The organism is Carnobacterium sp. FSL W8-0810, from assembly GCF_038007125.1.
Taxonomy (GTDB): Bacteria; Bacillota; Bacilli; order Lactobacillales; family Carnobacteriaceae; genus Carnobacterium_B; species Carnobacterium_B inhibens.
In genome coordinates this window covers 2,257,988-2,315,658 of sequence record NZ_JBBOWO010000001.1, presented here as the reverse complement: position 1 = coordinate 2,315,658, position 57,671 = coordinate 2,257,988, and the positions used below count along the sequence as shown (strand labels likewise).

Sequence of the window (57,671 nt, the reverse complement as noted above, 5' to 3'; positions counted from 1 at the left end):
AACGATAGCTTCACCAAGTTCTTCTTTGAATTGACCATAACCACTATCTTTATAACGATCCACTAGCTCTGGAATGCTGAAGTTTGTGAATGAAGCATAAATCGCTAATAAATTTGAAATACCAGGTTTATTTTCGGGATCATATTCAATGATTCCGCTTGAATCAGTAACCGCACTTTTGATCTTTTTACGAATAACAGAAGGCTCATCTAACATTGAGATAAAACCTTTTTTATTTGTATCAGATTTACTCATTTTTTTCAAAGGGTCTTGTAGGCTCATGATACGGCCGCCAGATTCTGGAATTTTCACTTCAGGCATAGTAAGTAACTGATTTCCATTGCCATATTTAGAATTAAAACGTGTAACAAAGTCTCTTGTCAATTCTAAATGTTGTTTTTGATCTGCGCCAACGGGTACTAAGTTTGATTGGTAAAGAATGATATCTGCAACCATTAATGGAGGATAAGTTAACAACCCAGCCGATACACCTGCACGATTATTTTTTGCAGATTTATCTTTAAATTGAGTCATCCGTTCCAATTCACCTAAATTTGTGTTGCATTGTACGATCCAGCCAGCTTCAGCATGGGCAGAAACTTCTGATTGAATAAAAATAATAGCTTTAGAAGGATCTAATCCTATTGCTAAGTATAAAGCAGCAAGACTTTTAATTTGCTGTCTAAGTTTTAGTGGTTCTTGTTGTACAGTAATGGCATGTTCATCCACGATACAAAAGTAACTTGTATAACTTTCTTGTAGGTCTATAAATTGTTTCATTGCACCAATGTAATTCCCTATAGTTGGTGTTCCACTAGGCTGAATACCTGAAAAAATTGTTTCCATAATTAAAACACTCCTTAACACTAAGTATATTAGTATTATTATACGTTATTTTTTGAGAGATGAAAGAATTAGTTAAACGAAAGTACTAAATAGTTATCTCTCAATGAGATAAAATGCAATTAAAGTAAGGATACAGACGAGTAATAAACCTAAACCTACTTTTAAGTAGAAAGAAAAACCATTACCAACTACTTTTGAAAGAGGTTTTACATGAAATTCATCATCAGAATGACGGCCTTTACGAATGTTAAAAGCAGCCTTTCTCATACTAAAATGAAAAAAATCGAAAAAACCGGAGGATATAGAAGCACCGAACAAGCCAATAATGAGAAAAAAGGATGCTCCATAAAAGGTAATATTCGTAGTATGATAAAATGAAATTTCTTTATACATAATTAATTCTAAAAGTACGCATAATACAATGACTATCATAAAGACACGTATAGGTGTAAATTTTTGTTTCACTTAAGTTCCTCCTAGGAAGTATAAAAATAAAGTAGTTCTATATCTATTATATAGGAATACTATGAAAAATGTATGACTAAATTAGAAATGCTTATATGTGAAACCGGTATAAAAGTAACTCGTTTTCTATCTATTTTCTAATCTTATTCTAATTTTAACTCTTATTATTATAGCTAACTTCAAAAAAGTTTTGCAATATTGCTTTTGACAAGCTATTCTATATAGTATATTCTTTTTTGTAGGAGAATTAAAAATTAAATTGTTGGAGGTGCTATAATCGATGAAAAGTTATGCGAAATTTTTAGGAAAACGTGTATTATACATGTTATTGACATTATTTTTAATTGCATCGATTACTTTCTTCTTAATGAAGCTTTTACCAGGTACTCCATATAGTAACCAGGATAAACTTTCAGAAGAACAAATCTATATTATGAATGAACAATATGGATTGAACGAACCGGTGCCGGTTCAGTATTTAGTATATATCGGAGGATTACTTCAAGGAGATTTAGGAGTTTCATTCCAATTTAGCAATACTCCAGTAACAAAACTGTTATCTACGCGTGTAGGGCCGTCCTTACAGCTAGGTATTCAAGCCGTTGCATTAGGGACAATATTAGGTATTGTCTTAGGTGTAATAGCGGCGATGTATCAAAACACTTGGATTGATACACTTGCGACTTTTTCGGCAATTTTAGGTAGATCTATTCCTAACTTTGTAATTGCTGTTCTGTTGCAGCTAATTTTTGGTGTATATCTACAATGGTTCCCAATCGCTTTATGGGATGGAGGATTCAGTTCATCTGTTCTTCCTACGTTAGCGTTAGCCATATCACCATTAGCAGATTCAGCTCGTTTTATTAGAACAGAAATGGTAGATGTATTAAGTAGTGATTACGTTGAATTGGCAAGAGCTAAAGGTTTAAGCAGATGGACAGTTGCCTTTAAACATGGTGTCCGTAATGCTTTAATTCCGTTAGTGACAATCTTAGGACCAATGGCTGTTGGTTTAATGACCGGTTCAATGGTTGTAGAAAATATCTATGCTATACCTGGTATTGGTGAACAATTTGTTAAGTCGATCATGACGAATGATTACCCAACTATCATGGGTGTAACCATTCTTTATTCTGCTATGCTTGTATTTATTATTTTAGTTGTAGATATTTTATACGGAGTAATTGATCCGCGTATTCGTGTTTCTAATGAAGGAGGGGACAAATAATGCATAATCAAGAAAATACTCCTATTGCAGATGAATTAAAGAATCTGTCTCCTGATATGTTTGCTCCAGCTGGTGAGTCAAGTGTTGAAGACAACGAAAAAATTGCAGCACCTTCATTAAGCTTTATCCAAGATTCATGGAGAAGATTGAAAAAAAATAAGGCAGCCGTTGTTAGTCTGATTGTTCTGATAATTATGATTATTCTTACAATTGCAGCACCTATTATTGCACCATATGATCCAAATGTTCAAACAGTTGAATATGCAAGTTTACCACCTAAAATCAAAGGTATCGATATTGATGGATTAAATGGTACTCAAAAAGTTGGAGAAACACGCGTAGATAAATATGCTGAAAAGGGTGTTCCTGAAGATCAATATTATATTTTAGGTACGGATAGTTTAGGACGTGATTTACTTTCACGTATTCTTTATGGTACACGTGTATCTTTACTTATTGCTTTTGTTGCAGCACTTTTTGACTTAACTATAGGTGTAACGTATGGTTTAGTTTCAGGATGGTGTGGCGGAAGAATTGATAACTTTATGCAACGTTTGTTAGAAATTTTATCTGGGGTTCCTAACTTAGTTGTAGTTATTTTAATGTTATTGGTTTTAGATCCAGGTATTACGTCTATTATTATTGCTTTAGCAATTACTGGATGGATTTCGATGGCCAGGGTAGTCAGAGCACAAACATTAAAATTAAAAAATCAAGAATATATTTTAGCTGCCCGTACACTGGGTGAATCACCAATTAAAATTGCATTTAAACATTTAATTCCAAACTTATCTGGTGTTATCATTATTCAAACAATGTTCTCAATTCCGTCTGCTATTTTCTTCGAAGCATTCTTGAGTTTCATTGGTATTGGTATTCCAGCACCAACAGCATCTTTAGGAACATTAATCAACGATGGATATAAAACATTCCGCTTCTTACCTCACTTGATGTGGTATCCAGCAGCTGTTATCTGTGTATTGATGATTTCATTTAACTTGTTAGCTGATGGTTTGCGTGATGCATTTGATCCAAAAATGAAAGATTAGTGAGGTGAAAAACGAATGAGCAATGTATTAGAAGTTAAAGATTTAGAAATCACATTCGACACCTATGCTGGTAAAGTAAAAGCTATCCGCGGTGTCAGTTTTGATTTAAAAAAAGGTGAAACATTAGCAATCGTAGGAGAATCTGGTTCTGGAAAATCTGTTACAACCCGTAGTATTATGCGTCTGTTATCGCAAAATGCTAATGTTGAAAAAGGTGAAATCCTATTTAATGGGAATGATCTCATTAAAAAGACTGAAAAAGAAATGCAAGGGATCCGTGGTAAAGAAATTGCTATGATTTTTCAAGATCCTATGACATCCCTTAATCCAACAATGACGATTGGTAAGCAAATTGCTGAACCTATTCGCTTACATCAAAAATTGAATAAAGAGGATGCGAATAAACGTGCTTTAGAATTATTGAATCTAGTAGGATTGCCTGATGCTGAAAGACGTATGAAACAATACCCGCATCAATTCTCTGGTGGACAACGTCAACGTATCGTTATTGCTATTGCACTTGCTTGTAACCCTGAAGTATTAATTGCTGATGAACCAACAACAGCTTTAGATGTAACGATTCAAGCTCAAATTCTAGATTTGATGAAAGAATTACAAAAGAAAATTGCTACATCTATTATTTTTATTACACATGACTTAGGCGTAGTAGCTAACGTAGCTGATCGTGTTGCAGTAATGTATGCTGGTAAAATTGTAGAGATTGGTACTGTGGATGAAATTTTTTATAACCCACGACACCCTTATACATGGGGCTTGATCAGTTCTATGCCTACATTAGAAATTACTGAAACGTTATATGCAATTCCTGGAACTCCTCCAGATTTATTGGATCCTCCTAAGGGAGATGCATTTGCTCCTCGTAATGAATTTGCGATGAAAATTGATACTGAATTAGAACCACCACATTTTAAAATTTCTGAGACGCATTCAGCGGCAACATGGTTGTTGCATCCTGATGCTCCAGCAGTAGAGCCACCGTTAGAAATTAAAGCACGTCATAAAATCTATGAAGAAAAATTTGCTCCACTTCATGCGCCTAAAAAGGCTGCTAAGACTGAAGTCAAAGGAGGAGTAAACTAACATGGAAAATAGAGAAAAGATTTTAGAAGTTAAAGGATTGAAACAATACTTTAATAAAGGAACAAAGAATGAAGTTCGTGCGGTAGATGACGTTACTTTTGATATCTATAAAGGTGAAACTTTTGGTTTAGTTGGTGAATCTGGTTCAGGTAAATCAACAACTGGACGTTCAATCATTCGTTTATATGATCCAACAGACGGAGAAATTGACTTTGAAGGTACTAAAGTTCATGATATATCTGGTAAAAAAGATATGTTGAAATTTAGAAGAGAAATGCAAATGATCTTCCAAGATCCTTATGCGTCTTTAAATCCAAAAATGAAAGTTCGTGATATCATTGCAGAAGGTATTGATATCCATGGACTAGCTAGTTCTACTGAAGATAGAAACAACCAAGTAGACGCGTTATTGAAAACAGTTGGGCTAAATCCAGACCATGCATCACGTTATCCGCATGAATTTTCAGGTGGACAACGTCAACGTATTGGGATTGCTAGAGCTCTTGCTGTTAAACCTAAATTTATTATTGCTGATGAACCAATTTCTGCATTGGATGTATCTATCCAAGCTCAAGTTGTTAACTTATTGATGGAATTGCAAAAAACACAAAACTTAACGTTCTTGTTTATTGCCCACGATTTATCAATGGTTAAATATATTAGTGATCGTATTGGAGTAATGAATACAGGTAAGTTACTTGAATTAGCTCCTGCTGATGAAGTGTACAATACACCGTTGCATCCTTATACTGAAAGTTTATTATCTGCTGTACCTTTACCTGACCCTGAATATGAACGTAATCGTGTACGTACTCCGTATATTCCTCGTGAATCAAATGGAGAACCTGAAGAATTGCGTGAAATTACTCCTGGCCACTACGTTTACTGTAGAGAATCAGATATAGCTGCTTTAAAAGAAAAGAAAGCAAGTTATAAAAAATAAACCAGTTAAAAAGCTTTAGATTAGAGAAAAACTCTAATCTAAAGCTTTTTTTGCTTATCTTCAATCGATATAAATAAAATGGGATAAAATCTGTCAAGGCAATGAGAAAAAAATAAGTGATCATTTAATAAAATAATGTTTGTTTTTAAACAAAATATTATTTGTAATAAATTCTTATTTACATTAATTATCATTATGCCTAACTAGTTTTAAATGCCTATATATAAAGGTTTTCAACTCTTATAAAATAATTAACAAAAAAATTACATTGTAAAAACAACGTAATTTTTTTAAAAGTGACAAAAAAATGACAAAAAGGGGTAGTAATTTTAAAATGAATGTTTTATAATGTTCTTGTAAGGCATTTCATAGTTTCATTAAAAATCCTCAATTTTTTTGAACGATCTATTATGATTAAAAAAGGAGAGAATAACCTATGGTAACTTTATATACTTCGCCTAGTTGTACGTCATGTCGTAAAGCCAGAGCATGGTTAGAAGAAAACAATATTACTTATACTGAAAGAAATATATTTTCAGAGCCATTAACAATTGGTGAAATCAAATCGATTTTAAGAATGACAGAAGACGGTACAGAAGAAATTATCTCAACTCGTTCTAAAGTATTTCAAGAATTGAATGTTGATTTAGATGATTTACCCTTAAATGAATTATTTGATTTAATTCAAGACAATCCTGGACTTTTACGTCGACCAATTATGGTAGACGAAAAAAGATTGCAAGTTGGATATAACGAAGATGAGATTCGCCGCTTCTTACCTCGTGAAGTAAGAGCGCTTGAATTAAAACAAGCTCAACTAATAGTTGGATATTAAGAATAATGTTAAAACTACTCATCATAATGGTGTTGTAGTTTTTTTTTGACACATTTAACTTTACATTTTATTTATTTCCTTTAGAATGGTTATATAGATTATTCATACATTAACATTGTGTTAATTATGAAGAAGAGAAATGGGGTGTAGGATTATGGAAATGGAACATATCAATGAAAACACCATCCGAGTTTTAATCGAAAGTGCTGATTTGGAAGAAAGAGGCGTAACATTTTTAGACCTTTTAGGAAACCATAAACAAATTGAAAATTTCTTTTATAGTATTCTAGAAGAAGTGGATGTAGACGAACAGTTCCATGAATCAGATGCCATTACATTCCAAGTATTACCAAATGGAAATGGATTAGAATTGTTTATTAGTAAAGGTGGTCCCTTAAATGACCAATTAGACTTTTCCTCAGCTTCTGAAGATCTTAATTCAGATGAATTCTCTCAGTATATTAAAAAACAAATGATACAAAACGCAGAAAAATCTGATAATAAAACTGATGAGTATGCAAGCCACACTGAAGATGAAACGAAAGAAATCGTTTTGAAATTTAATGAATTTGAAGATATGATTGAATTATCAAAAATGATGCATTTAGATAATGCTGTAACTAATTTGTTTCTTTACAAAGACATTTACTATTTGAATTTAATATTTTTCATTGATGAATTGACTGAAAGAAGTGCTGATGAAGAAATAGCACTTGCGTTAGAGTTTGCTGATAAAACGCCTGTTACTCAAGGGATTTTAGAAGAACATGGTAAATTGATTATGGAAAAAAATGCACTCGAATTAACACGTCATTACTTTAAATAAAAGTTTAATATGTAAGAGGCTGGGATAAAAATCCAAGCCTCTTTTTTTTTTGGCAAAAATAGGCTTTTCTTTTTTTCTTTGCGGATAGTTAAGATGTTAGAAGAAAGGAGCTTAAATAATGCTAGTAGCAGTGAATGCGCATAACCAACATGTATACGCTTTAGATGAACAAAAGAATACTCATCAAAAATTCTATTGTCCTCAATGTAATGAACCAGTTTTTCTGAAAAAAGGCTTGATTAAACAAGCTCATTTTACACATTTTAAAAATAGTAACTGTGCAATTTTTTCAGAAGGCGAGACAGAGGAACATGTTCTTGGTAAGAGTCTCCTTTACCAATGGTTCACACAGCAAGATATTCCTTGCCAACTCGAAGCTTACCTACCAAATTTAAAACAGCGACCAGATTTATTAATTTGGTTAGATGAACAAACACCTATAGCGATAGAATTTCAATGTAGTGCGCTTTCTGCTCAGAGAATGATAGAAAGAACATCAGGATATAATGAAAACGGGTACAAAGTTTATTGGATTTTAGGCCATAATTATCATTTGAAAGATAAGATAACCAAATTTCAAAGATTATTTGTTAACGAACATAAAGCATTAGGGTGTTATTTTTTAGAATTACATGTAAATCTAAAAAAATTAACCATTCATTATCAAATTTGCGAAGATGGACATTCATCTCGTATTGCTTGTCATTACTATCAATTTAAGTTAACTAAAAAAGAAACTAACATGAAAAAGATAATCCAACAATTAGATTTTCCCTCACTAAATTATATAGTGGAACCAAAAAAAAGGCTCGTTCAGGAACATTATTTTTTAAATAAAGGGAGAAATTATCAAGTGCCAGAGATAGTTTCTTTTCAGAAGCATATATATAAATGTGGAGATTCTTTGATTTCACTGCCATTAGAAGTCTACTTACCTGTAAGAGGCCAATTAGTTATTAAATCACTTCCTTATTTTTGGAAATATATCTTTTTGGAATGGATTATGAATAAAAGTATTGGAGATGTTATCACTAAAAAAGATTTTATGAATAAAGTAAAATATATGATAAAAAATGAGGAGATTGTTTTTCATGTAATGCCTCTTATTTCAAATAAATATAAAATAAAGTGTCTCGAAAACTATATGGCCCTCCTAAATGAAAGAGGCATACTAGTAATGGTATCGAACTCTGAATGGATCGTGCAAAGAAAGCCTACACGGTTTAAAAATGAAAAGGAAAAAATAGACCAACTTTCTATTTTTGATCAACTATTTGAAAGGTGACTCGTAAGGAAAATAAGTGAATGAAATTGTCTTTATTTTAAAATAGTTTATGGTAAGATTAAAGATAAGTAAATTTCAAGGGGGTTTTTTAATGAGCGAGTCAAAAAAATTACCAAAAAGAAACGAAGTACCGAGTGAATGGACATGGGATTTAGAAGTTGTTTTTAAGTCAGATGACAATTTTACTCTTTCTTATAAAGAATTAGAAACAAAAGTTAAGACTGTTGTGTCTTACAAAGGTACACTAAATGAAGGATCAAAAAGTTTCTTAAAAGCTATTCAAGCTATTTTGGACTTATCGAATCAATTAGAAACAATATACGTGTATGCTCAATTAAAGAACGATCAAGATACAACTAATTCAACGTATCAAGGCATGTATGAACAAGCTACTAAATTAGCAACACAAGCAAGTGAAGCTATTTCGTGGTTTGAACCGGAAGTATTAGAATTATCTGAAGAAACTTTGGCGCGCTATTTTAATGAAAACGATGACTTAGCTATCTACAAACATTTTATTGATCAATTAACAGCTGCTAGAAAGCATGTACTTAGCGCTAATGAAGAAGCTTTATTAGCAGGTGCTGGAGAAATCTTTAATGCTTCAAGCCGAACTTTTAACATATTGAATAATGCAGATATTACTTTTCCAACTATTAAAGATGAAAATGGAAATGATATCCAATTGTCACATGGAGTTTATGGACAGTTAATGGAAAGTACTGACCGCTCTGTTCGTGAAGCTGCTTTTAAAAATCTTTATAAAGTATATGATGGATTGCAAAATACTTTTTCAAGTACCCTTTCTTCTCATGTTAAATACCACAATTACAATGCAAAAGTACATCATTATGACTCTGCACGAGAGAAAGCATTAAGCAGTAACCATATTCCGGAATCTGTTTATGATACATTGCTTGATGTCGTACATGAGCATTTGCCTTTGCTGCATCGCTATGTTGCTTTAAGAAAAGAACTTTTAAATGTAGAAGAGCTTCATATGTATGATATGTACACACCTATTAGTGGTGAGGCTGGGATTAAATATACTTATGAAGAAGCTGAAGCAGAAACAATGAAAGCCTTAAAACCGCTTGGAGAAGAGTATTTATCTGTGTTGAAGAAAGCTTTCAACAATCAATGGATTGATGTTATGGAAAATGAAGGGAAAAGAAGTGGAGCATACTCTTCAGGTGCTTACGAAACAAATCCTTATATTCTTTTAAATTGGCATGACTCTCTTAATCATTTATATACTCTCGTTCATGAATTAGGTCACAGCGTTCACAGTTACTACACTCGGACAAATCAGCCTTATGTATATGGAGATTATTCCATTTTCTTAGCAGAGATAGCTTCTACTACAAATGAAAATATTTTAACAGATTATTTATTGGAAACTCAAAAAGATCCAAAAGTTAGAGCTTATGTACTAAATCATTATTTAGATGGATTCAAAGGTACGATCTTCAGACAAACGCAGTTTGCTGAATTTGAACATTTTATTCATGAAGAGGCAGCAAAGGGTACACCTTTAACTAGCGAATTTTTAAACAACTACTATGGTGAACTTAATGCGCGTTACTATGGTCCGGATGTTGAAAAAGATCCTGAAATAGCTTTAGAATGGACCAGAATACCACATTTTTACTATAATTATTATGTTTACCAATATTCAACAGGCTTTTCAGCTGCTACAGCTCTAGCAGATAAAATTGTTAAAGGTGAAGATAGAGCTTTAGATAACTATTTAACCTATTTAAAATCTGGAAATAGTGATTATCCTATCGAAGTAATGAAAAAAGCTGGAGTAGATATGACAGAGAAAACATATATAGAAGATGCTATGAAAGTATTTGAAACAAGGTTAAACGAGTTAGAAGAATTGATTGAAACATTAAAAGATTAAACTCAACGAACTAAAAATGAGATTGGTTAGAAATTTCTGCAACAAAAAAACGTTCATTTGCGAAAATTGCAATGAATGTTTTTTTGACTTTATAGAAGTTATCAAGAAGCTTTTTGGCTCAATACCTTTATTTCAATTTATCTGTTTACCTTTTGCCCAACTTAGAGGGACCACATCAAAAATGAAATCAGTCTTCCAGGAACATAAGAAAATAAAGTTGAGGATAACCTTTTTCCTTTATTCAACTATGTATATTAAAATAGATCAAACAAAAGAGTGTGAGACATTTTTTCGTCTCACACTCTTTTGTTTGATTGAATGAAATAACATATACCTATTCTAAAGGACTTGGAAAGAAGCTTTATTAATGGCACGAATACCTTCTTTGGCAATCATTTGGTTTCTAGCTTCAACAATCATTGGATTTGGGTTGTGTAGAGCTTGAAGTAATTCAACTGTAATTCCTTCATCAATTAATAAACCATGTTCTTTGTGTTGATCACTGAATAGTACACAAGAAGGAGTATTAAAAGCATTCATTTCACGGGCAACTTTTTGATCTGCTTCAAAAGAACTTTTTGTGAATTCTAAGTCTTTATCTTCAAGGAACATAGGAATATCTAATTTAGCTTTTTTAGCTGCTTCTAAAACAAGTTTTTCTGAGAAAAACTGTTTTTCTTCAATAAGTGCATGTTGCAATTCTAATAGAAAGTTGCGACCTTTTTTCTTTCCTTGCATAGTTGCAGCTGAATAATAAAGACAAATATCATAAGTCATTGAGCAAACATCATTACGAAAAGCTAAATCATTTTTTGGCAAGTTATTGGTAGAAAGATAGTTATTAATCGTACTTAAATTATGAACAGGAATAAAGTTAACACGAATTTTACTAGTAGATTTTTCAATGAATTGTAAAACTTCTTTTTCAGCGTTCAAACAGTTAGTGTCAATTGGGTTAATAAACAAATAAATTTCAAGCATTTCATTATAAGTAGATTCATTTTTAGTATGCATAGTTGAGAACATTTATCTTCACCTTAGTCTTAGTATTTTTTTATTCAATATATAGTGCATAAGCAATCTGTTTTGCTAACAAATATACTTTATCAAAAATGACTAAAAAAATATAATAAAGGATCTTGCTTTTGAATAAAAATTAGTACGATTTGTAACAAAGTCGCCACATTTCATTTGAAACCCTTTAATACCAATATTTATTGAGTGTTCTAATCTTTAATTTTTCGTTTATTCTTTTAAAATGGTTCAATTTTAAACTCTGTTTAAAAATTATATACTGGTGTTCAACTAATTTTTTCGCCGTACTTCATATTTAATTAAGCGTAAAAATTTTTTCAATTATTCGTTATATGATTTCAATCTTAGGCTATTTCTTCTTTCTTAATAAATATGTTAAAATATAGTCATATAGCACTTTTAAAGTGCGAAATCTTAAGCTTCTAAAAGAGGGTATAAAAGATGGATCAAAATTGGGAAGAATTTTTAACACCTTATAATCAAGCAGTTGAAGAATTAAAAGTAAAATTAAAAGGTATGCGCAAGGAATTTAGTAAAGGTAATTTACATATTCCAATTGAATTTGTTACTGGAAGAGTAAAACCAGTTAATAGTATTATTGAAAAAGCTACACTACGAAATATCCCTCTCGATAAATTAGAAATAGAAATGCAAGATATAGCCGGATTAAGGATTATGTGTCAATTTGTAGAGGATATTCACGAAGTAGTTAGACTTTTAAGAAATAGAAACGATATGAAAATTATTGAAGAGCGAGACTATATAACGAACAAAAAGGAAAGTGGTTACCGGTCTTATCATATTGTATTCGAATATCCGGTTCAACTTATTAATGGTGAAAAAAGGATTCTTGGTGAAATACAAGTACGTACTTTAGCTATGAACTTTTGGGCAACGATTGAACATTCATTGAATTATAAGTATCAAGGCGAATTTCCAGATGCCATTAATGTTCGTTTAAAACGAGCAGCAGAAGCTGCTTTTCAATTAGATGAAGAAATGTCACAAATTAGAGAAGAAATACAAGAGGCGCAGCATTTATTTTCTAATAGTAAGAGAGCGACGGTCGAGAAAACGCAAAAAGACTGATAGGATTAGATTCTTGAATGAGTTTTTTTAAAAGCGTATTGGTTGAGGCTGTTGCAGCAACATGTTTAAATAAAAAAGGAAGGGGAGGACAGATTTGAGAATAGCTGTAGTTAATAACAACGTAGAGCAATCTTTAAAATTGGCCGAACAGTTTCGAATACTGTGTTTGCAAAATAATCTTTTGCTAGATGATAAAAACCCAGATGTCGTTGTAACAATCGGTGGAGATGGAACCTTGTTATCTGCTTTTCATAGATATGCCCACATGCTGGATCAAGTACGATTTGTAGGAGTCCATACAGGCCATTTAGGTTTTTATACTGATTGGCGAGATTATGAATTAGAAGATTTAGTCATAAGTTTGCTTCATGATGAAGGTGAAAGTGTAAGTTATCCTTTACTTGATGTTAAAGTAACTTATCAAGGACAAAAAGAGTCTTCTCATTTTTTGTCTTTGAATGAATCTACGATGAAACGTATAGATGGAACGATGGTTTGTGATGTCTTCATAAAAGATGAGTTATTTGAACGGTTTAGGGGTGATGGAATGTGTATCTCAACACCTACAGGTTCAACAGGGTACAATAAGTCTGTAGGAGGTGCGGTCATTCATCCTAGATTAGAAGCTCTGCAATTAACCGAAATTGCGCCCATTAATAATCGCGTTTTTCGCATTTTAGGCTCACCGTTGATCGTAGCACGAGATGAGTGGATTAGAATTAAACCACTTACAACAGAAGGATTTGTTTTAACAATTGATCAATTGACGTCTTCTGAGAAAAATATTACAGAATTAAATTATTGCATTGCGAAAGAACGCATTCACTTTGCTCGATACAGACATACTCATTTCTGGAGTCGGGTTGAAGATGCTTTTATTGGAGCGAAAAAAAATTATGAAGTTTAGTTGGACATATGAATTGCCAACTAGTTTACAAGTGAAGTCATTTTTAAAAACAAAAGGCATATCACGTAGTTTACTAGCAAAAATAAAGTTTCATGGTGGGAAAATTGAAGTCAATGAAACGGAAGTAACTGTACGTTACCTTTTAAAAGATAAAGATACTGTACAAATTACGATTCCAGATGAAGCACCTCATGAAACAACCATTCCTGTCGATATTCCTATTGATATCGTATATGAAGACGAGCACTATTTAGTTGTAAATAAACCTTATGGAGTTGCGTCAGTGCCTTCCCAAGTTCATCCGGAAGGTACAATGGCTAATCGAGTTAAAGGGTATTACGTGCGTCAAGGATACGCTAATCAAGTTATTCATATTGTAACGAGACTTGATCGTGATACGACTGGCTTAATGCTATTTGCCAAACATGGATACGCACATGCGTTAATGGATATCCAATTAAGAGCAAAAGAAATTGAAAAGAAATATATCGCTCTTATTATGGGTCAACTAAAAAAAGCTGACCATGGATTTATTGATGCCCCAATTGCTCGTACGACTGATTCAATTATTACAAGAAGAGCTCATTCTTCTGGAAAAGAAGCTTTAACAGAGTATTGGGTTAAAGAATCATTTCCGGAAGCTACTTTAGTCGATATTCAGTTGCATACTGGAAGAACGCATCAAATTAGGGTCCATTTTGCTCATATAGGTCATCCATTAATGGGAGATGATCTATATGGCGGATCCAAAAACAATTGGGTAGTAAGGCAAGCGTTGCATTGTAGAGCATTAAAATTTTTTCATCCGTTTACTAATGAAAAAATAAGCCTCAAACTTGAAAACCCTAAAGACATGGCTCAATGGCTACATCAGCATAAACAGCAAGAGATCAATAGTTAATGAAATGAATTGGAAAGGGGTGTAGCCCTTGAAAGAGGAACAAATTGAATTTGAAGAACAAATAAAACAATTAAAAGAGTATCTAGATGCTGAGGACATCAATCAATTTAGAGACCACTTTTTAGAATTACATGTGTATGAACAAAGTCAGGTTTATTTATCTTTATCAGATGAGGAACGATTAAGAGGATATAATTTTCTTTCTCCTAAAGAAATGGCAGATATGTTTGAGATTCTTGAGGAAGAGGAAGAATCAGTTGAAAAGTATCTGGAAGAAATGAACCCTCAATATGCTGCAGATATGCTAAGCGAAATGTACCGAGATAATGCTGTAGATATGTTGAATCAATTAGACCCTGCTACCATTAAAAAATATTTGAGTTTAATGCCAGCAGAAGATGCGGATGGCATTAGAAGATTATTGAAATATGAAGACGATACTGCTGGTTCTATCATGACTACTGAGTATATTTCAATTTTTGCTAATCAAACTATAAAATCAGCGATGTCAATTTTAAAAAGAAAAGCACCAGAAGCTGAAACAATTTATTATGTATATGTTGTGGACTCAAATAGAAGATTAGTGGGAGTTATTTCATTAAGAGACTTAATTGTTCATGAAGATGATGAAATGATTTTCGATATTATGGGTGATCGGTTAGTATCAGTAAATGTTAATGATGATCAAAGAGATGTTGCTCGTACGATACAAGATTATGACTTTTTAGCTATTCCAGTTGTGGATAATGAAGAAAGATTAATTGGTATTATTACGGTAGATGATATTATTGATGTAATTAATGATGAAGCAGCCAGCGATTACTCTGGTTTAGCTGGAGTCGATGTTGAAGAGAAATCTGAGAATCCCTTTGTTGTGGCTTCAAAAAGACTTCCATGGTTGATCATTTTATTATTCCTAGGTATTGGAACATCTACTTTGATTAGTAATTTTGAAGAAATGATCAGCGAAGCAAGTATTTTAGCAGTTTTTATTTCGCTGATAACAGGAACTGCGGGGAACGCAGGAACTCAATCACTCGCCGTAGCTGTTAGGAAATTAGCGGATAACGATGAAAATAAAAGGAACTTTGGGAAACTCATTTTAAGCGAAATTTCATCAGGATTGATTACCGGTGTCGTAACAGGTGTTACTATTTTCTTAGCAGTAGGAATTTGGCAACAAAATTTTGTGTTGGGATTAGTCATAGGTATAGCGATGTTAGCAGCTATAACGATTGCTAATCTTGCTGGAAGCTTTATTCCTATCTTAATGGAAAAAATAGGATTTGACCCTGCAGTTGCAAGTGGTCCATTTATTACAACACTTACAGATTTAACTAGTGTCTTAATTTACTTTAATATAGCTGCATTATTTATGAATTACCTAACTTAAATTTATTAGTAACTAAAATGGCGCGTACAACTAAAATATATGTGCAAGAGTAAAGGATGACAGGCAGTGCCAAAAAGAAAAAAAAAGATGACTAAAAAACAAAAAGAACAACGAACAAAGTTGATTTCTACTGGAATCATACTTTTGTTTGTTTTTTCGATTGGCTTATTTCTGGGTGAAAATAAAAATAGTGAGCTTTCTTTAAAGGAAAGAATAACTATTTTTATGGAAGAAACAGCTGGTCTTTTTAATTCTGAGGATCCAGAACCAGCTGAGACAGAGAATCAAGAAACAACCATTCGTTTTTTAGATGCTAATCAAGGATCAGCAACACTTATTCAATCGAAAGACGGTACAAACATTTTAATTGATAGTGGACGCTATGAAGACAAAGATAAAAAAATTATTCAACAACTGGACCAATACGTTGGTACAGGCGGTAAAATTGATTTGCTGATTTTTACACATAACGATTCAGATCATATTGGTTATGGAGATCTTATTCTTAATTATTATAATGTAAAAGAAGTCTGGATGAATGGGAACGACGCTACAAGTAAAATTTATGAACGGGTACTAGATGCCATAGATGAAAGTAATGCCTTATATGCAGAACCGAAAGCTGGAGAAAAACATCAAGTAGGTCCTTTTAAAATTGATGTGTTGAACCCTACTGATCCATCAGATAATGATCAAAATGACGATTCTATTGTAACTAAAATTACAGTTAATCAAGTTAGCGGGCTTTTTAGTGGAGATGCTTCTCAAAGTATAGAAAAGGCTATTATAGATACAGGTATTGATCTAGCAGCTGATTTTATCTTAATGGGACATCACGGATCGGACACAAGTACTAGTGAAGAATGGATCCAAGCAAGCCAACCAGATCTTGCTCTATTTTCAGCAGGTGCAAATAACAGTTATGGACATCCCGGTAAAGACGCAATTGGTCGTTTAAAAAGATATAATATTCCAGTCTATGGAACTATTGAAAATGGAACGATTACTCTTGTCATCCATGAAGACGGAACGTATACTATTAAGACTGAAAAGGGAGAGAACATTAATGAAAATGGTGCTTGAAGAAATAGAGGGTGATTTAGCTCGTTTTATTCCGGATGAAGGTGCATCTTTTCATATAAAAAAAAGTTTACTGCCAGAAAATTATCAAATAGGTGAAGTATATGAAGTTACTATTTCTGAAGGACAAGTTAGTATGATTGAGCCTTTAAAAGAAGAAACACAGGAAAGACTTGCTAAAATGAGACAAAAGCGAAAGAAATTATTAAATAAAAGAAAAAAATAACTATTAAAATTAGGCTGTAAAAACGGAGAACTTAGTTCCAGTTTTTACAACCTTTAATTTTTGTCAGATTGGGCGTTTATAAATTAAGCGTCTTAACCATCTTATGATGAGGAATTCCAGCGTCCATAAAGCTATCGCCTACAATCTGATAACCTAATTTTTCATAAAATGATAAAGCATGATCTTGTGCATCAAGAATCAATTGATTTACCTGTTTTTCTTTTGCGTAACGTTCTATTTCTAACATTAATTGATTGCCCAAATTTTGTTTGCGGAAATCAAGCGAAACAGCTACACGTTGAACTTTAAAAGTAGTGTCATTTTTTTGATAAAGTCTTGCTGTAGATACTGCTTTATCTTCTAAATATCCAATAACATGAATCGTTTTATCTTCTAAATCATCAATTTCTAATTCTGGCGGAACATGTTGTTCTTCCACAAAAACTTTTTTTCTGATTGATATAGCATCATTGTAATAACCAGATGTTAAATCTACTGTCCAAATAAATTCCATCGTTTCCCTTCTTTCTTTTACATTAAAATCGTAACATAATTAATCAAATGAATCTAGATGAAAACAACGTGAGCTTTTATCCAGACGTTCTTTATTTATTAAGGTAGATGAACTATACTAAAGAATATAAATTAAACAAGAATGGTGGTCAATGCAATGAATGAAAAAACGATTCAACTTGTTGAAAAATTAACAACAATTCCTTCTCCAACGGGAAATACGTATGAAATAATTTCTTTTATCCAAAATTATTTAAATCAGTTCGGTTATGAAACTACAAAAACAAATAAAGGTGGATTGATGATCACTGTAAAAGGAGCAAATCATCAAAAGCATCGTTTTGTAACAGCACATGTTGATACGTTAGGAGCCATGGTAAGAGCGATTAAACCAAATGGAAGACTGAAATTAGATTTAATTGGTGGGTTTCGTTTCAATGCAATCGAAGGAGAATACTGTACAGTACATACAGCTAATGGAAAGATATCAGGTACGATTCTAATGCATCAAACTAGCGTTCATGTCTACAAAGATGCTGGAACAGCTGAAAGAAATCAAGAGAATATGGAAGTACGTCTTGATGAGAAAGTTCAGACAAAAGAAGAAACTCAATCATTAGGTGTTTCTGTAGGAGACTTCATTAGCTTTGATCCTAGAACTGAAATTACGACTAATGGATTTATTAAATCCCGTCATTTGGATGATAAAGTGAGTGTAGCTATCTTACTGCAATGTTTAAAGAAAATAAAAACTGAAAAAGTGGTGCTTCCTTATACCACTCATTTTTATATTTCAAATAATGAGGAAATTGGTTATGGCGGAAATTCAAATATTTCTGACAAAGTAGTGGAGTATTTGGCGGTTGATATGGGTGCCATGGGAGATGACCAACAAACTGATGAATATTCTGTATCCATTTGTGTAAAAGACGGAAGCGGTCCGTACCATTACGAGTTGAGGAAAAAACTGACTGCACTTTGCGAAGACAATCATATTCCTTACCAGTTAGACATTTATCCATTTTATGGAAGTGATGCTTCAGCTGCTATGAAAGCAGGAGCGGATGTTCGTCATGCTTTAGTTGGTGCAGGAATAGAAGCAAGCCATGCCTATGAAAGAACGCATGAAGAATCTATAACAGCGACTGAACAATTGATCGAACAGTATTTATTAAGTGAGATGCTAGATTAACCGGAGAGGATTAATGTTATGGATTATTTTAAAAAATCGAAATTAATGTTTTGGACAGTATGGTTATTAGTTTGTGCTACGTTGATTTTTATGAGTACGAAGATCGAGTTTATTTTTCAACCTTTAACCACATTTGTTTCAACGTTGTTTACCCCTATTATTGTAGCTGGTTTTTTATACTATTTGTTAAATCCTTTGATTGGACAATTAGAAAAAATAAAAATCAAAAGAAAATATGGGATCATCATTGTTTTTCTATTATTTTTAGGAGTAGTAGTATTTTTAGCTATATCTGTTTTACCTAATTTAATTGAACAATTAGGACAGTTGATTACAAGTATACCTTCGTTTTTAAAAGCTTTAGAAAATTATTCTAACGAAATGCTTCAAAAGCCAATGTTTGCTAATTTTGATTTGGAGCAAACTTTAGGAAAAATGGATCTTTCTATTGAAAATATTGCAAACACAGTACTGACTGCTTTAACAGCAAGTGTTGGTTCATTGGTTGGGGCTTTAGCGAATACGACGGTCGTTATTGTTACAGTTCCAATTATATTGTTTTATATGTTTAAAGATGGAAAACATTTTAGGCCTTCAGTTGCTAAGTTTTTTCCAAAGGAATACCGTGGGCAAATGATTGAATTACTTGGGCAAATGAATGAGACTATTGCTTCTTATATCAGTGGGCAAGCGTTAGTTTGTTTATTCGTGGCAGTATTTACCTACTTAGGGTACCTGATTACTGGAATGCCTTATGGTCTTTTGCTAGGGATTATTGCAGGAGTAACGAATATTATTCCCTATATTGGACCGTATATTGGGGCAGCACCTGCTATCATTATTGCGTTAACTATTTCACCAACACAAGCTTTATTAGTTGCATTAGTGGTGTTAGTGGTTCAACAAATTGATGGTAATTTTATCTCTCCTAACGTGATTGGGAAAACTTTATCAATTCATCCTTTAACGATTATTGTTTTATTGCTAGTTGCTGGGAACATTGCGGGTATAATTGGAATGATTCTTGGAGTTCCTACCTATGCAGTAGTTAAAACAGTGGTTGTCTATTTAAGAGATATGTTTATGATTCGTAAAAAACATGCCTCAACTCAAAAAATTATTGATTAGTAGTTGAATTTTTTATATAGTTTGTGATATAGTGTTCAGAGTGAAAGTATGAACATTATATCACAATTTTTTTTGCGATAAAGTAATGCAATCACATAATTAAATGGCTTTATAGGAGGATACAAATAATGAAAGTAGTCGTTATCGGATGTACACATGCTGGTACCTCAGCTGTTAAAACTATATTAAAAGAAAACCCATCTGTTGAAGTTTCTGTTTTTGAAAGAAATGATAATGTTTCATTCTTATCATGTGGAATTGCAATGTATGTTGGTGGAGTTGTGAAAGATCCAGCAGGTTTGTTCTATTCTAACCCTGAAGAATTAACTCAAATGGGTGCTGACGTAAAAATGGAACACAACGTTAAAAGTATTGATACTGAAGCTAAAAAAGTAGTAGTAGAAAATATGACTACTGGAGAAGTATTTGAAGAAAGCTATGATAAATTAGTTAATACAACTGGTTCTTGGCCTATTACACCGCCAATTCCTGGTATTGAAACTAAAAATGTTTTATTATGTAAAAACTACAACCAAGCAGAAGAAGTTATCAAACAAAACCAAACAGCTAAAAAAGTTGTTATCGTTGGTGGAGGATACATCGGGATTGAATTAGTAGAAGCTTTTGAACAATCAGGCAAAGAAGTTACATTAATTGATGGATTAGATCGTATTCTTAACAAATACCTAGATCCAGAATTTACTGATGTATTAGAAAGTACTTTAGAAGAACGTGGAATCAAATTAGCATTAAACCAAGCCGTAACTTCTTTCAACGCTGATGAAAATGGTTCAGTTAAATCTGTAACTACTCCAAAAGGCGAATACGAAGCAGACTTAGTTATTTTATGTGTTGGGTTCCGTCCAAACAATGAATTATTAAAAGATAAAGTTGAAATGATGCCAAATGGCGCAATCATTGTTGATGAATACATGAGAACAAGCAACAAAGATATTTATGCAGCTGGAGACAGTTGTGCAGTTCATTACAATCCAAATGGTGGAGCAGCTTACATTCCTTTAGCAACTAACGCTGTTCGTATGGGTACTTTAGTAGGTAAAAACATTATCGAACCTAAAGTGAAATACAGAGGAACACAATCAACTTCTGGTTTGTACTTGTTTGGCTACAACATTGGGTCAACTGGTGTAAACGTTAATAGTGCTTCACACTTTGGTTTAGATGTTCGTGCAGTTTTCGTTAAAGACAACTACCGTCCAGAATTTATGCCGACTACTGAAGAAGTTTTCATGAAATTAGTTTACGAAGTAGGAACAAACCGCATCGTTGGTGGACAAATCATGTCTAAATATGATGTAACAGCTTCTGCTAATACATTATCATTAGCTATTCAAAATAAAATGACGATTGAAGACCTTGCTTATGTAGATTTCTTCTTCCAACCTTATTTTGACCGTCCTTGGAACTACTTGAACATCTTAGCTCAAGCAGCTTGTGATCAAGAAGACGAATTAGCTAAGTAAGAAAAAAAGAATAAGTTTACTTTGTTAAGCTTGCTAGTTTAAAAGATTCAGAATAAAATGGTAAAGGACCTGAGATTTTTGTCTCAGGTCCTTTTTATAGGTCAATGATTTGGAGGTATATAGTTTGAAAATCAATAAAAAGATTTTGTCAGGGATTATTGCACTTATTCTTTTCTTTACCGGATCCTATGTTATAGATCAAGAAGAAGAAAAGTCTTCAACTGTAACAAATGACCAAACATCTATTGAACTTAAAAGAGTGATTGATGGAGATACAATAGTTTTCATTGAAAATGACAAAGAAAAACGGCTGAGATTGCTTCTGATAGATACTCCAGAAAGCAGCACAACTAAAACTGGTTTTGCACAGCCATATGGTATAGAAGCAAAAGAATTTCTTACAGATTATTTAAAAGGGAAAACGTTGTCGATCGAATATGATCCCTCCCATGAAAAAGTAGATGATTACGATAGAGTATTGGCGTACCTATACGCAGATGGAAAATTAGTGCAAGAAGTAATGGTTGAAGAAGGTTTAGCACGTGTGGGTTATGAAAATGGTGATGAGCTTTACTTAAATCAATTAGAAGAAGCAGAGCAAAAAGCAGATAAAATAAATGTGAATATTTGGTCTATTGAAGGATATGTTGGAGAATATGGCTTCAATAAAAAGGAATAGGGTATAAAAGGCAGCACTAAATATGCTATAATAATTGAGTTAATGATACAATTGCCATCCTGTAGCATTCTTGACTAGGATGATATGGTTAAATTAAATAAGCAAAATAAATAAAAAGACTTAAAATGAGGGATAAAAATGGAACATTATTTAGAAGAGGAAGTAGAAGCACGAAAGACATTTGCAATTATTTCCCATCCGGATGCGGGTAAAACAACAATCACTGAACAGCTACTGTTATTTGGTGGAGCAATTCGTCAAGCAGGAACTGTAAAAGGGAAAAAATCGGGTAAGTTTGCGAAATCCGATTGGATGGAAATTGAAAAACAACGTGGAATTTCTGTTACCAGTTCTGTGATGCAATTTGATTATAAAGGGAAAAGAATCAACATCTTAGATACACCAGGACATGAGGATTTTTCTGAAGATACGTACCGTACATTGATGGCGGTTGATAGTGCAGTAATGGTTATTGACAGCGCAAAAGGTATCGAGCCGCAAACGAAAAAATTATTTAAGGTTTGTCGCATGCGTGGGATTCCTATTTTCACGTTTATTAATAAATTAGATCGCGATGGAAGAGAACCGCTTGATTTGTTAGAAGAACTTGAAGAAGTTTTAGAAATTGATTCTTATCCAATGAATTGGCCTATAGGTATGGGTAAAGGTCTACTTGGCCTTTACGATAATTACAATAAAACAATTGAGATCCATCGCCCAGAAGTGAATGGCTTAAACGGACAAAAAGTTATACCATTGAATGAAGCTGGTGAAATTGAAGGAGACCATCCTATCAAACAATCTAGTCTATACACGCAAGCTTTAGATGACGTTGAGTTGCTTAATGAAGCGGGTAATGAATTTTCAGAAGAAAAAATCGCTTCTGGAGAGTTGACACCAGTATTTTTTGGCTCTGCTTTAACGAACTTCGGAGTAGAAACATTTTTGAATACGTTTATTAACTTTGCTCCAAGTCCAACAGCTCACATGACAACGGATAACAAAAAAGTAGAACCAACTGCTGATGAATTTTCTGGATTTATCTTTAAAATTCAAGCGAATATGAATCCAGCTCATCGTGATCGCATTGCTTTTGTACGTATTTGTTCAGGTGTATTTGACCGTGGAATTGACGTTACGTTAGCGAGAACAAATAAAAAAATCAAATTATCTAATTCAACTCAGTTTATGGCTGAGACCCGTGAAGTCGTCCAACATGCTGTAGCCGGAGATATTATTGGACTTTATGATACAGGTAATTTTCAAATAGGAGATACCATTTTTGAAGGAAAGTTAAACGTGGAATACGAAAAGCTTCCTCAATTTACGCCTGAAATGTTTATGAAAGTACAAGCGAAAAATGTAATGAAACAAAAATCATTCCATAAGGGCGTACAGCAACTTGTTCAAGAAGGCGCTATACAATTGTACAAAACTTTTCACACAGAAGATTACATTGTTGGTGCTGTTGGGCAATTGCAATTTGAGGTTTTTCAATACCGTATGTTAAATGAATACAACTCTGAAATAATCATGACACCGATGGGAAGTAAAATTGCACGTTGGATCAAACCTGAAGACCTTGATGAAAATATGTCTTCAAGTCGTAATTTACTTGTACGTGACCGTTTTGACAATCCTTTATTTTTGTTTGAAAATCAGTTTGCTATGCGTTGGTTCGCGGATAAATATCCAAATGTTGAATTAACGTCACTATTATAAAAAAAACCAACTCTTCCATATAATCATAGAAGAGTTGGTTTTTTTGATAGTGAAAAATGACCATTTTAAAAGATTGCTTGAAATAAAAGGTGGTTACCATTAAAGTAATACTACTGCTTTAATGAGACAAAAATGATTAATCTTCAACAGGAATAGATAACTCAACAATATGTGGAGCATGTAGAATTTCAACATTGTCAAGAGTCGTTTCAAGTACATTTTCTAGAGCAAAATTGATTTCCGCATTTTTAATATTGCGGACTTTATTTAGTAAAAGTACATCTTTATGTGTTGGAGCTCCTGAGTAAATAACTGTAGTAGGCCCTAAAGAAAAAACTTTCACAAAATTTGCATCAGTATTCTCCAATTGTTCCATCACAAGTTCCGAATGATTATTTGTAACGTCTATTAGTTTCATAATCTTTCACCTCTTTTATACCGGTTAGGTTATAGATATTATATAATTAAAAGGAGCACAATTCAAAACATTTCTACTTATTAATAAGTAAAAATGTAGCATAGTATGAAAAAATCTTGATTATCATAAGGAGGTAAATTTTTTTTGAACTATTATAAATTTATGGGTCGTTTTTCTAATCAATTCTCTACGATTCAATTAATTGTATTGTATTATTTTATTGTTGTTGTAGTGGCTTGTCTGTTATTAGCTTTGCCTATCTTTAGAAATCCTGATGTTTCTATTTCGTTTATAGATTTGATTTTTACTGCCGTCAGTACAGTCAGTGTTACTGGACTAGCTACCATAAACTTAGGAGAAACCTATAATTTTGCAGGAATTATTTTATTGCAAATTTTATTTATGTTAGGAAGTTTAGGAGTCATGATGATATCTACTTCATTCATGCTTCTTCGAAAGAAAAAAGTTTCTTTAAAGCAACGTCAATTAATCATGACGGATATGAACCAACCTAGACTTAGCGGAACTGTGCGATTGATTCGCAATACGATATTAATTATATTAGGCTTTGAATTTGTTGGGGGTGTAATTTTAAGCAGCTACTTTTTTTTATTTTCAAACTGGTCTTTAAAAGAAGTCTTATTTCAAGGTTTTTTCACAAGCTTCTCAGCAGTTGCAAATGTCGGAGTGGATTTAACTGGACAAGCATTGATCCCTTTTCATGATGATTATTTTGTTCAAATTATTATTATGTTGTTGATTGTTGTTGGAGGTATTGGTTTTCCAGTATTATTGGAAATTAAAGATTTTCTGCAATACAAGAAAGAAAAAAAGGCTTTGCCTTTTCGTTTTTCATTATTCACTAAAATTACCGTTTTCTCATTTTTAATTTTACTAATTGGTGGAGCAATTTGTATATGGCTTTTAGAATTTAAACAATTTTTTAAAGGAATGCCTTTTACCGACAGTGTTTTTTATTCTTTTTTCTATTCTGTAACAACTAGAAACGCTGGACTAATGACTACTTCTTTGAGTAATTTTAGTGAAGGAAGTTTATTATTATTTTCTATATTAATGTTTATTGGAGCAAGTCCAAGTTCTGTAGGTGGAGGAATACGAACGACGACATTAGCCATTGTAGTCGTCTACTTAATTTCTTTTATCCGAGGACATGACCAAGTTGCTTTATTTAAAAGACGGATCGATCGAGATGATGTGCAGAAATCAATCACCGTATTTATTTTATCTATGGTTCTCTGTATTTTTAGTGTGATGGTTTTAAGTGTCAGTGAATCGCATGATTTGATTACACTGATCGTAGAAGTGACATCTGCTTTTGGAACAACTGGATTATCTTTAGGCGTGACACCTACTCTTACCGTAGTAGGAAAATTGATTATCATTGTATTAATGTTTATAGGTAGAATAGGTATGTTATATATGCTGATGTTATTAGTTCCTAAACATAAAGAAGATAAAAATTACCATTATCCAACCGAAAAAATCATCATAGGCTAAAGAGAATACAAAAAGAGCTCTCAATCATGATTTCACTGGTTGAGAGCTCTTTTTGTTTTTAATTGTAAAAGATTAGTCGTTAGGTTCAGATTCTTCTATTACTAAAGAAGAATCCGTTTCTGTTTCTGATGATTTTCCTTCTACCGATAGATTTCCTTCTTCATCCGTTTTAGCTACTAATTCTTTTACAGAAGGGTAATCAAGATAAAAATCAGCAACGCGATCTTCAATCTGTTCTTGAATAACCCTACGCAAAGGACGAGCACCTAATTTTGGATCATATCCTAATTCTGCTAATTTTTCTTTAGCAGATTGAGTTACTTCAATAGTGATTCCTTGATGTTCAAGCATATCATTTACATCTTTTATCAAAAGATCTACAATATACAATAAATTTTCTTTTGTAAGAGAGTTGAATTCAACGATTCCATCAAATCGGTTAATAAATTCTGGTTTGAAATAGTCAGTCAGATGATTTAATACAGATTTTTGAGTACCAGAAGCAGCTGCTCCAAATCCTACGCTTGCTTCCACATTACCAGTACCGGCATTACTAGTCATAATAATGATTGTATCTTTAAAGCTGACTGTACGACCTTGAGCATCTGTTAATCTTCCATCATCAAGAATTTGTAAAAACATATGCAATACATCTGGGTGAGCTTTTTCAATTTCGTCTAATAAGATAAGGCTGTAAGGATTATGACGAACTTTTTCAGTTAATTGGCCTGCTTCGTCATAACCGACGTATCCAGGAGGGGAACCAATCAATTTAGATACACTGTGTTTTTCCATATATTCACTCATATCAAAACGAATATAAGCATCTTTGCTTCCAAATAACTCTAAGGCTAATTGTTTAGCTAACTCTGTTTTACCGACACCAGTAGGACCGACAAATAAGAACGAGCCAATTGGACGGCTTTTATTATTAAATCCAATTCGACTTCTACGGATGGCTTTAGATACTTTATCAATAGCTTCATCTTGTCCAATAACGTGTTGTCTCAAATCGTTTCCTAAATTACGCAATTGTTCTTGTTCTTTTTCTTTTAATTCTCCAACCGGTATGTTGGTTTTTCGCTCAATGATTTCAATCATATCTTGTTCTGTTACGGTAGGTTCATCAGAATCAGGATTTTGTTGATCCCTCATAGTAGAAAATTTTTTAGCTTGATCACGATAAAAAGCAGCTTTTTCATAATCCTCTTGTTGCAAAGCTAATTGTTTTTGATGTGCAGCTTCTGCAATTTTATCTTCAATTTGTTTAGGATCAACAAATTGTATTGTTAAATTCTTTTTCGAACCAGATTCATCTAATAAATCAATCGCTTTGTCAGGTAAGAATCGGTCTTGAATGTAACGATTTGATAGGGTTACAGCACTTTTGATAGCTTCATCAGTATAATGAACATGATGATAATCTTCATATTTCTTTTGGAGACCTTGTAAAATAGTAACTGTTTCTTCTACAGAAGGCTCGCTGACTCGAACCGGTTGCATCCGGCGTTCAAGAGCAGCATCTTTTTCAATTGTACGGTATTCTTTTAAAGTTGTTGCTCCAACCATTTGTAATTCACCACGAGCGAGTGCTGGCTTAAGCATATTACCTGCATCCATGCTTCCTTCTGCGCTTCCAGCTCCAACGATTTCGTGAACTTCATCGATAAATAAGATGATTTGTGGATTTTTCTTTAGTTCATCCATTAACTGTTGCATTCGTTCTTCGAACTGCCCGCGAATACCGGTTCCTTGAACTAAAGAAGCTACATCTAATCGAATAACTTCTTTACCTATTAGTTTTTGCGGTACATCTCCGTCTACGATTTTTTGTGCCAAACCTTCTACAACAGCCGTTTTACCAACACCAGGTTCACCTGTTAAGACAGGATTGTTTTTAGTACGGCGATTTAAAATTTCAATTACTCGCTCAATTTCCTTATCGCGTCCGATAACAGGATCTATAGTACCAGTACGTGCAAGTTCTGTTAAATTCGTTCCGTATTCGCCTAAAAGTCCTGGTTTTTTATTTATAGGTGGTTGTCCACCTGAACCACTTTGAGTTGGTGGAACAGCGCTGTTATTTTGTTGGAAGTTATTATTTTGAGCATTTTGCATAGAACGGAAGAATTGATCTAAATTACCAAAACCAAATGGATCTTGTGGTGTTCGGCTATTTCTGATTTCTCCACGATTTTGAGCATCTTTAATAAGTTGATAACAATTTTGACAGACATCTAACTGACCTTTTTGGCCATTCATATTAGTGTACAAATGGATCGTTGCTTCACGTTGATTACAATTTTGACATAGCATCTCAGCACAACCTTTCATTATAGTAGGTTTAGTAGATAGAATAAGGCGAATGACCAATTGACCATTACTGACCTTTCTATTTATTATTATACACTGACCTTTTTTGACATTCAAGTAATTAACACTACAAATTTTTTGTTTTTTGCACTAAACTAATGAGGCATAAGAAAAATTTAATTGAGAGAAAAGGAAGTCGTATAGAATGACAAAGGAAGAGCTGCGAGAAAGTTTAAATCAATTGATCCAAGGAGAAATAGATACTCTAATGATTGAAAAAAATGATTTTATGACTTTTCGTGAGATTTGGTTCAGCCACGAAGAAAAAGAATCTATTGTAGGAGAAGCATTGCATAATGGAAAAATCATCTACAGGTATAGGTCAAAGTAAAAAAATAGAACATTAAAATTAGGAAAAAATAGTTGTTTAAATAATTGAAAAATGTTATTGTTATAAGTTGTAAGGGCTGTATCACTTGTTTTACTGAAAAGAATGTAATTAACAGTTAAAACTGGATGTAGTCCTCAAAAATAATATTTATATAAAAGGGGATTTTTTATTATGGAAAAACGCGAATTTCACGTAGTAGCTGAAACAGGTATCCATGCACGTCCAGCAACATTATTAGTACAAACAGCAAGTAAATATAGCTCAGATATCAACTTAGAATACAAAGGTAAATCTGTAAACTTAAAATCAATCATGGGCGTTATGTCTTTAGGTGTTGGCCAAGGAGCTGACGTAGTTATCTCTGCTGACGGTTCTGATGAATCTGAAGCTCTTGCAGGAATCGAAGAAACAATGAAGAAAGAAGGCTTAGCTGAATAATGGTTGAAAAATTAAAAGGGATCGCAGCAAGTGATGGCATTGCGGTAGCAAAAGCATACTTACTAACTGAACCCGATTTAACTTTCAACAAAATTTCAGTTGAGAACTCTGATTCAGAAATTGAGCGCTTAAATTCAGCATTAAAAGAAGCAACAAAAGAACTTGAAATCATTCGTTCTAAAGCAGCAGAATCTTTAGGAGAAGAAGAAGCTCAAGTATTTGATGCTCATTTAATGGTTCTATCTGATCCAGAATTAATCGGGAGCATTGAGAGCTCTATCAAAGACAACAAAGTCAATGCAGAGAGCGCTTTAAAAGAAGTAACAGATATGTTTATTGGTATGTTTGAAGCTATGGAAGATAACCCTTACATGCGAGAACGTGCAGCTGATATCAAAGATGTTACTAAAAGAGTGTTGAGTCACTTGTTAGGTGTCAAACTTCCTAATCCTTCAATGATCGACGAAGAAGTGATTGTGGTTGCACATGACTTAACACCAAGTGATACTGCTCAATTAAATCGTGAATTTGTAAAAGCTTTTGTTACCGACATTGGTGGACGTACTTCACATTCAGCTATTATGGCTCGTTCGTTAGAAATTCCTGCAATTGTAGGAACGAAAGATATTACTTCTTTAGTTAAAGAAGGAGATCTTATTATCATCGATGGTTTAGAAGGCGATGTAATCGTTCATCCTGAAACATCAGATGTTACAACTTACGAAACAAAAGCGAAAGCTTTTGCTGATCAAAAAGCTGAGTGGGACAAATTAAAAGATGAACAAACCATAACTGCAGATGGTAAACATATTGAACTAGCTGCAAATATTGGTACTCCTAAAGATTTAGTAGGAGTAAAAAACAACGGTGGAGAAGCTGTTGGACTATACCGTACAGAATTCCTTTATATGGATTCACCTGATTTCCCTTCTGAGGAAGATCAGTTCAAAGCCTATAAAGAAGTTTTAGAAGGTATGGAAGGTAAAGCTGTTGTTGTTCGTACAATGGATATTGGCGGAGACAAAGAGTTACCTTACCTAACATTGCCACATGAAATGAATCCATTCTTGGGTTACCGTGCAATTCGTATTTGTTTAGCACAACCAGATATGTTTAGAACACAATTACGTGCATTATTACGTGCGTCTGTTTTTGGACAATTACGTATTATGTTCCCAATGATTGCAACTTTACAAGAATTCCGTCAAGCTAAAGGAATGCTTTTAGAAGAAAAAGCAAAATTAGTAAGTGAAGGTGTGGAAGTTTCAGAAAATATCGAAGTTGGTATTATGATCGAAATTCCTGCTGCTGCTGTTATTGCAGATAAATTTGCTAAAGAAGTTGACTTCTTCAGTATCGGTACCAATGACTTGATTCAATATACTATGGCTGCTGACCGTATGAACGAACGTGTTTCTTATCTTTACCAACCATATAACCCATCAATCTTACGTTTAATTAAAAATGTTATTGATGCTTCTCATAAAGAAGGAAAATGGACAGGTATGTGTGGAGAAATGGCGGGAGATCAAACGGCTGTACCTCTTCTAGTAGGATTAGGACTAGACGAGTTTTCAATGAGTGCTTCAAGTATTCTTAAAACTCGTAGTTTAATGAAACGTTTAGATACAAAACAAATGGCTGAATTAGCTGATAAAGCAATCAATGAATGTGATACTGCTGATGAAGTTGTAGAACTTGTTCAAACGTACACTAAATAAGTAGGAAAAACACAAGGATCTTAGAATTCTTGTGTTTTTTTATATGTATTTATTTAAAATAATACGTTTTCCTTATTAGAACTGATATACTAGAATCAGTTGATATAAAGGAGAGAATCAGAGTGACAAAAAAGATAGGTTTTATCGGAACGGGAGTAATGGGTGCTTCAATTGTTAAACACTTATTAGCAGCTGATTATTCTGTAACAGTCTATAATCGTACTAAGAGTAAAGCAGATGAGTTGATTAGTTTAGGAGCAAAATGGGCTGATACTCCAGCTGAAGTAACGGAAAAGAATGAACTTGTTTTTACAATTGTTGGATATCCGCAAGATGTAGAAGAAACTTATTTTGGCGAAAACGGTATTTTTAAGACAGCTACTGAAAATCATATCTTAGTAGATATGACGACTAGTACCCCTACATTGGCTCAAAAATTATATGAAGAAGGTAATAAAAAAGGTATTAAAGTTCTTGATGCTCCAGTTTCTGGAGGAGATTTAGGAGCTAAAAATGGAACATTGACTGTTATGGTAGGTGGAGATGAAAGTACTTATGAAAAAGTAAAACCTTTTTTTGATTTATTTTCGGCTAAAGTGAACTTACAAGGAAAAGCAGGCAGTGGACAACACACTAAAATGGCTAATCAAATTATGATTGCTGGTACAATGACTGGAATGGCTGAGCTATTGGTTTATGCTAATGCCGCAAACTTAGATCTTGAAAAAGTATTGGATACGGTTGGTGGAGGCAGTGCGCAAAATTGGTCATTAGCAAATTATGCACCACGAATTCTTAAAGAAGACTATACAGCTGGATTTTTTGTTAAACATTTTATTAAAGACTTAAAAATTGCATTGGACGAAGCAGAAAAAATGTCATTAGATTTACCAGCTACTCGTCAAGCTAAAGAGCTATATGAAGAATTAGCACAAAATGGTTTTGAAAATGATGGGACACAAGCTATTATTAAATTATGGTGGCCGGAAGGTCAACGTCCTAATAGCTAATAAAAAAATAAAAATACTGCACTCCATAAGACCGTCGATCTTATGGAGTGCAGTATTTTTTAGTAAGTATTAAACAGCTTTAGGAGGAATAGTCATATAGCTGCGCAATCTTTTTACCGCTTCTTCTAATTTTTCCATGCTGGCAGCATAACTGATGCGTATGTAACCTTCACCAGCGCTTCCAAAAGCAGATCCTGGTATTAAAGCAAGCTTATTTTTTTCAGCTAAATCAATACAAAAGCTCATACTATTTTGTAAATGCCCTTCTGGAATTTTTGCAAAAAGGTAAAACGCACCGTTTGGACGAGCAACTTCAAAACCTAACTGGGTAAATTCTTCAAATAAATAATCTCTTCTTTTACGGTATTCTTTTTTCATTGGGAGTGCATCGTCTATTCCAGTAGTTAAAGCCGCTAATGCTCCTTTTTGAGAGATAGAAGAAGCACAAGTTACAAGATATTGATGGACCTTAATAATTTGGCTTATAAGTTCTTCTGGTGCAAAGATAAAACCGATTCTCCATCCAGTCATAGCATGAGATTTTGATAAGCCATTAATGATGATGGTTTGATCTCTCATATACTCAGCAATAGAAACATGTTCATTATCATACGTTAGTTCACTGTAGATTTCATCACTGATAGCAAATATAGAATATTTTTTGATGGTTTCTGCAAGAGCTTTAACTTCTTCTCGTAAGTAGGTAACACCAGTAGGGTTGCTTGGATAATTTAAAATAATGGCTTTGACATCATTGCCGTGTTCTTTCATTGCAGTATCAATCATTTCAGGAGTTAATACAAACCCGTTAACGCTTGTGTCAATAAAAACAGGTATAGCTTGACTCAGAGTGATCAATGGCTCGTAACCTGGAAAAATAGGCGAAGGGACCAATATTTTATCGCCAGGATTTAGAATGGCTAGTAATGAAGCAGATATAGCTTCAGTAGCACCAACGGTTACTAAGACTTCATTTTTGGGGCTATAAGACACAGCATATTTTTTCTTCATGAAGATAGAGGCTGCTTCTCGTAAGTTGATATCTCCAGCCATCCCTGTGTAATGTGACTGATTAGCAGTAATTGCGTCTATAGCAGCTTCTTTAATATGGCTAGGTGTATTGAAGTCTGGTTCACCTAACGTTAATTTAAGCATGCCATCTATTATAGATACGCGCTCGTCAAATTTACGAATATCTGAAACTTCAATTTTGTAGGTTTGATTATTAAAACGATCCTGTAATGGGTTCATTGCGTTTGCCTCCTTGGATGTGTATTGCAACTATATTAACATAAGATCTTTAAAAGATTAGGCTTTTTTTCTATAAAGATTATTTTTTTATGAAAATAGGGTAAGTTTACTGTCTTTTATAAAAAATTCTGGTAGAATGATTACTGAGTTAAGTTTGAAAGGGGCACGAAATTATGACAACTTCACAATTAGTTGGGATTATTCGCCGATTGGAAGCTATGCTAGAAGATACAGAAAGTGAAGTTCAAGTTCGTCGATTTGAAAAAGAAGGAAACGAACGTTGTGTTATTACGTACGATGCAAAAACTGAAACATTTGAATTGTTAGAAACCTCTACTCAGCAAGTATATCAATTTGATGATGTAGACTTAGTTGCTATGGAAATATTTGAATTGCTTCAAGATTAATATAACTTTAGTAATAAAGGTTTATCTACTAAAGACCGATAAAAAATTCTTTAAGAATTTTTTATCGGTCTTTTTTTATTTTTTTCTAACTAGCAATTTTTTCAAAAATGGTTATACTAAATATACTGATGATTAAAAAAAAATGAGAGTAAGGTTGTTTAAAACTCATTTTAAAGAAATGGGAAATGAAGGAGAAAGTATATGGCAGACCAATTGCGAATAGGTATTTTAGGATTTGGAACGGTTGGAAGTGGTGTATTACGTATTTTAAAGAACCATGAGCCGAAGTTAAATCAAGTAACAGGAACAACTTTAAAAGTGAAAAAAGTTTTGGTACGAGACCTGAAGAAACAACGTGGATCAATTGCGGATGGAGTAGAGTTGACCATGGATGCAGATGAAATTATAAATGATCCTGAAATAGACATTGTAGTGGAAGTTATGGGAAGTATCGATCAAGCAAAAGAGTATATTAAAAAGGCGTTGACAGCTGGAAAACACGTTGTTACAGCAAATAAAGATTTAATTGCTTTGCATGGGAATGAATTAGTCGCTCTAGCAAAAGAATACAACTGTGATTTATACTATGAAGCGAGTGTTGCAGGTGGAATCCCAATTTTACGTACGATTGTAGATAGTCTAGCTTCTGACGAAATACAAAAGGTTTTTGGTATTGTTAATGGAACAACAAATTTCATCTTGTCACAAATGACAAATGAAGGGAAATCTTATAGTGAGGCTTTGAAAGAAGCACAAGAATTAGGTTTTGCTGAAAGTGATCCAACAAATGACGTTGACGGTATTGATGCTGCTCGTAAAATGGTTATATTAACACGTTTAGCTTTTGGAATGAATGTGGAATTAGACCAAATTGAAACTAAAGGGATTCGTGATTTACAACAAGAAGATATTAAAATGGCTGAGAGACTAGGCTATAAAATTAAATTGATTGGATCAGCTATTCAAAGTGAAAGTCGAATTAGCGTAGATGTAGGTCCTATATTAGTACCAGTAAATCATCCACTAGCAAGTGTTCAAAATGAGAACAATGCTGTCTTTGTAGTAGGTGCGGCTGTTGGAGAAACCATGTACTATGGTCCTGGAGCTGGAGAACTGCCGACCGCAAATAGTGTGGTAAGCGATGTGATTACAGTAGCCAAAAATATACGTTTAGGCACAAGTGGTAATGTCTTTAGTTCCTATCAGCATGAAACGAATCTTGCAGAGGATACAAAAGTATTCAATAAGTATTACATTGCCATTGAAATGCAAGATAAAACAGGACAATTTTTGGCACTTACAAAATTATTTAGCCAATTTGATATTGGTTTTGACCAAATTATACAACAACCCCTTTCAAGCGATATGGCAAAAGTAGTGATAGTGACACATAAAATTACTAAAGCGCAGCAAAAGGAATTAATAAATGCCTTTAAAGACACAAACGAAATGAATTTACTTGTTTGCTTTAAAGTGATGGAGGGAAATTAATGTATCAAGGATTACTTGAAAAATATAAAGATCAATTGCCAGTAACAGATAAAACACCCATGATTTCTTTGTATGAAGGGAACACACCTTTGATTCCGTTAACTAATCTTTCGAAAGAATTGGGTGTAACACTTTATGGAAAATATGAGGGACTAAATCCTACTGGTTCATTTAAAGATCGTGGAATGGTTATGGCAGTTGCTAAAGCAAAAGAAGAAGGAGCAAAAGCGATCATTTGTGCATCAACTGGAAATACAAGTGCTGCAGCTGCGGCATATGCTACACGTGCAGGACTTAAAGCCTATATTGTTATTCCGGATGGAAAAATTGCTATGGGTAAATTGGCACAAGCCGTCATGTATGGTGCTGATATTATCTCGATCCAAGGTAACTTTGATCAAGCTTTAAAATCAGTTCGAAAGTTAGCTGAAACGGAAGCTGTTACTCTAGTCAATTCGGTAAACCCTTATCGAATTGAAGGGCAAAAAACAGCCGCTTTTGAAGTTTGTGAAGATCTGGGAAAAGCGCCAGATGTATTAGCAATTCCAGTTGGGAATGCTGGGAATATTTCTGCTTATTGGAAAGGGTTTAAAGAATGGAATGAGATAAAGCAAACAGGGCTACCTAGGATGCATGGGTATGAAGCAGAAGGAGCAGCTGCGATTGTCCAAGGGGAAATTATTGAGTATCCTGAAACGATTGCAACGGCTATTAGAATTGGAAATCCAGCTAGCTGGAAATTAGCTGAGGCTGCTCGAGATGAATCCAAAGGTAAAATAGATTTTGTTACAGATGATGAAATTATCAATGCTTATCGAAAAGTTGCTGCTATGGATGGTGTATTTATTGAACCGGGATCTGCTGCTTCTTTAGCAGGAGTGATTAAAGATGTTAAAGGTGGTGCTATTAAAAAAGGCGAAACTGTTGTCTGTGTATTTACAGGGAATGGTTTGAAAGATCCAGATACAGCACTTGAAGTCACAACTATTCCTATTTCAAAGATGGATGACTTAGAAGATATGAGGAAACATTTGCAAGCAGGGGTTGAAAAATTATGAAAATAATTGTACCAGGAACAACATCAAATCTAGGGCCAGGTTTTGATTCCTGTGGGTTAGCTTTAAATTTATATCTGACGCTAGAAGTTGGGCCTGAAACGGAAAGTTGGGTGATTCATCATACCCTTGGAGAAAATATTCCAAGCGATGAAACAAACCTGATTATCAAAACGGCTCTTTCGCTTGTTCCGAATATCCAACCTCGAGAACTATGGATGGAAAGTGAGATACCGGCAACGCGTGGATTAGGAAGTAGTTCAGCAGCCATTGTTGCAGGAATTGAATTGGCTAATCAACTTGCTGAATTAAAGTTAAGCAAAAAAGAGAAAGTGGCGATTGCTTCTAATCTAGAAGGACATCCTGATAATGCGGCACCAGCTATATTAGGCGATTTTGTGATAGCCAGCAAAATAAAAGACAGTACTTTTGCTGTAAAACATACGTTTCCAGATACCGGCATCTTAGCAGTCATTCCAAACCATGAATTGCTGACAAAGGAAAGTCGGGAAGTACTGCCGGAAAAATTGGCTTATGCACAAGCGGTCCAAGCAAGTTCTATCAGTAATGTGATGATCTCAGCTATTTTAGCGGATGACTTGAATTTAGCTGGCGCAATGATAGAAAATGACTTATGGCATGAAAACTATCGCAAAGAACTGGTGCCTCATTTAGTACCGATTCGGGAATTAGCAAAGAAAAATGGAGCGCACGCTACCTTTTTAAGTGGTGCTGGTTCCACTGTCTTGATTTTAGCTCCTTACTCAAGCTTAGATGCTATAAGGAAAGTAGTAAAAGCCAATTTCAATGATACAACTGTGCAAAAAGTTCAGGTTGAACGAGAGGGTTTGAAAGTACAAGCATAAAAAAACGAGTCAGGAAATTTTTCCTGACTCGTTTTTTATACAGCTAGTTCCTTCGAGTAAATTTTTAAAGCTCGCCGACTAGTTTTGATCCGTGCAGTTCTGTTACACCAAGGTATTGCTGAATGTCAGCAGCATTTTCATTGGTTATTCCTCCACCTGGGAGAATAAGAATTCGATCTTTTGCATAGTCTACTAGTTTTTTTAGATGGGGCAACGTTTCTTCGATTGGAACATGCGAATTTCCACCATGAGTTAAGATTCTTTGCACACCACGATCAGCTAACCAATTGATAGCTTCAAATTGCTTTTCAACTGGAATAGCATCAAATGCCATGTGGAAAGTTACTTGTAAGCCATAAGCTTCTTCTAATAATTGTTCCATTGCATCCTCGTCAATCCAATTGTCCTTTGTTAAGCAGCCGAATACGACTCCATCTAAACCTAAATTACGTGCTTCTATAAGATCGTAGCCCATGATTTTTAATTCACTGTCATTATAGACAAAATTACCAGATCGAGGGCGGATGATAGCCATTAAAGGTATCATTTTTTCTGCACAATAATCTGCTGCTTCATGCATAACACCTTTGCTGACTGTTGTTCCACCACTACTTAAATAATCGCATAATTCTATTCTAGTGGCCCCTTTTGCAATTGCTTTAGGGATAGAACTATAATTTTCTAAACATACTTCTTTTAAATACATAATTGTAAACTCCTTTTTTAAAGGTTTATAAGCAAAGTACAAATCCTTAGTTTTTTTCTAAATAGGCTAATCAATAGTAGTATAGCAAAAAAATAACTAAATAGTTCTATGAAATTTGTAAGATAAATTGAATCTAAGGATTGTCTTCGCTATAATAAAGCAGGAATACTAATGAAAAATTAAAGATAACTTGACAGTAATAATTTTTTACAGCCAAGTAGGTTTAAAGGATGGTAGTAAAATGAAAATTTTAGTTCAAAAATTTGGCGGCACATCAGTAAAAGATGAAGAAAGCCGTTTATCTGCAGAAAAACATATCAAACATGCTATTTCATCTGGATATAAAGTAATCGTTGTTGTATCAGCAATCGGAAGAATGGGCGATCCTTACGCAACCGATTCGCTCTTATCTTTAATTGATGGAGAAAAGAGCTATTTAGATTTAAGAGAACGTGATATGTTGTTATCAGTTGGCGAAACAATATCAACTGCTGTATTTACAAACCAGTTGAAAAAAAATGGTATTCACGCAGTAGGTTTAACAGGCCAAAGTGCAGGTATTCGAACGAATGAAGATTTTGGGCAAGCGAAAGTTCAAGATGTCGATACTTCTGCCATTTATGAATATTTGAAAATAAATGATGTTGTAGTAGTAGCAGGATTCCAAGGAGTAAGCGATAATGGGCATGTGACAACCATTGGACGCGGAGGCAGCGATACGACTGCTGCTTTATTAGGTGGTGCTTTTAAAGCAGCGTGTATCGACATCTTTACAGATGTATCTGGCATGATGACTGCTGATCCTCGATTAGTTGAAAAGGCACAGTTTTTAAAAGTCGTGAGTTACAATGAAGTGAGCAACATGGCACACGAAGGAGCAAAAGTTATTGATCCTAAAGCAGTTGAAATTGCACAACAAGCGGGTATTCCTATTCGCATTCGTTCTACTTACCAATCAGTAACCGATACGGGGACACTTATTACAAATACAAAAATGCAAAGCGATCCACAACGCTTGGTAACAGGAATTGCACATGTGCCACATCTCGTGCAATTTACAATTGAAACCACCAAAGAATTGCAAGAATCCTTATTTAATCTTTTAGCTCAATCAGGTTTTAGTTTAGATTTCATTAACATATTTCCTGGGAAAATAGTTTTTACCCTTCCGCAAACTATTTCTGAAAAAGCGAAAGAACTATTAAATGAACAAAAGATTAGTTACGCCACTCATGAGAACTGTGCGAAGGTAGCTATAGTAGGTGCTGGTATTACAGGTGTTCCTGGAGTAACAGCTAAAATTGTTACCGCAATGGCAAAATTAAACATTCCAATTTATCAATCTGCTGACAGCTATACAACTATTTGGATCCTGATTGAAGAAAAAGATTTAAAAGAAGCGTTAACGGAATTGCATGAAGTTTTTTTACAATCCAATTAATTGGAACAAGAGCCAGTCAATTCTATTAAAGGCTTAAATAAGTCTATCATATGAGAATTAGCCTAAAAAAGCTTGCTAAAGATTGTTTTTTTGTTATTTTGGCGTATAATTAAGTAAATAGTAGACTAGAGGAGTACTGTAAGAGGTACTCCTCTTTTAGTGAGTAGGGAGAAAAAATGTTGAATATATTTAAGCCGACATGGATGGTAGAAGCTATTTACCATATCACACCAGAGCAGTTAAAAGCTCAAAACATAAAAGCTGTCTTAACCGACTTAGACAATACTTTGATTGCTTGGAACAATCCAGATGGAACCCAAGAACTAATTGAATGGATCAATGTGATGGAAGAAGCAGGAATACCTGTCGTGATTCTATCTAATAACAAGGCAGTGCGTGTTGAACGTGTAGCTAAGGTATTACATTTAGATTATGTTTCTAGAGCTTTAAAACCCACAACAGTTGGATTTAAAAGAGCAAGTAAAAAATTGAATTTGTCCAGTGATGAGATCATCATGGTAGGAGATCAAATCATGACTGATATTTGGGGAGCAAACCTAGCGGGGATCCGTAATGTATTAGTAAAACCGATATTGGATACTGACGCTTGGAATACTCGATTTAATCGTTTTATGGAATTGCATATAATGAACTATATGATTAAAAAAGATCCAACAATGAGATGGAGGAAGTCAATAAATGACGACAAAAGAATTAAATAATGAGGAAGAAATTCGTTGTATTGGTTGCGGAGCCATTATACAAACAACGAACAAAGAAGCTTTAGGCTATACTCCAGCTTCAGCCTTAGAAAAAGGACTAGAAAAAGGCGAAGTATATTGCCAACGTTGTTTTAGATTACGCCATTATAATGAGATACAAGACGTTCAATTAACTGACGATGACTTTTTAAGATTACTTAATGAACTAGGTTCTGAAGACGCCTTAATTGTTAACGTTATTGATATTTTTGATTTCAATGGTAGTTTGATACCTGGATTGCACCGTTTTGTTGGAAATAATCCAGTACTGCTTGTAGGAAATAAAGTAGATTTGCTTCCTAAATCACTAAAACGCGGCAAAATGACCCAATGGTTGCGTGAACGTGCTCATGAAGAAGGATTACGACCAGATGATGTTTTATTGACAAGCGCAATGAAACCAGCTGAAATGGAAATTTTATTGGATGCTATTGAAAAACACCGTAAAGGGCGTAATGTTTTTGTAGTAGGTGTGACTAATGTTGGAAAATCAACATTAATCAATCAAATTATTAAATCTACAGCTGGTGTGCAAGACTTGATTACAACTTCTCAATTCCCAGGAACAACGTTGGACCGCATAGAAATTCCATTAGATGATGGAAAATTCTTGATTGATACACCGGGTATTATCCATCGTCATCAAATGGCTCATGTTTTAGGCGATAAAGATTTAAAATTGATTGCGCCTAAAAAAGAGATTAAACCAGTAGTTTATCAATTGAATGAAGGACAAACATTATTCTTTGGCGGAGTAGCACGTTTTGATTACTTAAAAGGCGGCAGACATTCCTTTACATGTTTTACTTCGAATGATTTGCATATTCACCGTACAAAATTAGAAAAAGCAGATGAATTATACCAAAAACAAGTAGGTAAATTATTACAACCACCTCGTGAAGACGAAGTTGAAGGTTTCCCCGAATTAGTTCGTTTTGAATTTTCTGTTAAAGAAAAAGCGGATATTGTTTTTGCAGGTCTTGGCTGGGTAACGGTAAATGAACCGGGATGTATCGTAGCAGGATGGGCTCCTAAAGGAATCGATGTTCTGATTCGAAAATCTTTGATATAACTAGAAAATAAAGTAGAAAAGATCGTTAAGGTCTTAATGGAGTGAATAGAATGAAATTAACTGGTAAACAAAAACGTTTTTTAAGAAGTAAAGCACATCATTTAAATCCCATTTTTCAAATAGGAAAAAATGGTTTAAATAAAGAAGTTATCGTACAAATTAGTGAAGCTTTAGAAAAAAGAGAATTAATCAAAGTTGGTTTATTGCAAAATACAGATGAAGTAGCTGAAGAAGTAGCAGCGGTTCTTGAAAAAGAAATCGGTTGTGATGCTGTTCAAATAATTGGTCGTGTAATCATACTATTTAAGCCATCTACTCAAGAAAAATATCGACGTGTTTCTACTGAAATACCAAGAACAAAATAAACGTTTGATCTATACTATTTTCATGAAGAAAGGTGATTAGCTTGAAAAGGCAATCTTTTTCTACTAATAAGACACAAGTATTAACTGAAATCGAATTGGATATTCAACCAAAGAGAAGAGTGGGCATCCTGGGTGGGACCTTTAACCCTCCACATATTGGTCATTTAATTATCGCCGATCAAGTTTGCCATCAACTCGGGTTAGAGAAAATTTATTTTATGCCAAGTGCAAATCCTCCGCATCAAGATGAAAAAAAAGCGATCGATGCTGCTCATCGTCTTCGAATGGTAGAATTGGCTACTGAGGATAATGACTATTTTAATGTTGAGAAAGCAGAAATTGAACGCGGTGGGAAAAGTTACACCTATGATACAATAGTAAAACTGAAGGAAGAAAATCCAGATACAGAGTACTACTTTATTATTGGTGGGGATATGGTTGAATATTTGCCTAAATGGTACAAAATTGATGAACTGGCTCAACTCGTGGAGTTTGTTGGTGTTAATCGTCCAGGTTACCCAGTTTTTAGTCCTTATCCCATTATTTGGGTAGACGTTCCTTCAATGGACATCAGCTCAACTCTATTAAGGAAAAACTTGAAAATGAACTGTCCGGTAAATTATTTGATTCCTGAAAAGACATTAAAGTATATCCGTCAAGAAGGGTTGTATCTTGATGACAACTAATATAAATCAAATCGTCTATTCAAAAAAATACGTATCCTTAACTAGAAATGAATTGATCGAAGCTGTTCAAAGCCAAATAAGTTCGAAAAGATTCCAACATGTATTAGGTGTAGAGCAAGCTGCTGTTCAACTGGCTGAAAGTTACGGTGTATCTATTGAGAAAGCCAGTATTGCAGCTCTAACGCATGATTATGCTAAAGAACGCAGCGATAAAGAAATGCGAGAGTTGATTTCCCATGAAAAGCTTGATTTAGAGTGGCTTGATTATGGGAGCAATATTTGGCATGGCCCTTTAGGAGCTCTTTTAGTAGAGCGTGAGTTAGGTATTTCAAATCTAGATATTTTAAATGCAATCAAACATCATACTGTTGGTGCAGAAAAGATGTCTTTATTGGAGCAAGTGATTTATGTTGCCGATTATATAGAACCTGGCAGAGATTTTCCCGGTGTAGAACAAGTCCGTACCCTTGCTGCAGACGATTTACAAGCAGCTGTTGGTTACGAAACAAAACAAACATTGTACTATTTGATTGAAAAAAATAGAAGAATTTATCCAAAAACAATTGCTACTTATAATAAATGGGTAGCAAATCCTTAGGAGGAACAATATGGAAAACGAAAGCATGAAATTAGTAGAATTAGTTGTAAAAGCAGCAGATGATAAGAGAGCAGAGGACATTATTGCAATGGATGTGAGCAAAATCTCTATTTTAGCAGATTGCTTTATTGTGATGCATGGGAACAGTGAAAAACAAGTCAAAGCTATTTCTGAAGAAATCATCGATCAAGCTGAAAAAGCTGGAATGGATGTAAGAAGAGTTGAAGGACGTGAATCATCTAAATGGTTATTAATTGACCTTGGAGAAGTGATTGTACATGTATTCCACTATTCTGAACGTTCGTTTTATAATCTTGAAAAATTATGGAGTGATGCTCCTTTGGTAGACATCACAAATATGGTTTAAGAAAGATGAGTTATCAAGTTTTTGCACAAGTATATGATGCAATTATGGATGAAACACTTTATGACCGTTGGGGAGAATTTGTAGACAGTCAATTTCAAAATAAGAGTCCAAAATTACTGGAACTTGCTTGTGGAACTGGAGCTTTAGCTGTAGCGCTGTCTAAAAGAGGGTATGATGTAACGGGATTAGATCTATCTGAAAATATGTTGAGCCTGGCTTATGAACGTGCTAGGAAAGAAGAAGTAGCCCTTCCTTTAATTGAGGCAGATATGATGGATCTTTCTGAAATCGGACAATTTGAAGCTGTAACTTGTTTTTCAGATTCACTTTGTTATATGCCTGATGAAGAAGCGGTATATAAAGTTTTTCAACAGGTCTATAATGTATTAACAGATGGCGGGAAATTTTTATTCGATGTTCATTCTATTTATCAAACGGATACTGTCTTTCCAGGCTATATGTTTAATGATCAATCTGAAGACATCAGTTTCTTATGGACAAGCTATGCAGGTGAGAAAGAACATTCTGTTGAACATGATCTAACTTTCTTTGTGTATGGTGAAGAGTCAGACAACTATATGCGTTATGATGAAACACATAATGAACGAACATATCCATTAGAACAATATAAAAATATGCTCTCTAAAGCCGGTTTTTCTTCAATTGAAGTAAGTGCGGATTTTGGAGATGCAGAAATAACAAATGAAAGCCCTCGTTGGTTTTTTGTTTGTACCAAATAAATCGTTTATGAATGAAACTTTTTTAATGAAAAACAGAAAAATCAACTATGATTTTTCTGTTTTTTTACATAACGATTCCTCAAGAAAGGAGAGGTACTTTGTTAACACAGGCTTATCAAGTATTGCAAGAAACGTACGGGTTTACCGAATTTAAAACGGGACAAAAAGAAGTTATTGAAAAGGTCCTGCAAGGAAAAGATACATTAGCTATTATGCCTACAGGTGGTGGGAAATCTCTTTGTTACCAGATTCCTTCTCTAGTTTTCGAAGGGGTGACCATAGTAGTATCGCCTCTTATATCGCTAATGAAAGATCAAGTTGATGCCTTAACAGAATTAGGGATACCCGCTACTTATTTAAATAGTACACTAACAGCTGTCGAGATGAATGCACGTTTAAAAAAAGCCGTAAATGGTGAGTATAAATTAATCTATGTTGCTCCGGAAAGATTCCAAACAGAAGAAATTTTTTATTTGATGCATGCAATAACCATTTCAATGATAGCTATCGATGAAGCGCATTGTATTTCTCAGTGGGGTCACGACTTCAGACCAAGTTATTTATCTTTAGGCGAGTCTATTCAACAATTGGATTATCGCCCTGTTGTATTAGCTTTGACTGCTACAGCGACTCCAATTGTTTCGAATGATATATTGCAGTTGTTGGATATTGATCCGGATAATCGTGTGAAAACGGGATTTGAGCGTGATAATTTAGCCTTTCAAGTGGTGAAAGGACAAGAACGAAATCGCTTTTTACTGGATTATTTAACAGTAAATAAAGGGCAATCGGGAATCGTTTATGCTAGTACCCGAAAAGAAGTGGAACGTATTTATGAATTATTGAACGCCAAAAAGATTAAAGCTGGAAAATACCATGGCGGGCTGAGGGAAGATGAACGAAACGATTGGCAAGAAAAATTTCTTTATGATGAAGTTACGGTAATGGTAGCGACAAATGCATTTGGAATGGGTATCGATAAAAGTAATGTCCGATTTGTGATTCATTATCAAATTCCCAAAAATATTGAGGCATATTATCAAGAAGCAGGCCGTGCGGGTCGAGATGGATTGCCAAGTGATGCTATTTTATTATTTTCTCCTCAAGATATGCAGATTCAAAAATTTTTTATTGACCAATCAGAGTTAATGGAAGAATTGAAGAATCAAGAATATCGAAAATTAAGAGAGATGGCACAATACGGTTCGACACAAGTATGTTTGCAACGTTATATTGTTGAATATTTTGGAGATCAATGCAACGATTGTGGCAGATGCAGCAATTGTCTAGACGATCGTGAAGCGATTGATATTACATTAGAAACCCAAAAAGTGTTGTCTTGTGTGAAACGAATGGGTGAAACCTATGGAAAATCACTTATCATGAAAGTTCTAACCGGATCTAAAGATAAAAAGGTCACTCAATGGCATTTCGAAGAACTATCAACCTATGGATTAATGAAAGGTGTCCCTCAAAAAGAAGTGACACAGCTAATTGATTATTTAACGGCAGAAAAATTCTTAGCTCCTACTGATGGCCAGTACCCTATTTTAAAATTAACAGAAAAAGCTGTTACAGTATTAAAAGGGGAAATGACAGTCACTAGAAAACAAGCAAAAGTGGCGCAAAAAGTAGCAGTAGACGATGCTTTGTTTGATCAATTAAGAGAACTGAGACGCACATTTGCTACTGAGCAAAAAGTGCCACCCTATGTTATTTTTTCAGATGAAACATTGCATCAGATGTGTGTCCTTATGCCTCAAACTGAAACAGAAATGTTAAAAGTAAAAGGTGTGGGTGAAAATAAATTAGAGAAGTATGGCGAAGCTTTTTTAACATTTTTAAGACAAACTAAAGTAACCAGTTAAAGAGAGGGCTTTACTATGAAAAGTTGTGGTGTAGTTGTAGAATATAATCCCTTGCACAACGGACACGTGTATCATCTAGAAAAAACAAGAGAATTATCTGGCGCTGAAGTAGTCATTGCTGTTATGAGTGGGAACTTCCTGCAACGAGGTGAACCAGCCATTGTAGATAAATGGGCTAGAACACAAATGGCTTTAGCAGCTGGGGCAGATTTAGTCATCGAATTGCCAGTTTCATTTAGTGCGCAACCAGCAGATTATTTTGCTAAAGGATCAGTTTGTTTATTACATGCTTTAGGATGTGACGCTATTTGCTTTGGTTCAGAATCTGGTGACAGTAAAGACTATCAACAGATGGCTCATTTCCTAAATCAAAATGAAGCTATGATTGATCAGCGATTCAAAGAAAATAAAAATTCAGGACAGACGTATGCTACTCAAATGGCTCAAACTCTGGAAGAACTTACACCTCATCAAACTTTCTCTCTTTCTACCCCGAATAATATCTTGGGGCTGGCTTATGCTAGGGAAAATCTGCGCCATAAAAATCCGATGGAACTCTATACGACGACAAGAGTCGGATCTGATTATCATAATGAAGAATTGATGGAACAGAATTTTTCAAGTGCTACAGCTATTCGAAAAAAATTAGTTGGCAATCAGTTGAATAATGCTGCACTTGAAGAATTGAAACTAAGCATGCCAGATAGCAGTTTTAAACTAGTAACCTCTAAACCGCTAGTTAGTTGGGAAAATTATTGGTCTTATTTAAAATATCAAATAGAAGTACAATCTCTTGAAGAATTGCGTACGATATACCAGGTAACTGAAGGCATAGAATATCGATTAAAAGAATATGTACATGAGGCAGAAAGTTTTGAACAGTTTATTTCATTGGTGAAAAATAAAAGGGTATCTTGGGTTAAATTGCAGCGTTTATGTGTATATATCTTATTACAATTAAAAAAAGACGAAATGGTTGAGGAAATAAAAAAACCGCGAGCCATTCACTTGTTAGGTTTTAGTCCTTCTGGAAGAAATTACTTGAAAGAAAAGAAAAAAGAGTTTACTTTACCATTGATCACTAATGTAACTAAAAAAAATAAAAGTTTGTGGACAACTGATATAAAAGCAGGTAAGATTTATCAAATGGGGCAAATGGGTTTAATAAAAGAACAAGATTACTATCGTCAGCCAGTAAAATAAAATATATTTTTTTTGAAAATGCATATGAAAACAAGTTCTTATAAGGAAGACCTGTAAGGTAAAATACATTGACAAAGGATTCATTCACTAGTATAATAATCTTTGTTGCTTTAGGAGTGATGTAAAATGAAATGGTCATTAAACGAATTGCAAAAATACCGCAATGAACCGTTAGTTTTCTCTGAAACTGTTGACTTGAAAAAGACAATGATGAATCGAGAAAAAGAATTATTGGATGTTTCTCCAATTGATTTAGAAGGAACGCTCATTGTTCATGAAAAGGAAATCTTGCTTCATATGGTTGTTTCATTAACTGTGACACTACCCTCTGCAAGATCACTAAAACCAGTTTTATTCCCTATGACAGTTGGAATAGATGAAATTTATATTCCACCTTCTGTTACTCCTGGACCTACAATAGATAATGAGGAAGAAACAGTCATTCTTTTAGATAAAGATATGATCGATCTTACTGATGCTATTACGGACTCAGTTTTGTTAAATCTTCCTTTGCAAGTATTTACGCAAGAGGAACAAGAAGGGCAAGACATGCCTAGTGGAAATGATTGGGCTGTTATCTCTGAAGACGAATATAGTTCGAATTTAGAAACAGAAAAATCAGAAACTGAGGATCCGCGTTTTGCTGGGTTGAAAGATTTGTTTAAAGATGAATCTGACACTCAAGGTTAAGTATAGAATAAGTGCTATTTTCTAACATGAATTTGTATAGAAAAGCAATTTTTTAAGGAGGTGTAGTAGAATGGCAGTACCAGCAAGAAGAACATCAAAAGCTAAGAAAAACAGACGTCGTACGCATTTTAAATTAGAAGTGCCAGGTATGAACGCATGCCCTAACTGTGGTGAATTGAAAAAAAGCCATCACGTTTGTGCATCATGTGGACATTACGATGGTAAAGAAGTAGTCAGCAAAGAAGCTTAATTTTTTGCGAAATTATCATGAGATAATTTAAAACCCTTATTGAGACCATGGCTCAATAAGGGTTTTTTGTTTTGTGACAAAAAAATAAAGTGTACAAAAACAAAAAAGTACGTTAAATTTAAAAAGAATCGTTTAGAAAATCTGAAAATAAGTATATATATATTTAAAAGGTGGGATGAAATGGAGTCCGGAACTTCCTTGATGATAGGGAAAGTGATATTATATTGTTTACCGCTTATACTATTGTTATTCTTTAGTAAGAGCATACGAAATCATTTTAAAAGACAACAATCAACAATAAAATTGCCAGATTTAATGATTCCATTTTTGATTATAGGTATTCATATTCTTAGTATGTTAACGTATGAATTTTCGTTGATTCCCTATTTTTTAATTTTTATTTTTAGTTTGGGAATTATCCTTTTAGTATGGACAGCAGTAAAAAAAGGAGAAATTTTGTATAAAAGCTTTTTTAAAATGTATTGGCGATTTGTCTTTATCAGTTCGATCTTTACTTACTATGGTTTAGTCTTGGCCAATATCTTTTTAACCTAGTCATATTTACTTTTTAAACGGGAAGGGAAACAACAAACGTTTAGACCCGAATCTTCTAGCGTATAATCCTATCCCTAAAGAGACAAAAACTGTTAGAGTTAAGAAAAACGGAGTAACTAATCTCAACATGGTCCTTATCCATCGAACAACATTCGTGAAGGGACATGGTCGAGTCTGGTTTTTGGAACACATTTTAGAATAAGCAGAAGGAAATAGCATAGAGGTTGAGACTTTGGTCTCAACCTCTTTTTTTGTAAATGTTTAAATTAGTGGGAACCCCCACCACAAGGAAACCCTCTAGAATTGAAATGTAAGGGGTTTGAAAAATAAAAAAGATTCTAATGAAAATATTTATGCCTTTTTTTGAATAATTGTGGAGGAAAGTGGGGCATTGTGGTAGACTGAAAATATCTAATTGGAGTTTGGGGTGAGACAGCTATGTTAATGGGTGAACACAAGCACAATATTGATGCAAAAGGTCGTTTGATTATGCCATCAAAATTTCGATCTGATTTAGGTGAGAAATTTATACTTACTCGCGGATTAGACGGATGTTTGTTTGGTTATCCCCAAGAATCATGGACTGCTCTCGAAGAAAAATTAAAACAACTCCCTTTAGCAAAAAAAGAAGCTCGTGCTTTTACAAGGTTCTTTTACTCAGCGGCAGTTGAATGTGAATTAGACAAACAAGGAAGAATCAATATTCCACAAACATTAAGAGACCACGCTAAATTAGAAAAAGTTTGCTATGTTATAGGGGTTTCAGAACGAATAGAAATTTGGAGTGATGCAAGTTGGAACCAAGTTTCCCAAGATGCTGAAGAAATGTTTGATAGTATTGCTGAAGAGATGATTGATTTTGGATTTTAATTTTTCAAAAAAAGTCCAACGGTAATATAAATAAATGTGAAATTTAGAATGAAAAATATGGAGTAAGGTAGGCGAAAAAATGACAGCATTTAATCATGAAACAGTTTTATTGCGAGAAACAGTCGATGGGCTGTCGTTATCTCCAGAGGGCATTTATGTTGATTGCACTCTAGGCGGAGCCGGTCACAGTGAATATTTATTATCACAATTGAATGGAAACGGGCATTTATTTGCTTTTGACCAAGATGAACGTGCAATTGAAAATGCAAAAGTTCGATTGGCTCAGTATGTTGATAAAGGTATGGTTACCTTTATCAAATCAAATTTCCGTCATATTAAAGAAGAATTAACAAATCTTGGTATAAATGAAGTAGATGGTATTTTATACGATTTAGGTGTTTCTTCTCCGCAATTAGACGAAGCAGAACGAGGTTTTAGTTATCATCAAGATGCACCTTTAGATATGCGAATGGATACTGATGCTCCCCTGACAGCTAAAGAAGTGATCAATGAATGGTCATACCAAGATCTAATAAGAATTTTTTATCGTTATGGTGAAGAAAAGTTTTCAAAACAAATTGCTCGTAAAATTGAAGCGGCAAGAGAAATCAAGCCAATAGAAACAACTAATGAGTTAGTAGAATTAATTAAAGCAGGTATACCTGCACCAGCAAGAAGAAAAGGCGGACATCCTGCGAAACGCGTTTTCCAAGCCGTACGTATTGCAGTGAATGATGAATTGTCATCTGTTGAAGATTCCTTGGAACAAGCTATTGATTTGTTAGCAATAGGTGGTCGTATCAGCGTGATTTCTTTTCATTCACTTGAAGATCGAATTGTTAAGTCTATTTTTAAAGATCACTCCAAAGGTCCTGAATTGCCACGTGGTTTACCAGTTATTCCAGAAGAATTTCTACCGGAATTAAAATTGATTACTAGAAAGCCAATTTTACCTTCAGAAGAAGAATTAGAAGTAAACAATCGCTCAAGAAGTGCCAAATTACGAATTGCAGAAAAACAAAATAAACTAATTTAAATAGTAGAAGACAGGAAGGAAGTATTAGAATATGCCATTAGAAAGTAACCTAGCTAGAAATATTGAAATCGAAGTGCCTTTTCAGCCGCAGGTAGCTCCTACTCCTAAAAAGGAAAAAATACATACTCCTTTAACTAAAAGAATAGGCATCACAAAAGGTGAGAAACTACTTATTAGTTCTGTCTTAATTGTTTTATTTGCTTTAATCGCTGTCAGTATTTCGTTAGAGATTACGATTGCTAGTACCAACCGTACATTGCAAGACACAACAACATCTATTGCCGAGTCAACGACTGTCAATGATAATTTGAAACAAGAAGTTCAAGAATTATCTCGATATGATCGTGTATATGAAATAGCAAATAAATTCGGCCTAGAAATGAATGAAGAAAATGTTAGGAATGTTATAAAATGAATAATAAAAATCCTCTAAAAAACAGAAAAAAGGTTGCCATACTTTTATTTTTTGGCACCATTCTTTTACTAGTCGTTTTTGCGGGACGGATTGCATTTATAATGGTAAAAGGTGAAGTCAACGGAGAAGATTTATCCCAAAACCTAAACAATTTATACACAAGAAGTAGCGTACTAGAAGCAAACCGAGGAACCATATACGATGTTGGGGGGGAATCGGTTGCTATGGACGCTACTTCTTATTCTTTAGTAGCGGTTTTAACGGATAAATGGTCTAATGCTGAGGAACTTCAACATGTAACTGACAAACAAAAAACTGCTGAGGCATTAGAAAAACATATTTCAATGAGCAAAGAAGAAATATTAATTAAATTAAATCAAGAAGATCTTGATCAAGTTGAATTTGGTGAAGCAGGAAAAAATCTATCCTATGATACAAAAAAAGATATTGAAGAAGAAAATTTACCGGGTATTGTTTTTGAAGAGACACCTACAAGGCTTTACCCTAATGGAATATTTGCTTCGCATTTAGTCGGTTATGCTGCATTACCTTCAGGAGAAAAAGAGGATGTTTCTAGCACAGACTTAACAGGCATGATGGGTATTGAGCTTGCTTATGACGATATATTGAAAGGTACAGATGGAAAAACAATTTACCAAAAAGATAGTTTTGGATATGTTATCCCAAACTCTAAAGTAGAAACAACTGAGCCTGTAAACGGAGATGACATTTATCTTACTATAGATAAACGCATGCAAGTTTACATGGAGAATGTTATGAGTGAAATTGATGAAAAATATGATCCAGCTATGGCAACAGCAACATTGATCAATCCTGAAACTGGAGCGATTATTGCTACATCTCAAAGACCGACATTTAATGGAACTACAAAAGAGGGTATTGATCAATTGTGGCAAAATTTATTGGTAGAAAATACCTATGAACCAGGATCTACAATGAAGATACTCACTTTGGCAGCTGCTGTCAGTGAAGGAGTTTTTGATCCAAATGAGTACTTTAAATCAGGAGTAAAAAACGTTTCAGGAGGACCAATTCATGATCACGACCCAAACGGTTGGGGTACTATATCCTACTTGGAAGGTTTAGCGCGTTCAAGTAATGTGGCATTTGCTAACCTAATGGAAAAAATGAGTCCAGAAACTTGGAAAGAATATATGGATGCATTCGGAATTGGCCAAACGACTGATTCTGGTTTAGCAAATGAAGCTAAAGGTTCAGTTGCTTTTAACTATCCTCTAGAACAAGCTAATACAGCGTTTGGACAAGGGTTAACCGTAACTGCATTTCAAATGCTGCAGGCTTTTACTGCTGTAGCAAATGATGGGCAAATGATGAAACCACAATTTATTAGTAAAATCGTTGATTCCGACACAGGGGAAGAAACCGTCATTGAGCCGGAAGTTGTTGGGGAACCTATAAGTGAAGAGGTAGCGGATCAAACATTAGAGTATTTAAAAGAAGTCGTTTATAACAAAAATGGTACAGGAGTAGGCTATCAAATTGATGGTTACGAAATTGCTGCAAAAACTGGAACTGCAGAAATTGTCAATCCTGAAACAAAACAGTATTATAGTGGTGGAACAAATTATATTTATTCTGTAGCAGCTATGGTTCCGGCAGACGATCCAAAACTAATACTCTACATCACCGTGAAACAGCCTAAAATTAAGGATGGAAGTACAACGGGTAGTGGAGTAGTAAAAGAAATTTATCATCCTATTATGAAACGGGCATTAGAATATTTAGCTTTAGGTGAAGAAGAAGATGCTGAAGCTAATTCAGTCGAAATGCCAAAAGCTACTGGAATATCAAAAGAAGAAGCCTTAAAATCATTAGAAGATACTCAGTTAAATGTGACCGTTGTTGGAAATGGTGATACAATAGTACAGCAATTACCGTTACCAAACGAAACAACTATTGAAAATCAACGCATCGTTTTGATGACGAATGGTGCGATGACTATGCCTGATATGATGGGGTGGTCAAAGAATGATGTGTTGAAGGTTTCAGAAATTACAGGATTGGAATTTACTTTTGAGGGTGAAGGGTATGTAGTTAGTCAAAGCCTAGAACCAAATGCAAATATGCATGGTGCAGATAAAATTACTATAGTATTAGAAACTCCACAAGAATAGAAAAAGGTGAAAATAATGAAAGCAATTGAATTGATCAAACCATTAAAAACTACAAAGTACTCAATGGATTTTTCCGATAATTTGGAAATAGCTAACATTACCCAAGATACGAGAGAAGTTGAACCTGGTTCACTTTTTATTTGTATTATTGGTTCTGTTAAGAATGGACATGAATTGGCTAGTGAAGCTGTTCAAAAAGGAGCAGTATTAATTGTGGCAAGCGAACCCATAGAGGTTTCAGTTCCAGTTGTATATGTAAATAACACAATGAAGGCTATGGCTCATTTAGCAGCTGCTTTTTATGATTATCCTAGCCAAGATCTACGTGTAATAGGTGTAACCGGTACAAATGGAAAGACGACTGTTACTCATCTTTTGGATTATATATTCCATGATCACAAAGAAAAAACTGGAGTTATCGGAACGATGTATCGCCGTATTGGTTCTAAAGTGTTTGAAACAAAGAATACGACCCCAGATAGTATTACTCTTCAAAAAACATTAAATGAAATGCGGAAAAGTGAAGTGAAAACCTGCTCGATGGAAGTCTCTTCACATTCATTGGTTCAAGGAAGAGTATGGGGGACGGATTTTGACGTTGCTATTTTTACTAACCTAAGTCAAGATCATTTAGAATATCATCATACGATGGAAAAATATGCTGAAGCGAAAAGCTTGTTGTTCTCACAATTAGGAAATGGGTACGAACAGGGCAAGCCTAAGTTTGCTATCCTGAATTTTGATGACCCAGTCGGCAGAAGCTATGAAGAAAAAACAGCTGCTACTGTTTTTTCTTATGGAATTGATCAACCTGCTGACTTTAAAGCTACTGATTTAAGTATCACAAACAAAGGAACACGTTTTAATTTAAATTTTGAAAATCGTGTTTACGAAGTACAATTACAATTAGTTGGTAAATTCAATGTATCAAATGCATTAGCAGCAATTGCTGGAGCCTATGCTGCGGGTCTTGATTTGCCTTCTATTATTCAATCGATTAGTGAAATAAGCGGTGTAAGAGGACGTTTTGAAATTGTCAAAGGTGAACATGATTTTGCAGTTATCGTTGATTATGCACACACACCAGATGGGTTGCTAAATGTTTTAAATGCTGTAAATGAAATTAAAGTTGGTAATGTATTTTGTGTAGTAGGTTGTGGTGGAGACCGCGACCGCACGAAACGATCAATAATGGCTGATATTGCACAAAAGAACTCTGATAGGGTCATTTTCACAGCGGATAATCCAAGAACAGAAGATCCTATTGAGATATTAAAAGAGATGGTCTCAGGTTTAAGTGCAGACACTTATCAATTGATTCCGGATAGAAGAGAAGCTATCCAAGCAGCTATACAACAAGCCAAATCAAATGATATTGTGTTGATTGCAGGAAAAGGTCATGAAGATTATCAAATCATCGGCACTGAAAAACATCATTTTGATGATGTTGAAGAAGCTGAAAAAGCAATTAAAATAAAAAACAAAGATAAATAGGAGCGTAATATAATGCAATGGACAGAAATGATAGTTGCAATTGTGAGTAGTTTTGCTTTAACTATTATGGCAATGCCGATCGTGATTGGATTTTTTAGAACAAAACAATTAGGCCAAACAACAAGAGATGAAGGGCCTAAGTGGCATGAAGTAAAAACAGGAACACCTACAATGGGAGGCGTCGTGTTTTTAGTAGCTGCTATTATTTCGACTATTTGGGTTGCCTTGTGGCAGGACGTCTTTTCTTTAGGAATTGGCTTATCTTTATTTATTCTTGTTTTATATGGATTGCTTGGATTCTTAGATGACTTCATTAAAGTATTTAAAAAGAGAAACCTTGGATTGACATCTAAACAAAAATTAATTGGACAAATACTTGGAGGACTTTTATTTTTTGCAGCGTATCTTTATGATGGGCTTCCAACAGAATTGAATCTTTATTTCTTAGGTACAATCGACATTGGTTGGTTCTATGGATTGTTCATTATTTTTTGGTTGGTTGGGTTTTCAAATGCCGTTAACTTAACAGACGGGCTAGATGGTCTAGTAGCCGGAACGGCAAGTATTGCATATGGAGCATATGCGATTATTGCGTGGAATCAACAACAGACAGATATTTTAATTGTTTGTTTAACTGTAATCGGAGGATTGATTGGCTTTTTCTTTTTTAATAAAAAGCCAGCTAAAATATTCATGGGTGATGTTGGGTCATTAGCTTTAGGCGGCGGATTGGCTGCTGTTTCTATTTTATTACATCAAGAGTGGTCACTTCTATTGATTGGTTTGGTGTTTGTTATGGAAACGGCCAGCGTTATGATCCAAGTTACTTCTTTCAAGTTGAGAGGTAAAAGAGTGTTTAAAATGAGCCCAATTCATCACCACTTTGAAATGAGTGGTTGGAGTGAATGGCGTGTTGTAGTAACTTTCTGGGCCATTGGATTAGTGGCTGCAATATTATGTCTATTAATTGTTCTATAATACTGAAATGTAAAAAGATATTAAGTTTTATAAAAAATCCTTTATTTTAAGAAGAAGAGGTTTAGAGATGAAAAACATAAAACGATATGAACATAAAAAAGTATTGGTTCTAGGATTAGCTTTAAGTGGAGTAAATGCCGCTAAATTATTACACGCACTAGGTGCTTTAGTAACGGTAAATGATTACAAAAATTTTGATGAAAATCCTCAAGCACAAGAGTTGTTAGAATCAGGTATACGAGTTGTCACAGGAGGTCATCCTGTTGAATTATTAGATGAAGATTTTGAATGGGTTGTGAAAAACCCAGGAATCATGTACAACAATCCCATTATTGTGAAAGCAATCGAAAAAGGTATACCCGTCATCACCGAAGTTGAATTAGCTTATGAAGTAGCTGAAAGTACGATTATTGGAATTACAGGTACAAATGGTAAAACAACTACTACGACAATGATTGCTGAGTTGTTAAATGCGGGACGTTCAAAAGGCCATGCATACGTAGCTGGAAATATTGGTACGCCTGCAAGTCTTGTGGCTCAAAAAGCGACAGCAGATGATGAAATCGTTATGGAATTGTCTAGTTTCCAATTAATGGGAATTACAGAATTAAAGCCACACATCGCAGTGATAACAAATATTTACTCTGCTCATTTAGATTACCATGGTACAAGAGATGAATATGTAACGGCTAAAATGAATATTACTAAAAACCAAACAGAAAAAGATTACCTCATATTAAATTGGGACCAACTCGAATTAAGAAAGCTAGCGAAACAAAGCAAAGCTCAAATTATTCCATTCTCTAGAAAAGAAATTTTAGAAAATGGTGTTTATTTACAAGATGGCGTTATTTATTACCAACGAGAGCCTATTATGGCAAAAGAAACTATTTTAGTTCCTGGTGAGCATAATGTTGAAAATGCGATGGCAGCTATCGCAGTGGCTAAGTTATTGAATCAAGAGAATGGCGTTATTCGAAATAGTTTAGAAAATTTTGCGGGTGTAAAACACCGTACACAATTTGTAATGGAGTTGGAAGAAAGACGTTTTTACAATGATTCAAAAGCCACCAATACATTGGCAACTGAAAATGCTTTAAAAGGTTTTGATGTGCCGATAATCTTATTAGCTGGTGGATTAGATCGTGGAAATGATTTTGATGATTTGATTCCAACAATGAGCAATAAAGTAAAAGCCCTGATTGTTTTTGGGGAGACAGCAATGAAGTTAAGCGAAGCAGGCAAAAAAGCTGGGATAGAAACAATTATTCCAGTTCAAAATGTCGAAGCAGCGGTTCCAGTAGCTTATGAATTAAGTGAACCAAATGACGTGATTTTGTTATCTCCCGCTTGTGCTAGCTGGGATCAATACCGAAGTTTTGAAGTTCGTGGAGATGCCTTTATTCACTCCGTAGAGCAAGTAGCAGAAGAAGTAACAGCAGCAGAGGAGGAATAGGCCATTTGGTCTGATAACTAATGAAAATTTTATTATCCGGTGGAGGAACTGGTGGACATGTCTATCCAGCACTCGCACTAATGCGTCGAATACAAGAAGTAGATCCAACAGCCGAATTTTTATATGTCGGAACAGAAAAAGGATTAGAAAGCAGAATTGTAAAAGACTATGGTATTCCTTTTGCATCTGTAGAAATAAAAGGATTCAAACGCTCGCTGTCTCTTGATACTTTTAAAACGATTCAGCTGTTTATTAGTAGTATTAAGCAAGCAAAAAAAATTGTTAAAAACTTTCAGCCTGATGTCGTTATCGGAACTGGAGGGTATGTATGTGCCCCTGTAGTATATGCTGCATCAAAGTTAGGAATTCCTAGCGTTATTCATGAACAAAATAGCGTTGCAGGTATAACAAATAAATTTCTTGCACGTTATGTGACCAAAATTGCCATTTGTTTTGAAGAAGCAAAAAATGACTTTGCTAAATATGCTGAAAAGGTTGTTTTTACTGGTAATCCTAGAGCACAAGAAGTAAGTAATGTACAAAAAAAAGCAGCTTTAGAAGCTTACAATTTGGATTCAGAAAAACCAACGGTATTAATTTTTGGTGGAAGTAGAGGAGCCAAAAGAATCAATGATGCATTTATCGAAGCTTTGCCTATGTTAGCTACTAAGGACTATCAAGTTTTAATGGTTACTGGTGATGTACATTATGAAAAAATTAAAAATCAGTTGACTCAAATCAATAATGACAAATTTAATGTCTCAGTTGTATCTTACATTTCCAATATGCCAGAAGTATTTACTACTGTTTCACTAGTTGTTTCAAGAAGTGGGGCTACGACATTGGCAGAACTTACAGCATTAGGTTTGCCAAGTGTATTGATTCCTAGTCCGTATGTTACGAATGATCATCAAACAAAAAATGCAGAAAGTTTAGTCAATAAGCAAGCTGCAACGTTAATAAAAGAAACAGAACTAACTGGTGAAAGTTTAGTTCAAACATTGGATGAACTAATGCTAAATCCGGAAATGCGCCAGGAAATGGCCGGAAATGCTAAGCAAAGTGGTATGCCTTTTGCTTCTGATACATTGATTGAAGTAATAAACCAAATAGTTAAAAAATAACTTTTAGAAAGGAGGATAGGTGCATGAACAAGAAAAAAAAGAATCAATCATCATTTAAGTTGCATCTGCCTCCATTCAAAAAAGTTGGAACGAGTAAAACAACTAATAATGGTAATCAATCTTTT

Annotated in this window: 58 protein-coding genes (2 of these 58 running past the window's edge); 50 read left to right on the top strand and 8 right to left on the bottom strand. The window is 34.2% G+C overall.

Going from position 1 to position 57,671, the window contains the following annotated elements; translation table 11 throughout:
• Positions 1 to 846, bottom strand: the 5' portion of a protein-coding gene (gene trpS / locus NST49_RS11195) for a tryptophan--tRNA ligase (RefSeq protein WP_341048625.1). The gene continues 162 nt to the left of window position 1, outside the view; 846 of the gene's 1,008 nt are visible here — the first part of the coding sequence; it begins with the start codon at positions 844 to 846; its stop codon lies off the left edge, out of view.
• A 93-nt stretch (positions 847 to 939) separates the two neighbouring features.
• Complete coding sequence (locus NST49_RS11190) at positions 940 to 1,311, bottom strand: DUF3899 domain-containing protein (RefSeq protein ID WP_301425810.1); 372 nt, start codon at positions 1,309 to 1,311, stop codon at positions 940 to 942.
• Between the two features lie 280 nt (positions 1,312 to 1,591).
• Here NST49_RS11190 and opp3b point away from each other — a divergent pair, with 280 nt between their 5' ends.
• The 8 genes from opp3b (at position 1,592) to pepF (ending at position 10,487) form a co-directional block, all read left to right on the top strand.
• Entirely contained in the window at positions 1,592 to 2,539 is a 948-nt protein-coding gene (opp3b, locus tag NST49_RS11185; protein ID WP_023177312.1) for an oligopeptide ABC transporter permease, read from the top strand.
• Positions 2,539 to 3,588 (top strand): oligopeptide ABC transporter permease, encoded by a 1,050-nt coding sequence (gene opp3C, locus NST49_RS11180; RefSeq protein WP_034538502.1) that lies wholly within the window; start codon positions 2,539 to 2,541, stop codon positions 3,586 to 3,588. Before opp3b ends, opp3C begins: the two co-directional genes overlap by 1 nt.
• A gap of 15 nt (positions 3,589 to 3,603) precedes the next feature.
• Entirely contained in the window at positions 3,604 to 4,689 is a 1,086-nt protein-coding gene (locus NST49_RS11175; RefSeq protein WP_341048623.1) for an ABC transporter ATP-binding protein, read from the top strand.
• Between the two features lies 1 nt (position 4,690).
• Positions 4,691 to 5,632 (top strand): ABC transporter ATP-binding protein, encoded by a 942-nt coding sequence (locus NST49_RS11170; RefSeq protein WP_034538504.1) that lies wholly within the window; start codon positions 4,691 to 4,693, stop codon positions 5,630 to 5,632.
• A gap of 436 nt (positions 5,633 to 6,068) precedes the next feature.
• Positions 6,069 to 6,467, top strand: a complete 399-nt coding sequence (spxA, locus tag NST49_RS11165) for a transcriptional regulator SpxA (RefSeq protein ID WP_023177319.1) — start codon at positions 6,069 to 6,071, stop codon at positions 6,465 to 6,467.
• A 154-nt stretch (positions 6,468 to 6,621) separates the two neighbouring features.
• On the top strand, positions 6,622 to 7,293 hold the full coding sequence (locus NST49_RS11160; protein WP_034538506.1) for an adaptor protein MecA: 672 nt from the start codon (positions 6,622 to 6,624) through the stop codon (positions 7,291 to 7,293).
• A 118-nt stretch (positions 7,294 to 7,411) separates the two neighbouring features.
• The gene (locus NST49_RS11155; protein WP_341048620.1) at positions 7,412 to 8,578 is read left to right on the top strand and encodes a competence protein CoiA; all 1,167 of its coding nucleotides are present in this window, start codon (positions 7,412 to 7,414) and stop codon (positions 8,576 to 8,578) included.
• 91 nt (positions 8,579 to 8,669) lie between these two features.
• Positions 8,670 to 10,487 (top strand): oligoendopeptidase F, encoded by a 1,818-nt coding sequence (gene pepF, locus NST49_RS11150; protein WP_341048618.1) that lies wholly within the window; start codon positions 8,670 to 8,672, stop codon positions 10,485 to 10,487.
• 339 nt (positions 10,488 to 10,826) lie between these two features.
• Here pepF and NST49_RS11145 read toward each other — a convergent pair whose 3' ends face one another.
• Positions 10,827 to 11,513, bottom strand: a complete 687-nt coding sequence (locus tag NST49_RS11145; protein ID WP_301425812.1) for a DsbA family protein — start codon at positions 11,511 to 11,513, stop codon at positions 10,827 to 10,829.
• Between the two features lie 450 nt (positions 11,514 to 11,963).
• On the opposite strand from NST49_RS11145, the gene NST49_RS11140 reads away from it, so the two are divergent.
• From NST49_RS11140 to NST49_RS11115, 6 genes are all read left to right on the top strand, one after another.
• Positions 11,964 to 12,611 (top strand): GTP pyrophosphokinase, encoded by a 648-nt coding sequence (locus tag NST49_RS11140; RefSeq protein WP_301425813.1) that lies wholly within the window; start codon positions 11,964 to 11,966, stop codon positions 12,609 to 12,611.
• 94 nt (positions 12,612 to 12,705) lie between these two features.
• The gene (locus tag NST49_RS11135; protein WP_023177330.1) at positions 12,706 to 13,518 is read left to right on the top strand and encodes an NAD kinase; all 813 of its coding nucleotides are present in this window, start codon (positions 12,706 to 12,708) and stop codon (positions 13,516 to 13,518) included.
• Positions 13,508 to 14,419 carry an RluA family pseudouridine synthase gene (locus NST49_RS11130; RefSeq protein WP_034538853.1) on the top strand — a complete coding sequence of 304 codons (912 nt, stop codon included), beginning with the start codon at positions 13,508 to 13,510 and terminating at the stop codon, positions 14,417 to 14,419. The genes NST49_RS11135 and NST49_RS11130 overlap by 11 nt, the downstream gene beginning before the upstream one ends.
• A 28-nt stretch (positions 14,420 to 14,447) precedes the next feature.
• Complete coding sequence (gene mgtE, locus NST49_RS11125; RefSeq protein ID WP_034538512.1) at positions 14,448 to 15,812, top strand: magnesium transporter; 1,365 nt, start codon at positions 14,448 to 14,450, stop codon at positions 15,810 to 15,812.
• 66 nt (positions 15,813 to 15,878) lie between these two features.
• Positions 15,879 to 16,895: a ComEC/Rec2 family competence protein gene (locus tag NST49_RS11120; protein ID WP_341048611.1), complete on the top strand. Its 1,017-nt coding sequence runs from the start codon at positions 15,879 to 15,881 to the stop codon at positions 16,893 to 16,895.
• Positions 16,879 to 17,118, top strand: a complete 240-nt coding sequence (locus NST49_RS11115) for a DUF3006 family protein (RefSeq protein WP_341048609.1) — start codon at positions 16,879 to 16,881, stop codon at positions 17,116 to 17,118. The genes NST49_RS11120 and NST49_RS11115 overlap by 17 nt, the downstream gene beginning before the upstream one ends.
• A gap of 76 nt (positions 17,119 to 17,194) precedes the next feature.
• On the opposite strand, the gene NST49_RS11110 is transcribed toward NST49_RS11115, so the two are convergent.
• Positions 17,195 to 17,632 carry a GNAT family N-acetyltransferase gene (locus NST49_RS11110; protein WP_341048606.1) on the bottom strand — a complete coding sequence of 146 codons (438 nt, stop codon included), beginning with the start codon at positions 17,630 to 17,632 and terminating at the stop codon, positions 17,195 to 17,197.
• A gap of 156 nt (positions 17,633 to 17,788) precedes the next feature.
• Between NST49_RS11110 and NST49_RS11105 the strand changes: the two genes are divergently transcribed.
• From NST49_RS11105 to NST49_RS11085, 5 genes are all read left to right on the top strand, one after another.
• Positions 17,789 to 18,823: a M42 family metallopeptidase gene (locus tag NST49_RS11105; RefSeq protein WP_023177341.1), complete on the top strand. Its 1,035-nt coding sequence runs from the start codon at positions 17,789 to 17,791 to the stop codon at positions 18,821 to 18,823.
• Between the two features lie 18 nt (positions 18,824 to 18,841).
• Positions 18,842 to 19,951 (top strand): AI-2E family transporter, encoded by a 1,110-nt coding sequence (locus tag NST49_RS11100; protein WP_023177342.1) that lies wholly within the window; start codon positions 18,842 to 18,844, stop codon positions 19,949 to 19,951.
• A 128-nt stretch (positions 19,952 to 20,079) separates the two neighbouring features.
• On the top strand, positions 20,080 to 21,435 hold the full coding sequence (locus tag NST49_RS11095; protein ID WP_034538515.1) for an FAD-dependent oxidoreductase: 1,356 nt from the start codon (positions 20,080 to 20,082) through the stop codon (positions 21,433 to 21,435).
• 124 nt (positions 21,436 to 21,559) lie between these two features.
• Complete coding sequence (locus NST49_RS11090; protein WP_034538516.1) at positions 21,560 to 22,114, top strand: thermonuclease family protein; 555 nt, start codon at positions 21,560 to 21,562, stop codon at positions 22,112 to 22,114.
• A gap of 138 nt (positions 22,115 to 22,252) precedes the next feature.
• Positions 22,253 to 23,836 carry a peptide chain release factor 3 gene (locus NST49_RS11085; RefSeq protein ID WP_251166162.1) on the top strand — a complete coding sequence of 528 codons (1,584 nt, stop codon included), beginning with the start codon at positions 22,253 to 22,255 and terminating at the stop codon, positions 23,834 to 23,836.
• Positions 23,837 to 23,972: 136 nt separating this feature from the next.
• Here the strand turns inward: NST49_RS11085 and NST49_RS11080 are convergent, their stop codons facing one another.
• Positions 23,973 to 24,254, bottom strand: coding sequence for a DUF1827 family protein (locus tag NST49_RS11080; protein WP_023177349.1), 282 nt, complete (start codon positions 24,252 to 24,254; stop codon positions 23,973 to 23,975).
• Between the two features lie 162 nt (positions 24,255 to 24,416).
• On the opposite strand from NST49_RS11080, the gene NST49_RS11075 reads away from it, so the two are divergent.
• Positions 24,417 to 25,772: a TrkH family potassium uptake protein gene (locus NST49_RS11075; RefSeq protein WP_034538563.1), complete on the top strand. Its 1,356-nt coding sequence runs from the start codon at positions 24,417 to 24,419 to the stop codon at positions 25,770 to 25,772.
• A 72-nt stretch (positions 25,773 to 25,844) separates the two neighbouring features.
• On the opposite strand, the gene NST49_RS11070 is transcribed toward NST49_RS11075, so the two are convergent.
• Positions 25,845 to 28,088 carry an ATP-dependent Clp protease ATP-binding subunit gene (locus NST49_RS11070; protein WP_034536395.1) on the bottom strand — a complete coding sequence of 748 codons (2,244 nt, stop codon included), beginning with the start codon at positions 28,086 to 28,088 and terminating at the stop codon, positions 25,845 to 25,847.
• A gap of 202 nt (positions 28,089 to 28,290) precedes the next feature.
• Between NST49_RS11070 and NST49_RS11065 the strand changes: the two genes are divergently transcribed.
• From NST49_RS11065 to NST49_RS11050, 4 genes are all read left to right on the top strand, one after another.
• Positions 28,291 to 28,476, top strand: coding sequence for a hypothetical protein (locus NST49_RS11065; protein WP_251166161.1), 186 nt, complete (start codon positions 28,291 to 28,293; stop codon positions 28,474 to 28,476).
• 171 nt (positions 28,477 to 28,647) lie between these two features.
• Positions 28,648 to 28,914, top strand: coding sequence for a phosphocarrier protein HPr (locus NST49_RS11060; RefSeq protein ID WP_023177356.1), 267 nt, complete (start codon positions 28,648 to 28,650; stop codon positions 28,912 to 28,914).
• Complete coding sequence (gene ptsP, locus NST49_RS11055) at positions 28,914 to 30,635, top strand: phosphoenolpyruvate--protein phosphotransferase (RefSeq protein ID WP_251166160.1); 1,722 nt, start codon at positions 28,914 to 28,916, stop codon at positions 30,633 to 30,635. The genes NST49_RS11060 and ptsP overlap by 1 nt, the downstream gene beginning before the upstream one ends.
• 122 nt (positions 30,636 to 30,757) lie before the next feature.
• Positions 30,758 to 31,645: an NAD(P)-dependent oxidoreductase gene (locus NST49_RS11050; protein ID WP_341048597.1), complete on the top strand. Its 888-nt coding sequence runs from the start codon at positions 30,758 to 30,760 to the stop codon at positions 31,643 to 31,645.
• Between the two features lie 69 nt (positions 31,646 to 31,714).
• Here the strand turns inward: NST49_RS11050 and NST49_RS11045 are convergent, their stop codons facing one another.
• Positions 31,715 to 32,896 (bottom strand): pyridoxal phosphate-dependent aminotransferase, encoded by a 1,182-nt coding sequence (locus NST49_RS11045; RefSeq protein WP_251166159.1) that lies wholly within the window; start codon positions 32,894 to 32,896, stop codon positions 31,715 to 31,717.
• A 173-nt stretch (positions 32,897 to 33,069) separates the two neighbouring features.
• Here NST49_RS11045 and NST49_RS11040 point away from each other — a divergent pair, with 173 nt between their 5' ends.
• The 4 genes from NST49_RS11040 (at position 33,070) to thrB (ending at position 36,715) form a co-directional block, all read left to right on the top strand.
• Entirely contained in the window at positions 33,070 to 33,303 is a 234-nt protein-coding gene (locus NST49_RS11040; RefSeq protein ID WP_007723100.1) for a YkuJ family protein, read from the top strand.
• 201 nt (positions 33,304 to 33,504) lie between these two features.
• A complete protein-coding gene (locus tag NST49_RS11035) occupies positions 33,505 to 34,794 on the top strand; it encodes a homoserine dehydrogenase (RefSeq protein ID WP_034536397.1) in 1,290 nt (429 codons plus the stop codon).
• The gene (thrC, locus tag NST49_RS11030) at positions 34,794 to 35,852 is read left to right on the top strand and encodes a threonine synthase (protein ID WP_034536398.1); all 1,059 of its coding nucleotides are present in this window, start codon (positions 34,794 to 34,796) and stop codon (positions 35,850 to 35,852) included. Before NST49_RS11035 ends, thrC begins: the two co-directional genes overlap by 1 nt.
• The gene (gene thrB / locus NST49_RS11025) at positions 35,849 to 36,715 is read left to right on the top strand and encodes a homoserine kinase (protein WP_034536399.1); all 867 of its coding nucleotides are present in this window, start codon (positions 35,849 to 35,851) and stop codon (positions 36,713 to 36,715) included. Before thrC ends, thrB begins: the two co-directional genes overlap by 4 nt.
• Before the next feature lie 64 nt (positions 36,716 to 36,779).
• Here thrB and NST49_RS11020 read toward each other — a convergent pair whose 3' ends face one another.
• Positions 36,780 to 37,421 carry a copper homeostasis protein CutC gene (locus NST49_RS11020; RefSeq protein ID WP_341048583.1) on the bottom strand — a complete coding sequence of 214 codons (642 nt, stop codon included), beginning with the start codon at positions 37,419 to 37,421 and terminating at the stop codon, positions 36,780 to 36,782.
• Between the two features lie 241 nt (positions 37,422 to 37,662).
• On the opposite strand from NST49_RS11020, the gene dapG reads away from it, so the two are divergent.
• From dapG to NST49_RS10910, 22 genes are all read left to right on the top strand, one after another.
• Complete coding sequence (gene dapG / locus NST49_RS11015) at positions 37,663 to 38,862, top strand: aspartate kinase (RefSeq protein WP_023177364.1); 1,200 nt, start codon at positions 37,663 to 37,665, stop codon at positions 38,860 to 38,862.
• 176 nt (positions 38,863 to 39,038) lie between these two features.
• Positions 39,039 to 39,584: a YqeG family HAD IIIA-type phosphatase gene (locus NST49_RS11010; RefSeq protein ID WP_034536403.1), complete on the top strand. Its 546-nt coding sequence runs from the start codon at positions 39,039 to 39,041 to the stop codon at positions 39,582 to 39,584.
• Positions 39,562 to 40,695, top strand: coding sequence for a ribosome biogenesis GTPase YqeH (gene yqeH, locus NST49_RS11005; RefSeq protein WP_023177366.1), 1,134 nt, complete (start codon positions 39,562 to 39,564; stop codon positions 40,693 to 40,695). The genes NST49_RS11010 and yqeH overlap by 23 nt, the downstream gene beginning before the upstream one ends.
• 50 nt (positions 40,696 to 40,745) lie before the next feature.
• Positions 40,746 to 41,060, top strand: a complete 315-nt coding sequence (yhbY, locus tag NST49_RS11000; protein ID WP_251166158.1) for a ribosome assembly RNA-binding protein YhbY — start codon at positions 40,746 to 40,748, stop codon at positions 41,058 to 41,060.
• Positions 41,061 to 41,101: 41 nt separating this feature from the next.
• Positions 41,102 to 41,746, top strand: coding sequence for a nicotinate-nucleotide adenylyltransferase (locus NST49_RS10995; protein ID WP_285836225.1), 645 nt, complete (start codon positions 41,102 to 41,104; stop codon positions 41,744 to 41,746).
• Positions 41,736 to 42,344: a bis(5'-nucleosyl)-tetraphosphatase (symmetrical) YqeK gene (gene yqeK, locus NST49_RS10990; protein WP_023177369.1), complete on the top strand. Its 609-nt coding sequence runs from the start codon at positions 41,736 to 41,738 to the stop codon at positions 42,342 to 42,344. The genes NST49_RS10995 and yqeK overlap by 11 nt, the downstream gene beginning before the upstream one ends.
• A gap of 10 nt (positions 42,345 to 42,354) precedes the next feature.
• Entirely contained in the window at positions 42,355 to 42,711 is a 357-nt protein-coding gene (gene rsfS / locus NST49_RS10985) for a ribosome silencing factor (protein ID WP_023177370.1), read from the top strand.
• A gap of 5 nt (positions 42,712 to 42,716) precedes the next feature.
• On the top strand, positions 42,717 to 43,451 hold the full coding sequence (locus tag NST49_RS10980; RefSeq protein ID WP_341048574.1) for a class I SAM-dependent DNA methyltransferase: 735 nt from the start codon (positions 42,717 to 42,719) through the stop codon (positions 43,449 to 43,451).
• Between the two features lie 47 nt (positions 43,452 to 43,498).
• Complete coding sequence (recQ, locus tag NST49_RS10975; RefSeq protein WP_201768287.1) at positions 43,499 to 45,319, top strand: DNA helicase RecQ; 1,821 nt, start codon at positions 43,499 to 43,501, stop codon at positions 45,317 to 45,319.
• 15 nt (positions 45,320 to 45,334) lie between these two features.
• Complete coding sequence (locus NST49_RS10970) at positions 45,335 to 46,522, top strand: nucleotidyltransferase (protein WP_251166157.1); 1,188 nt, start codon at positions 45,335 to 45,337, stop codon at positions 46,520 to 46,522.
• Positions 46,523 to 46,648: 126 nt separating this feature from the next.
• Positions 46,649 to 47,212 (top strand): YceD family protein, encoded by a 564-nt coding sequence (locus NST49_RS10965; RefSeq protein ID WP_034536408.1) that lies wholly within the window; start codon positions 46,649 to 46,651, stop codon positions 47,210 to 47,212.
• A gap of 70 nt (positions 47,213 to 47,282) precedes the next feature.
• Positions 47,283 to 47,462: a 50S ribosomal protein L32 gene (gene rpmF, locus NST49_RS10960; protein WP_023177375.1), complete on the top strand. Its 180-nt coding sequence runs from the start codon at positions 47,283 to 47,285 to the stop codon at positions 47,460 to 47,462.
• Between the two features lie 180 nt (positions 47,463 to 47,642).
• Positions 47,643 to 48,017 (top strand): DUF3397 domain-containing protein, encoded by a 375-nt coding sequence (locus NST49_RS10955; RefSeq protein WP_023177377.1) that lies wholly within the window; start codon positions 47,643 to 47,645, stop codon positions 48,015 to 48,017.
• Positions 48,018 to 48,455: 438 nt separating this feature from the next.
• Complete coding sequence (gene mraZ / locus NST49_RS10950) at positions 48,456 to 48,887, top strand: division/cell wall cluster transcriptional repressor MraZ (RefSeq protein WP_023177379.1); 432 nt, start codon at positions 48,456 to 48,458, stop codon at positions 48,885 to 48,887.
• Between the two features lie 79 nt (positions 48,888 to 48,966).
• Positions 48,967 to 49,923, top strand: a complete 957-nt coding sequence (gene rsmH / locus NST49_RS10945) for a 16S rRNA (cytosine(1402)-N(4))-methyltransferase RsmH (protein ID WP_341048566.1) — start codon at positions 48,967 to 48,969, stop codon at positions 49,921 to 49,923.
• A gap of 31 nt (positions 49,924 to 49,954) precedes the next feature.
• Positions 49,955 to 50,338, top strand: coding sequence for a cell division protein FtsL (gene ftsL, locus NST49_RS10940; RefSeq protein WP_023177381.1), 384 nt, complete (start codon positions 49,955 to 49,957; stop codon positions 50,336 to 50,338).
• A 101-nt stretch (positions 50,339 to 50,439) separates the two neighbouring features.
• A complete protein-coding gene (locus NST49_RS10935; protein ID WP_341048563.1) occupies positions 50,440 to 52,494 on the top strand; it encodes a penicillin-binding transpeptidase domain-containing protein in 2,055 nt (684 codons plus the stop codon).
• A gap of 15 nt (positions 52,495 to 52,509) precedes the next feature.
• Positions 52,510 to 53,988: a UDP-N-acetylmuramoyl-L-alanyl-D-glutamate--2,6-diaminopimelate ligase gene (locus NST49_RS10930; protein ID WP_187948654.1), complete on the top strand. Its 1,479-nt coding sequence runs from the start codon at positions 52,510 to 52,512 to the stop codon at positions 53,986 to 53,988.
• 12 nt (positions 53,989 to 54,000) lie between these two features.
• Complete coding sequence (gene mraY, locus NST49_RS10925; RefSeq protein ID WP_341048559.1) at positions 54,001 to 54,966, top strand: phospho-N-acetylmuramoyl-pentapeptide-transferase; 966 nt, start codon at positions 54,001 to 54,003, stop codon at positions 54,964 to 54,966.
• Between the two features lie 67 nt (positions 54,967 to 55,033).
• The gene (gene murD / locus NST49_RS10920) at positions 55,034 to 56,422 is read left to right on the top strand and encodes a UDP-N-acetylmuramoyl-L-alanine--D-glutamate ligase (RefSeq protein ID WP_187948652.1); all 1,389 of its coding nucleotides are present in this window, start codon (positions 55,034 to 55,036) and stop codon (positions 56,420 to 56,422) included.
• A 20-nt stretch (positions 56,423 to 56,442) separates the two neighbouring features.
• Positions 56,443 to 57,546 carry an undecaprenyldiphospho-muramoylpentapeptide beta-N-acetylglucosaminyltransferase gene (gene murG / locus NST49_RS10915; RefSeq protein ID WP_023177387.1) on the top strand — a complete coding sequence of 368 codons (1,104 nt, stop codon included), beginning with the start codon at positions 56,443 to 56,445 and terminating at the stop codon, positions 57,544 to 57,546.
• Between the two features lie 23 nt (positions 57,547 to 57,569).
• On the top strand, positions 57,570 to 57,671 hold the 5' portion of the coding sequence (locus tag NST49_RS10910; RefSeq protein WP_023177389.1) for a cell division protein FtsQ/DivIB. It continues 861 nt past the right edge of the window; 102 of the gene's 963 nt are visible here — the first part of the coding sequence; it begins with the start codon at positions 57,570 to 57,572; its stop codon lies off the right edge, out of view.

Excerpts from the sequence above, each read along its gene's own strand:
- opp3b (WP_023177312.1), top strand. The coding sequence starts at position 1,592 with ATGAAAAGTTATGCGAAATTTTTAGGAAAACGTGTATTATACATGTTA.
- opp3C (WP_034538502.1), top strand. The coding sequence starts at position 2,539 with ATGCATAATCAAGAAAATACTCCTATTGCAGATGAATTAAAGAATCTG.
- NST49_RS11175 (WP_341048623.1), top strand. The coding sequence starts at position 3,604 with ATGAGCAATGTATTAGAAGTTAAAGATTTAGAAATCACATTCGACACC.
- NST49_RS11170 (WP_034538504.1), top strand. The coding sequence starts at position 4,691 with ATGGAAAATAGAGAAAAGATTTTAGAAGTTAAAGGATTGAAACAATAC.
- spxA (WP_023177319.1), top strand. The coding sequence starts at position 6,069 with ATGGTAACTTTATATACTTCGCCTAGTTGTACGTCATGTCGTAAAGCC.
- NST49_RS11160 (WP_034538506.1), top strand. The coding sequence starts at position 6,622 with ATGGAAATGGAACATATCAATGAAAACACCATCCGAGTTTTAATCGAA.
- NST49_RS11155 (WP_341048620.1), top strand. The coding sequence starts at position 7,412 with ATGCTAGTAGCAGTGAATGCGCATAACCAACATGTATACGCTTTAGAT.
- pepF (WP_341048618.1), top strand. The coding sequence starts at position 8,670 with ATGAGCGAGTCAAAAAAATTACCAAAAAGAAACGAAGTACCGAGTGAA.
- NST49_RS11145 (WP_301425812.1), bottom strand. The coding sequence starts at position 11,513 with ATGTTCTCAACTATGCATACTAAAAATGAATCTACTTATAATGAAATG.
- NST49_RS11140 (WP_301425813.1), top strand. The coding sequence starts at position 11,964 with ATGGATCAAAATTGGGAAGAATTTTTAACACCTTATAATCAAGCAGTT.
- NST49_RS11130 (WP_034538853.1), top strand. The coding sequence starts at position 13,508 with ATGAAGTTTAGTTGGACATATGAATTGCCAACTAGTTTACAAGTGAAG.
- NST49_RS11115 (WP_341048609.1), top strand. The coding sequence starts at position 16,879 with ATGAAAATGGTGCTTGAAGAAATAGAGGGTGATTTAGCTCGTTTTATT.
- NST49_RS11110 (WP_341048606.1), bottom strand. The coding sequence starts at position 17,632 with ATGGAATTTATTTGGACAGTAGATTTAACATCTGGTTATTACAATGAT.
- NST49_RS11105 (WP_023177341.1), top strand. The coding sequence starts at position 17,789 with ATGAATGAAAAAACGATTCAACTTGTTGAAAAATTAACAACAATTCCT.
- NST49_RS11100 (WP_023177342.1), top strand. The coding sequence starts at position 18,842 with ATGGATTATTTTAAAAAATCGAAATTAATGTTTTGGACAGTATGGTTA.
- NST49_RS11095 (WP_034538515.1), top strand. The coding sequence starts at position 20,080 with ATGAAAGTAGTCGTTATCGGATGTACACATGCTGGTACCTCAGCTGTT.
- NST49_RS11085 (WP_251166162.1), top strand. The coding sequence starts at position 22,253 with ATGGAACATTATTTAGAAGAGGAAGTAGAAGCACGAAAGACATTTGCA.
- NST49_RS11080 (WP_023177349.1), bottom strand. The coding sequence starts at position 24,254 with ATGAAACTAATAGACGTTACAAATAATCATTCGGAACTTGTGATGGAA.
- NST49_RS11075 (WP_034538563.1), top strand. The coding sequence starts at position 24,417 with ATGGGTCGTTTTTCTAATCAATTCTCTACGATTCAATTAATTGTATTG.
- NST49_RS11070 (WP_034536395.1), bottom strand. The coding sequence starts at position 28,088 with ATGCTATGTCAAAATTGTAATCAACGTGAAGCAACGATCCATTTGTAC.
- NST49_RS11065 (WP_251166161.1), top strand. The coding sequence starts at position 28,291 with ATGACAAAGGAAGAGCTGCGAGAAAGTTTAAATCAATTGATCCAAGGA.
- NST49_RS11060 (WP_023177356.1), top strand. The coding sequence starts at position 28,648 with ATGGAAAAACGCGAATTTCACGTAGTAGCTGAAACAGGTATCCATGCA.
- ptsP (WP_251166160.1), top strand. The coding sequence starts at position 28,914 with ATGGTTGAAAAATTAAAAGGGATCGCAGCAAGTGATGGCATTGCGGTA.
- NST49_RS11045 (WP_251166159.1), bottom strand. The coding sequence starts at position 32,896 with ATGAACCCATTACAGGATCGTTTTAATAATCAAACCTACAAAATTGAA.
- NST49_RS11040 (WP_007723100.1), top strand. The coding sequence starts at position 33,070 with ATGACAACTTCACAATTAGTTGGGATTATTCGCCGATTGGAAGCTATG.
- NST49_RS11035 (WP_034536397.1), top strand. The coding sequence starts at position 33,505 with ATGGCAGACCAATTGCGAATAGGTATTTTAGGATTTGGAACGGTTGGA.
- thrC (WP_034536398.1), top strand. The coding sequence starts at position 34,794 with ATGTATCAAGGATTACTTGAAAAATATAAAGATCAATTGCCAGTAACA.
- thrB (WP_034536399.1), top strand. The coding sequence starts at position 35,849 with ATGAAAATAATTGTACCAGGAACAACATCAAATCTAGGGCCAGGTTTT.
- NST49_RS11020 (WP_341048583.1), bottom strand. The coding sequence starts at position 37,421 with ATGTATTTAAAAGAAGTATGTTTAGAAAATTATAGTTCTATCCCTAAA.
- dapG (WP_023177364.1), top strand. The coding sequence starts at position 37,663 with ATGAAAATTTTAGTTCAAAAATTTGGCGGCACATCAGTAAAAGATGAA.
- NST49_RS11010 (WP_034536403.1), top strand. The coding sequence starts at position 39,039 with ATGTTGAATATATTTAAGCCGACATGGATGGTAGAAGCTATTTACCAT.
- yqeH (WP_023177366.1), top strand. The coding sequence starts at position 39,562 with ATGACGACAAAAGAATTAAATAATGAGGAAGAAATTCGTTGTATTGGT.
- yhbY (WP_251166158.1), top strand. The coding sequence starts at position 40,746 with ATGAAATTAACTGGTAAACAAAAACGTTTTTTAAGAAGTAAAGCACAT.
- yqeK (WP_023177369.1), top strand. The coding sequence starts at position 41,736 with ATGACAACTAATATAAATCAAATCGTCTATTCAAAAAAATACGTATCC.
- rsfS (WP_023177370.1), top strand. The coding sequence starts at position 42,355 with ATGGAAAACGAAAGCATGAAATTAGTAGAATTAGTTGTAAAAGCAGCA.
- NST49_RS10980 (WP_341048574.1), top strand. The coding sequence starts at position 42,717 with ATGAGTTATCAAGTTTTTGCACAAGTATATGATGCAATTATGGATGAA.
- recQ (WP_201768287.1), top strand. The coding sequence starts at position 43,499 with ATGATTTTTCTGTTTTTTTACATAACGATTCCTCAAGAAAGGAGAGGT.
- NST49_RS10970 (WP_251166157.1), top strand. The coding sequence starts at position 45,335 with ATGAAAAGTTGTGGTGTAGTTGTAGAATATAATCCCTTGCACAACGGA.
- NST49_RS10965 (WP_034536408.1), top strand. The coding sequence starts at position 46,649 with ATGAAATGGTCATTAAACGAATTGCAAAAATACCGCAATGAACCGTTA.
- rpmF (WP_023177375.1), top strand. The coding sequence starts at position 47,283 with ATGGCAGTACCAGCAAGAAGAACATCAAAAGCTAAGAAAAACAGACGT.
- NST49_RS10955 (WP_023177377.1), top strand. The coding sequence starts at position 47,643 with ATGGAGTCCGGAACTTCCTTGATGATAGGGAAAGTGATATTATATTGT.
- mraZ (WP_023177379.1), top strand. The coding sequence starts at position 48,456 with ATGTTAATGGGTGAACACAAGCACAATATTGATGCAAAAGGTCGTTTG.
- rsmH (WP_341048566.1), top strand. The coding sequence starts at position 48,967 with ATGACAGCATTTAATCATGAAACAGTTTTATTGCGAGAAACAGTCGAT.
- ftsL (WP_023177381.1), top strand. The coding sequence starts at position 49,955 with ATGCCATTAGAAAGTAACCTAGCTAGAAATATTGAAATCGAAGTGCCT.
- NST49_RS10935 (WP_341048563.1), top strand. The coding sequence starts at position 50,440 with ATGGTAAAAGGTGAAGTCAACGGAGAAGATTTATCCCAAAACCTAAAC.
- NST49_RS10930 (WP_187948654.1), top strand. The coding sequence starts at position 52,510 with ATGAAAGCAATTGAATTGATCAAACCATTAAAAACTACAAAGTACTCA.
- mraY (WP_341048559.1), top strand. The coding sequence starts at position 54,001 with ATGCAATGGACAGAAATGATAGTTGCAATTGTGAGTAGTTTTGCTTTA.
- murD (WP_187948652.1), top strand. The coding sequence starts at position 55,034 with ATGAAAAACATAAAACGATATGAACATAAAAAAGTATTGGTTCTAGGA.
- murG (WP_023177387.1), top strand. The coding sequence starts at position 56,443 with ATGAAAATTTTATTATCCGGTGGAGGAACTGGTGGACATGTCTATCCA.